Raw genomic sequence first — 57,671 nt, forward strand, 5'->3', positions numbered from 1 at the left:
CGAGGTTCGACCGCATCACCCATCAGGGTGTTGAAGATCTGGTCTGCGCCAATGGCGTCTTCGATAGTCACTTTGAGCATCCGGCGTACGCTTGGGTCCATGGTGGTTTCCCACAGCTGATCCGGGTTCATCTCTCCCAGACCTTTGTATCGCTGAATAGTGTGCCGCTTAGTGCTTTCAGCCATCAGCCATTCCAGCGCTTCCTTGAACTCGGTGACCGCTTTCTTGCGCTCACCACGCTGGATGTACGCGCCTTCGTCCAGCAGGGTGCTCAGCTGCGCTCCCAGGGAAACGACGGTCTTGTAGTCATTGCTACCGAAGAAGTCGCGGTTGAAAGTTACGTAGTTCGACAGACCGTGGGAGATCAGTTCGACCTCTGGCAGCCAGACGTTACGTTCACGGTCTTCACGCAGGCTGGCCTTGTAAACCAGACCGGACTTCTCGACGGTACGCAGACGTACTTCGTACTGTGCCAGCCAATCCTGCATCGCTGCGTGATCGGACAGTTGCTCCAGGCTAACGGCGGGCAGGTAGATGAAATGCTCAGTCAGTTCCTGCGGGTACAGGCGCGACAGACGCTTGAGGGTCTTCATCACCAGACGGAAATCATTCACCAGACGCTCAAGTGCTTCACCCGAGATACCCGGTGCTTCTTCGTTCAGGTGCAGGCTCGCATCTTCCAGGGCCGACTGCGTCATGTACTCTTCCATGGCGTCGTCGTCTTTAATGTATTGCTCTTGCTTGCCTTTCTTGACCTTGTACAGCGGTGGCTGGGCGATATAGATGTAGCCACGTTCGATCAGCTCCGGCAACTGACGGAAGAAGAAGGTCAGCAGCAGGGTACGGATGTGCGAACCGTCGACGTCAGCATCCGTCATGATGATGATGTTGTGATACCGCAGCTTGTCGATGTTGTATTCGTCACGACCGATGCCACAGCCCAGAGCCGTGATCAAGGTGCCCACTTCCTGGGAAGAGATCATCTTGTCGAAACGCGCCTTCTCGACGTTGAGGATTTTACCCTTGAGGGGCAGGATCGCCTGGGTCTTGCGGTTACGGCCCTGCTTGGCGGAGCCGCCAGCAGAGTCACCTTCCACGAGGTACAGTTCGGAAAGGGCAGGGTCCTTTTCCTGACAGTCAGCCAGCTTGCCCGGCAGGCCGGCGATGTCCAGCGCGCCTTTACGGCGGGTCATCTCACGGGCCTTGCGCGCCGCTTCACGGGCACGAGCGGCGTCGATCATCTTGCCGACAACCAATTTGGCTTCGTTCGGGTTTTCCAGCAGGAAGTCGGAGAAATACTTGCCCATTTCCTGTTCGACCGCGGTCTTCACTTCGGAAGACACCAGCTTGTCTTTAGTCTGGGAGCTGAACTTCGGATCCGGCACCTTCACCGAAATGATCGCCGTCAACCCTTCACGGGCATCATCACCGGTGGTCGCGACCTTGTGCTTCTTCGCCAGACCTTCAGCTTCGATGTAGGTGTTCAGGTTACGCGTCAGTGCGGAACGGAAACCCACGAGGTGAGTACCGCCATCGCGCTGAGGAATGTTATTGGTGAAGCACAACAGGTTCTCGTTAAAGCTGTCGTTCCACTGCAGAGCGATTTCCACGCCGATGCCGTCTTCACGCTGGACGTTGAAGTGGAACACCTGGTTAACCGGTGTCTTGTTGGTGTTCAGATACTCAACGAATGCACGCAGGCCGCCTTCGTATTTGAACAGCTCTTCCTTGCCACTGCGCTCATCCTTGAGGACGATACCGACACCAGAGTTGAGGAAGGACAGTTCACGAATCCGCTTGGCCAGGATGTCCCAGCTAAAGTGGATGTTCTTGAAGGTATCAGCCGAAGGCTTGAAGTGAATCTGCGTACCGGTAGACTCGCTGTCACCTACGATCTTCATCGGTTCTTGTGGAACACCATGAACGTAGGTCTGTTCCCAGATCTTGCCGCTACGACGCACCGTGAGAACAAGCTCTTCGGACAGGGCGTTTACCACCGACACACCTACACCGTGCAATCCGCCGGAAACTTTGTAGGAGTTGTCGTCAAACTTACCGCCGGCGTGCAGTACGGTCATGATGACCTCGGCTGCCGAAACGCCTTCTTCCTTATGCACGTCTACCGGGATACCACGGCCGTTGTCACGAACGGTGATTGATTCATCCGGGTGAATAATAATGCTGATGTCGTCGCAGTGGCCGGCCAGAGCTTCGTCGATCGAGTTATCGACCACCTCGAACACCATGTGGTGCAGACCGCTTCCATCGTCGGTGTCACCAATGTACATACCGGGACGTTTGCGTACGGCATCCAGGCCTTTCAGCACTTTAATGCTCGTTGAGTCGTACGTATTTTCTTCGCTCAATGCCTTCACTCCCGATGGTCGTGGGTCTGGGTGATACGGCCCTGTTCCACGTGGAACAGAGCGACTGGCGTTTCCGTCTGCCAGCCTTCCCTCAATAATTCGTGATCTACACAGGTGATGAACACCTGGCAGCGTAAGTCTTCCAGCAAGCGGCAAAGCGCGCGACGGTGGTGCTCGTCCAATTCGGACGGCAAGTCATCCACCAGATAAATACACTGACCGCGTCGGGACTGGCTGACCAGATGCCCTTGGGCAATCCGCAATGCACAAACCACCAACTTTTGCTGTCCGCGGGACAAGATGTCCGCAGCATTGTGTGCGCCCAGTCTGAGACGCAAATCTGCACGTTGCGGTCCGGCTTGGGTATGCCCCATCTGCTGGTCCCGTTGAAGGGAACCGGCGAGCACGGCGCTCAATTCGCGGTCTTTATCCCAACCTCGGTAATAGCTAAGCGTTAAGCCCTCAAGCTCAACCAGTTCGCTCAAGGTCTGCTCAAAGACTGGTTTCAAGGCTTTGATATAAGCGCGGCGGTATTCATCGATTTCAGCGCTGGCTTGGCACAATTCCCTGTCCCAAACCGCTTGCGAAACGGCGTCAAGTGTACCATGCCGCAGCCAAGAGTTTCTCTGGCGCAGGGCCTTCTGCAAACGCTGCCAAGTGGACATGAACCGTGGCTCCACGTGGAACACACCCCAATCGAGAAACTGTCGGCGAATCTTTGGCGCACCTTCCAACAGGCGAAAGCTGTCGGGGTTAATCAATTGCAGCGGCAGAATTTCAGCTAACTGCGCAGCGCTGCGGGCGTTTTGTCCATCAATACGGATCTGGAACTCCCCTTGGCGGTCTCGTGAAATGCCGAGCGCGCTGTGTCCACCCTCGGCCAGTTCGACCTGACCGAAAACCGTACAAGCCAATTGCTCATACTGAATCACCGGCAACAGACGGGTGCTGCGAAACGAACGAGCAAGCCCCAGCAAGTGGATGGCTTCCAGAACACTGGTTTTGCCGCTGCCGTTGGCGCCGTAAAGAATATTGATTCGGGGGGATGGGGAGAAGGTCACCGGGTGCAGATTGCGCACCGCAGTGACCGAGACGCGACTTAAGGACATCTAGCTTCTGCTGAGCATGATTACAGACGCATCGGCATGACGACGTAGGCCGAGTCGTCGTTGTCAGACTCCTGCACCAGCGCACTGCTGTTGGAGTCGGACAGGATAAGGCGAACCTGCTCGGTGGTCATCACGCCCAGCACGTCGAGCAGGTAGCTCACGTTGAAGCCGATTTCCAGGGAGCCGCCATTGTATTCAACGCCCACTTCTTCTTCCGCTTCCTCCTGCTCCGGGTTGTTCGCCTGGATTTTCAGTTGACCATTGGCCAGTTGCAGACGGATACCGCGGTATTTCTCGTTTGACAGAATCGCGGTACGACTGAAGGCTTCGCGCAGCGCCTGACGATCCCCCAGTACCAGCTTGTCACCGCCCTTCGGCAGCACGCGCTCGTAATCCGGAAATTTACCGTCGACCAGCTTCGAGGTGAAAGTGAACTCGCCGGTGGTGGCGCGAATATGGTGCTGACCCAGGACGATGCTGACGATGCCGTCCGGTTCGGTCAGCAAGCGTGCAAGTTCGAGAATGCCTTTGCGCGGTACGATGACCTGATGGCGATCCGGCTGACCGATATCCGCCTGCATCGAGCACATCGCCAGACGGTGACCGTCGGTGGCCACTGCTCGGATCACGCCGGCCGACACTTCCAGCAGCATGCCATTGAGGTAGTAGCGCACGTCCTGCTGGGCCATTGCGAAGCTGGTGCGCTCGATCAGGCGACGCAGTTTGCTTTGCTCAAGACTGCAGGTCAGCGAACCCGGGCCTTCTTCAACCGTCGGGAAGTCATTAGCCGGCAGGGTCGACAGGGTAAAGCGGCTACGGCCAGCCTTCACTACGAGCTTCTGCTCGTCGACCTTGACGTCGATGAGCGCATCGTTCGGCAAGCTTTTGCAGATATCCATCAGCTTGCGCGCAGGAACGGTGATCGAACCTGGTTCAGCAGGCTCTTCGAGTTGAACGCGACCGACCAGCTCGACTTCCAGGTCGGTACCGGTCAGCGACAGTTGCTGGCCTTCGACGACCAGCAGCACGTTGGAAAGCACTGGCAAGGTCTGTCGGCGCTCGACGACGCCTGCGACCAGTTGCAGGGGTTTCAACAGGGCTTCGCGTTGAATGGTGAAATGCATGGTCTAGTCCCTTGCCTTAATTAGCTGCGCTGGTGTTCATCAAGTGGTCAGTGTACGCAGCAGGTTCTTGTAGTCCTCGCGAATGTCCGCGTCGGATTCCTTAAGTTCATTGATCTTGCGACAGGCATGCAAAACCGTGGTGTGGTCACGTCCGCCGAACACGTCGCCGATTTCCGGCAAACTGTGGTTGGTCAGTTCCTTGGACAACGCCATGGCGACCTGGCGCGGACGGGCGACCGAACGCGAACGGCGTTTGGACAACAAGTCGGAGATCTTGATCTTGTAGTACTCGGCGACGGTGCGCTGAATGTTATCCACAGAGACCAGTTTGTCTTGCAGCGCCAACAGATCCTTCAAGGATTCGCGAATCAGCTCGATGGTGATATCGCGGCCCATGAAGTGCGAGTGGGCGATCACGCGTTTAAGCGCGCCTTCCAGTTCACGGACGTTGGAGCGAATGCGCTGAGCAATGAAGAAGGCCGCATCGTGGGGCAGTTCGACTTTGGCCTGGTCGGCCTTCTTCATCAAAATCGCCACACGTGTTTCGAGCTCCGGCGGCTCGACGGCTACCGTCAGGCCCCAGCCGAAGCGTGACTTCAGGCGCTCTTCAAGGCCTTCGATTTCTTTCGGGTAGCGGTCACTGGTGAGAATGACTTGCTGACCACCTTCAAGCAGGGCGTTGAAGGTGTGGAAAAACTCTTCCTGGGAACGCTCCTTGCGGGCGAAGAACTGAATGTCGTCAATCAGCAAGGCATCTACCGAGCGGTAGAAACGCTTGAACTCGTTGATCGCGTTCAGCTGCAAGGCCTTGACCATATCTGCCACAAAGCGCTCGGAATGCAGGTACACGACCTTTGCATTCGGGTTCTTCTTTAATAGATGGTTACCCACAGCATGCATCAAGTGGGTTTTACCCAGACCCACGCCACCATAAAGGAAGAGCGGGTTATAGCCATGCTTGGGGTTATCCGCCACTTGCCAGGCCGCAGCCCGGGCCAGTTGGTTGGACTTGCCCTCAACAAAGTTTTCGAAAGTGAAGGTGCGGTTCAGATAGCTGGTGTGCTTAAGCGCACCTTCAACCTGCACAGTGCGTTGTTCGGCACGAACCGGGGCCTGTTGCGAGCTGGCGCCAGCCATCGGGTCGAAGCTGTCACGGGACGGCTCTTGTTCAACGACTTCAGCAACTTTTTGCGTCGCACGCTTGGTCGGGGTGGCCGCTGGCGCCTGTGCTGATGCAACCTGAACCTGGGACGCAGCAGCAGCGGCGGCCAGCGGGGCATTCGGAGCGGCACGTGGTGCCGAGCTGCGTTTGCTGCCTATTAATAAGGAAAGCGCAGGCGCCATCCCATTGCCATGCTCATCCAGCAATTCCAGGACACGTCCCAGGTATTTTTCGTTGACCCAGTCCAGAACAAAACGATTGGGTGCATAGACACGCAACTCGTCGCCTTCAGCTTCGACCTGTAGTGGACGGATCCAAGTGTTGAATTGTTGGGCAGGCAGCTCATCGCGCAAAAGCTCCACGCACTGCTGCCAAAGTTCCACTGACACGGATATCCCCTAAGTTGAAAGCCGGTGAGGCAAAAACAAGCGGCCATTGTAACGACCAGACGCTGACTTATCCACACGTAGGTGGGTCATCGCCCAAGAAGAATCAACGTTTTATACGCAAAAAAAACGACCAATGGTCTGTGCATAAGCTCTGTGGATAACCGGCTCTGAGCTCATTGTACAACTGTGGGTCAAACTCAGTGGATAACTAGCCTGTGGATAAACAAGCCTTTCACACACAGGTTTTCCGACAGTGCAGCACAGGCTGAACACGGTTTTCCACTGTAGTTGTCATTCTCTATACAGCAGGTGAAATAAGGGCTGAAGACAGTTATCCACAGATAGGCGTCCCCCTAGTCTTTATAAGCTTTACAGAAAAGCTTTAAATACTTTCCTTCTTTATTTTTATGTTTACCCATTGGTTCGCACTCAGGTCGAACGTCTGAAGATCTATTTATAGGGAAACGTTGGTTGGAAATTGACCTAGAGGCTTGCTTTCTCTAGAATCCCCGGTCTCTTAAAACGGGGGCCATTCCGGCCCGTTGTGGACGAACCAGGTAACACGACAATGAAACGTACTTTCCAACCAAGCACTATCAAACGCGCTCGTACCCACGGTTTCCGTGCTCGCATGGCTACCAAGAACGGTCGTGCCGTCCTGTCGCGTCGTCGCGCCAAAGGTCGTGCGCGTCTGGCAGTTTGATAATCCGGCACTGGAGGTGAGTCAGGACTTCAGTCGGGAAAAGCGTCTGCTTACACCCCGGCATTTCAAGGCAGTCTTTGACTCCCCTACCGGCAAGGTTCCGGGGAAAAGTCTCCTGCTCCTTGCGCGCAACAACGATCTTGATCACCCCCGTCTCGGGCTGGTTATCGGGAAAAAGAGCGTAAAGCTCTCCGTCGAGCGCAATCGCCTCAAACGTCTGATGCGCGAATCGTTTCGCCTGAACCAGGATTCACTGGTCGGCTGGGACATTGTTATCGTCGCGCGCAAAGGTTTGGGGGACGTAGAAAACCCCGAATTGATTCAGCATTTCGGCAAACTCTGGAAGCGTCTGGCACGTAGCTCGCCGGTACCAGCAGTCAAAACCGAAACTGTAGGGGTAGACAGTCCAGATGCGTAAACTGGCACTCGTTCCGATCCAGTTTTATCGCTATGCCATTAGTCCCCTGATGGCCAGTCACTGTCGTTTCTACCCTAGTTGTTCCTGCTACGCGTTGGAAGCCATCGAAAATCATGGCCTTCTGCGCGGTGGCTGGCTGACCTTTCGTCGTTTAGGTCGCTGTCATCCGTGGAATCCCGGTGGTTATGACCCGGTTCCACCTATCCCTACCTCCCGTTCTTCTTCGATGGCCGAGTAATCATGGATATCAAACGCACGATCCTGATCGTCGCCCTGGCAATCGTGTCCTACGTTATGGTTCTTAAATGGAACCAGGACTATGGTCAGGCTGCCTTGCCGACTCAGAATGTTGCTTCCAGTACGACCGCACCGGGCTTCCCGGATACGGCAACTGGCAATAAAGCGTCCGTCAGTGACGACATTCCACGCGCCGCAAACGATACCAGCGCACCTGCCGAAACTCCGGTAGCTGTTAGCACCGACCTCATCCAGATCAAAACGGATGTGCTCAACCTGGCTATCGATCCACAAGGTGGTGATGTTGCCCAACTGACTCTGCCGCTGTATCCACGTCGCCAGGACCATCCGGAAATTCCTTTCCAACTGTTCGATAACGGCAACGAGCGGACTTATTTGGCTCAAAGCGGCCTGATTGGCAGCAACGGGCCGGACGCAAGTCCTGCCGGTCGTCCGGTTTACTCTTCGGAGAAGAAGATTTATCAACTGGCTGACGGTCAGGACCAATTGGTCGTGGACCTGAAGTTCAGCAAGGACGGCGTCAATTACATCAAGCGTTTCACCCTGAAACGTGGCCTGTACGACGTAACCGTTTCCTACTTGATCGACAACCAAAGTGCTCAGCCCTGGTCCGGTGCGATGTTCGCGCAATTGAAGCGTGACGCCAGCTCCGATCCGTCTTCCAGCACTGCTACCGGCACCGCGACTTACCTGGGCGCTGCCCTGTGGACAAGTTCCGAGCCGTACAAAAAAGTGTCCATGAAGGACATGGATAAGGCTGCGCTTAAAGAAACCGTCACCGGTGGATGGGTTGCCTGGTTGCAACACTACTTCGTGACCGCCTGGATTCCGGCCAAGGGCGAAAGTAACGTCGTCCAGACCCGTAAAGACAGCAAAGGCAACTACATCATCGGTTACACCGGCCCGTCTCTGACTGTCGCGCCGGGTGCCAAGGCAGAAACCAGCGCGATTCTCTACGCTGGTCCGAAAAGCCAGGCTGTGCTGAAAGAGTTATCCCCAGGTCTGGAACTGACTGTCGACTACGGCATCCTGTGGTTCATCGCTCAACCGATCTTCTGGTTGCTGCAACATATCCACGCCATTGTGGGTAATTGGGGTTGGTCGATCATTTTCCTGACCATGCTGATCAAAGGGATCTTCTTCCCATTGTCGGCTGCCAGCTACAAATCCATGGCCCGTATGCGTGCAGTGGCACCAAAACTGGCTGCGCTGAAAGAGCAACATGGCGATGACCGGCAGAAAATGTCGCAAGCCATGATGGAGCTGTACAAGAAAGAGAAGATCAATCCGTTGGGTGGTTGCTTGCCAATCCTCGTGCAGATGCCGGTTTTCCTTTCGTTGTACTGGGTTCTGCTGGAAAGCGTTGAAATGCGCCAAGCGCCGTTCATGCTGTGGATTACTGACCTTTCGATCAAGGATCCGTTCTTCATTCTGCCGATCATCATGGGTGCAACCATGTTCATCCAGCAGCAGCTGAACCCGACTCCACCGGACCCGATGCAGGCCAAAGTGATGAAGTTGATGCCAATCATCTTCACCTTCTTCTTCCTGTGGTTCCCGGCAGGTCTGGTACTGTACTGGGTAGTGAACAACTGCCTGTCGATCGCTCAACAGTGGTACATCACTCGTAAGATCGAAGCGGCTACCAAAGCGACTGCCTGACTTACACTGTGAATAACCACTCAAAACGCCCCCTAGTGGGGCGTTTTGCTATCTGTCACTTTTGTCTGGATACCGGTTTATGAACGCTCCTCGTGAAACCATCGCCGCCGTCGCCACCGCTCAGGGTCGTGGTGGCGTGGGCATCGTTCGTATTTCCGGGCCGTTGGCCAGCGTTGCGGCCAAGGCCTTCAGCGGACGCGAACTAAAGCCGCGTTTCGCCCACTATGGTCCGTTCCTCGGAGAAAATGACGAGGTACTGGATCAGGGTATCGCGCTGTACTTTCCTGGACCGAACTCTTTCACCGGCGAAGACGTGCTGGAACTGCAGGGTCATGGTGGCCCGATTGTTCTGGATATGCTGCTCCAGCGCTGCCTTGAACTGGGTTGTCGTCTCGCCCGGCCAGGAGAATTCAGCGAACGTGCATTCCTGAACGACAAGCTCGATCTGGCCCAGGCCGAAGCAATCGCGGACCTGATCGAAGCCAGTTCCGCACAGGCGGCTCGCAATGCACTGCGCTCCTTACAAGGCGCCTTTTCGGCACGTGTGCATAGCCTCACCGAGCAACTGATCGGCCTGCGCATCTATGTCGAAGCGGCAATCGACTTTCCGGAAGAAGAAATCGACTTCCTTGCCGATGGCCATGTTTTGAATATGCTCGACAAGGTACGTGATGAGTTATCCAAGGTATTGCGTGAAGCCGGGCAAGGGGCCTTGCTGCGCGATGGCATGACTGTGGTGATCGCCGGTCGGCCGAATGCCGGGAAATCCAGCTTGCTCAATGCACTGGCCGGTCGTGAAGCGGCTATCGTCACAGAAATTGCCGGCACCACCCGGGATGTACTTCGCGAACATATCCACATCGATGGCATGCCATTGCACGTGGTAGACACAGCTGGGCTGCGGGATACCGATGACCATGTGGAAAAAATCGGCGTTGAGCGAGCATTGAAAGCCATTGGTGAAGCCGATCGAGTGCTACTGGTCGTCGATGCCACAGCCCCCGAGGCAATTGATCCATTTGCACTGTGGCCGGAATTCCTCGAAACCCGCCCCGATCCGGCGAAAGTCACGCTGATTCGTAACAAGGCGGACCTCACGAGCGAAGCCATTGCCCTGGAAGTCAGCGAGGATGGCCATGTCACCATCAGCCTGAGCGCTAAATCTGGCGGCGTCGGCCTGGAGTTATTGCGCGATCACCTCAAGGCCTGCATGGGTTACGAACAGACCTCGGAAAGCAGCTTCAGCGCTCGCAGGCGTCACCTCGAGGCGTTACATCATGCCAGTGCCTCCCTCGAACACGGTCGGGCGCAGCTGACCCTGGCCGGAGCCGGCGAATTGTTGGCCGAGGATCTGCGACAGGCTCAGCAATTCCTCGGGGAAATAACCGGCGCCTTCAGTTCCGATGATTTGTTGGGACGAATATTCTCCAGTTTCTGCATCGGTAAATAATCCCTCCGTTGTCCACAGACAGGCCATTCGTGCCTGTCTGTTCTCTCCTTTTCTGAAATTACCTGCTGGTGCCGAGCGGATTTCTTCTGCTCGAGCGGTTTTGCCGTGCCTGAAAAACAGTCATCCACCGTTTTTCTGTGGATTAAGCTCTGTGAATAACTGCCGCTAAGGGCAGTTGATAACAGGGCGTCAAAACTGAAGATAACCACCTCTGTGGATAACCACCTCATTCATCCACAGGCTTAAAGCGGTTATCCAAGGGCCTCATTGCCACATGATCACAGGGTTTTGAATCTCTGTACACGACGTAAATAAAGGGCTGTATTAATCTATCCACAGAAAAGCCGGTCAGTAGAAATAAACATAAAAACAAAGATTTAATAAATTTCTCTCTTTTTAATTTCTATAACCTCGACTTCTCCACAGCTGGTTAAATTTTGTGCAAAGGGTTCTTTAGGAAGGGCGAAGTCCCTATACTTGTCGACCAGGTCCAAAAACCTGAGCTCAAACTATTCCTGAATTACCTACTTAAGCAGGCACGAGGTGCGTGGTGGATTTCCCTTCCCGTTTTGAAGTGATCGTCATCGGCGGCGGTCATGCCGGTACCGAGGCAGCACTGGCCTCAGCACGTATGGGGGTGAAAACCCTGTTGCTGACGCATAACGTGGAAACTCTCGGTGCCATGAGCTGCAACCCCGCGATTGGCGGGATCGGCAAAAGCCATCTGGTTAAAGAAATCGATGCCCTTGGCGGCGCGATGGCCATGGCCACCGACAAAGGTGGTATTCAATTTCGCGTATTGAACAGCCGCAAAGGTCCTGCCGTACGCGCAACCCGTGCTCAGGCAGACCGGGTTCTGTACAAAGCCGCTATCCGCGAAATCCTTGAAAACCAGCCGAACCTGTGGATATTTCAACAGGCCGCTGATGATTTGATCGTAGAGCAGGACCAGGTACGTGGTGTGGTCACCCAAATGGGCTTGCGTTTCCTCGCGGACTCGGTTGTTTTGACCACAGGTACCTTCCTCGGTGGACTTATCCACATCGGAATGCAGAATTTTTCCGGCGGTCGTGCGGGTGATCCACCATCGATAGCCCTTGCTCAGCGTCTACGTGAATTGCCTTTGCGTGTTGGTCGCCTGAAAACCGGTACCCCACCGCGTATTGACGCGCGGTCTGTGGATTTCTCGGTGATGACCGAGCAAGCGGGTGATACGCCAATTCCGGTGATGTCGTTCATGGGGTCAAAAGAACAGCATCCAAGGCAGATCAGCTGCTGGATTACCCATACCAACGCCCGCACCCACGAAATCATTGCTGCCAACCTTGATCGATCGCCGATGTATTCCGGCGTGATCGAAGGCATAGGCCCGCGTTACTGCCCGTCGATCGAAGACAAAATCCATCGCTTTGCCGACAAGGAAAGTCATCAGGTCTTCATCGAACCGGAAGGACTGACGACTAACGAGCTGTACCCGAACGGGATATCCACATCCCTTCCGTTCGATGTGCAATTGCAGATCGTGCAATCGATCCGCGGTATGGAAAACGCACACATCGTTCGTCCGGGTTACGCCATCGAATATGACTATTTTGATCCTCGCGACCTGAAATACAGCCTGGAAACCAAAGTCATCGGCGGCCTGTTCTTCGCCGGACAAATCAACGGCACCACCGGTTACGAAGAAGCCGGTGCCCAGGGTTTGCTGGCCGGAACCAATGCCGCGCTGCGTGCACAAGGCAAAGATGCCTGGTGTCCGCGTCGCGATGAGGCATACATCGGGGTGTTGGTCGACGACCTGATTACCCTGGGTACCCAAGAGCCATACCGTATGTTTACTTCCCGCGCCGAGTACCGTTTGATTCTGCGAGAAGACAACGCCGACTTGCGTTTGACCGAAAAGGGTCGCGAGCTAGGCCTGGTCGATGACGAGCGTTGGGCTGCGTTCAGTAAAAAACGCGAAAGCATCTTGCTGGAAGAACAACGCCTGAAAAGTACCTGGGTTCGCCCTGGCACCTTGCAGGGCGATGCCATTGCCGAAAAATTCGGCACGCCGCTGACCCACGAATACAACTTGCTCAACCTCTTGAGCCGCCCGGAAATCGACTACGCTGGTCTGATCGCCGTAACCGGTGAAGGCGCAGAAGATCCACAGGTCGCCGAGCAGGTCGAAATCAAGACCAAGTACGCCGGTTACATTGATCGTCAACAGGATGAAATCGCCCGTCTGCGCGCCAGTGAAAACACAAAACTGCCTGTGGATATCGATTACACGAACATTTCGGGCCTCTCCAAAGAGATCCAGAGCAAGCTCGGTGCGACCCGTCCGGAAACCCTGGGCCAGGCGTCACGTATCCCGGGTGTTACGCCGGCGGCGATTTCGCTGTTGATGATTCATTTGAAAAAACGCGGCGCGGGCCGTCAGTTGGAGCAAAGCGCTTGAGTTCGTTGGTCACCTCGCAACATGCCGAAGAGTTATCCACAGGTGCTCGCCTGCTCGGTGTCACGCTGACAGAAACACAGCAAACACAATTGCTGGGTTATCTCGCCCTGTTGATAAAATGGAACAAGGCCTACAACCTGACCGCCGTGCGCGATCCCGATGAAATGGTGTCCCGGCATTTGCTCGATAGTCTGAGCGCGATGTCGTTCATCGAAAATGGTCGCTGGCTGGACGTTGGTAGTGGCGGCGGCATGCCGGGCATTCCGCTGGCCATCCTGTTTCCGCAGTCTCAAGTCACCTGTCTGGACAGCAACGGCAAGAAAACCCGCTTCCTCACCCAGGTTAAACTCGAACTCAAACTGGATAACCTGCAAGTTATCCACAGTCGCGTTGAAGCTTTTCAGCCTGCTCAGCCCTTCAACGGGATCATTTCCCGTGCATTCAGCAGCATGGAAAACTTCACCAACTGGACTCGCCACCTCGGTGACGCCGATACACGCTGGCTGGCAATGAAAGGCGTTCATCCCGCCGATGAGCTGGTAGCATTGCCGACAGACTTCCACCTCGATAGCGAACACGCCCTGGCCGTACCTGGTTGCCAAGGCCAACGCCATCTGCTGATACTGCGCCGCACGGCATGATTGGGAACACAAGCAAGAATGGCTAAGGTATTCGCGATAGCGAACCAAAAGGGTGGTGTGGGCAAGACCACCACCTGCATCAACCTCGCAGCATCCCTCGTCGCCACCAAGCGCCGGGTGTTGTTGATCGATCTCGATCCACAGGGCAACGCCACCATGGGTAGCGGTGTGGATAAACACGGCCTGGAAAACTCGGTCTATGACTTGCTGATCGGCGAGTGTGATCTGGCCCAGGCCATGCATTACTCCGAGCACGGTGGTTACCAGTTGTTGCCGGCGAACCGCGACCTGACTGCGGCCGAGGTGGTACTGCTGGAAATGCAGATGAAGGAAAGCCGCCTGCGCAGTGCGTTGGCGCCTATCCGCGAAAACTACGATTACATTTTGATCGACTGCCCACCGTCGCTTTCAATGCTGACGTTGAATGCATTGGTTGCCGCAGACGGGGTAATTATCCCCATGCAGTGCGAGTACTTTGCACTCGAAGGTCTGAGTGACCTTGTGGATAACATCAAGCGAATCGCTGAATTGCTTAACCCTAATCTCAAGGTCGAAGGCTTGTTGCGGACAATGTACGACCCGCGCCTGAGCCTGATGAACGATGTGTCGGCGCAGCTCAAGGAACACTTCGGCGATCAGCTCTACGACACCGTCATTCCGCGCAACATCCGTCTGGCTGAAGCTCCGAGCTATGGCATGCCGGCGCTGGCGTACGACAAATCTTCGCGCGGCGCCGTGGCCTATCTGGCTCTGGCCGGCGAAATGGTTCGTCGTCAGCGTAAAAACTCACGCATCGCTGCTGCTCAGGCAACTTAAGGAATCCCCATGGCCGTCAAGAAACGAGGTCTCGGACGTGGACTGGATGCACTGCTGAGTGGTCCAACGATCAGCTCGCTGGAAGAACAAGCGGTGCAAGCCGATCAGCGTGAGCTGCAACACCTGCCGCTGGATTTGCTCCAGCGCGGCAAGTATCAGCCCCGTCGCGATATGGATACTCAAGCGCTCGAAGAGCTGGCGCAGTCGATCAAGGCCCAAGGGGTGATGCAGCCGATCGTGGTTCGCCCGATCGGTGGCGGTCGTTTCGAAATCATCGCTGGCGAACGCCGCTGGCGCGCCAGCCAGCAAGCTGGTCAGGAAACCATCCCGGCGATGGTTCGCGATGTGCCGGATGAAACCGCGATTGCAATGGCGCTGATCGAGAACATCCAGCGCGAAGATCTCAACCCGATCGAAGAAGCGGTGGCCTTGCAGCGTTTGCAGCAGGAATTTCAACTGACCCAGCAACAAGTGGCCGAAGCTGTAGGTAAGTCCCGGGTGACCGTGGCCAATCTGTTGCGCCTGATCTCGCTGCCCGAGGTTATCAAGACTATGTTGTCCCACGGCGACCTGGAAATGGGTCATGCACGTGCGTTGCTCGGTTTGCCGGACAATCAACAGGTCGAAGGGGCGCGACATGTTGTCGCACGTGGACTGACTGTGCGCCAAACTGAAGCACTGGTTCGCCAGTGGTTGAGTGGCAAACCGGAGCCCGTTGAACCTGCAAAACCGGACCCCGATATCGCCCGGTTGGAGCAGCGTCTGGCCGAGCGCCTAGGCTCTGCGGTGCAGATCCGCCACGGTAAGAAGGGAAAAGGGCAGTTGGTAATTGGTTACAACTCTTTGGATGAGCTTCAAGGCGTACTTGCACATATCCGCTGAAACATTTTCTCATGTAGCGCGCAGTCGGAAATCACTACCTGACAGTTGAATAGGGGCAGAACCGCCCCTATACTCTGCGCGCATTTTGTCGGCACAAATTATGCCAAGTTATTGAATTTCGGCAGCCGACCATTGGAGAGCAATAGTGATGGAAACCCGCACGCCAAACCGCTTGCCGTTCCATCGCCTGGCAGTTTTTCCGGTGTTGATGGCTCAGTTTGTCATTTTGCTGATTGCCGCTTTGGCGCTCTGGCAATGGTATGGAGTCGTTGCCGGGTACTCGGGACTTTGCGGAGGCCTGATAGCCTTGCTTCCCAATGTTTATTTCGCTCATAGGGCATTTCGGTTTTCCGGCGCCCGAGCAGCTCAAGCCATCGTCAGGTCATTTTATGCCGGCGAGGCGGGCAAAATGATTTTGACGGCGGTGCTCTTTGCATTGACGTTCGCAGGTGTGAAGCCATTGGCGCCGCTAGCGGTATTCGGCGTCTTCGTGCTGACCCAACTGGTCAGCTGGTTCGCTCCCCTGTTGATGAAAACAAGACTTTCGAGACCTTAGGGCGTTTGAGGCAACCATGGCAGAAACAACCGCTTCGGGCTATATCCAGCACCACTTGCAAAACCTGACTTTCGGTCAGCACCCTACAGGCGGCTGGGGCTTTGCCCACACCGCAGCAGAAGCCAAGGAAATGGGCTTCTGGGCTTTCCACGTCGATACCCTCGGCTGGTCGGTCGCATTGGGTCTGATCTTCGTTCTTCTTTTCCGCATGGCGGCAAAGAAGGCGACTTCCGGTCAGCCAGGTGCTTTGCAGAACTTCGTTGAAGTTTTGGTCGAATTCGTCGATGGCAGCGTGAAAGACAGCTTCCATGGCCGTAGCCCGGTGATTGCACCGCTGGCACTGACCATCTTCGTCTGGGTCTTCATGATGAACGCCGTCGACCTGATACCGGTCGACTGGATTCCTCAACTGGCCATCCTGATCTCCGGCGACCACCACATTCCGTTCCGCGCCGTGTCGACAACCGACCCGAACGCGACCCTGGCCATGGCGTTCTCGGTTTTCGCACTGATCATTTTCTATAGCATCAAGATCAAGGGCCTCGGCGGCTTCATCGGCGAGCTGACCCTGCATCCGTTTGGCAGCAAGAACATTTTCCTTCAGGCGCTGCTGATCCCGGTGAACTTCCTGCTGGAATTCGTGACCCTGATCGCCAAGCCGATCTCCCTGGCTCTGCGTCTATTCGGCAACATGTACGCCGGCGAGCTGGTCTTCATTCTGATCGCTGTGATGTTCGGCAGCGGTCTGCTCTGGCTGAGTGGCCTGGGCATCGTTCTGCAGTGGGCGTGGGCGGTATTCCACATCCTGATCATCACCCTGCAGGCGTTCATCTTCATGATGCTGACCATCGTCTACCTGTCGATGGCGCACGAAGAAAACCATTAAGACCAGTCTCGACTAGTCTGATGTCCCTCCCGGTCAAACGGGAGGGGGGCCTTACGGGGCCTCTGAAACGATTTGTTTTACCGCTTTAATCTAAAAAACCTAAACCATACGACGTAAAAGTCGGGAGGAAAGATGGAAACTGTAGTTGGTCTAACCGCTATCGCTGTTGCACTGTTGATCGGCCTGGGCGCACTGGGTACCGCAATTGGTTTCGGCCTGTTGGGCGGCAAGTTCCTGGAAGGCGCCGCGCGTCAACCAGAAATGGTTCCAATGCTGCAAGTTAAAATGTTCATCGTTGCCGGTCTGCTCGACGCCGTAACCATGATCGGTGTTGGTATCGCTCTGTTCTTCACCTTTGCGAACCCGTTCGTTGGTCAGATCGCTGGCTAATTACCCGGATTTTCCGAGTAATTAGATGTGATGGACAACGTAACTGCGAGGTGTTGGCGTGAACATTAATGCGACCCTGATTGGCCAGTCCGTTGCGTTCCTGATTTTTGTACTGTTCTGCATGAAGTTCGTATGGCCTCCGGTCATCGCGGCACTGCACGAACGTCAAAAGAAGATCGCGGATGGATTGGACGCTGCCAGCCGAGCAGCTCGCGACTTGGAGTTGGCCCATGAGAAAGTGGGTCAGCAACTGCGCGAAGCGAAAGCTCAGGCAGCTGAAATCATCGAGCAAGCCAAGAAACGCGGTACTCAGATCGTCGACGAAGCCCGTGAACAGGCTCGCGTCGAAGCTGACCGTGTGAAGGCTCAGGCTCAGGCCGAGATCGAACAGGAACTGAACAGCGTCAAAGACGCGCTGCGCGCCCAAGTGGGTAGCCTGGCCGTTGGCGGTGCCGCGAAGATCCTGGGTGCCACAATCGATCAAAACGCGCACGCAGAGCTGGTTAAACAACTGGCTGCTGAAATCTAAGCGAGGGCGATCATGGCAGAACTGACCACGTTGGCCCGACCTTACGCTAAGGCGGCCTTCGAGCACGCTCAGGCCCACCAGCAACTGGCCAATTGGTCAGCCATGCTCGGCCTGGCAGCAGCGGTGTCGGAAGACGACACCATGCAGCGTGTGCTCAAGGCCCCGCGACTGACGAGCGCAGAAAAGGCCGCCACGTTCATTGACGTGTGCGGTGACAAGTTTGATGCCAAGGCACAGAACTTCATCCACGTCGTTGCCGAAAACGACCGTCTCCTGCTTTTGCCGGAGATCGCCAACCTGTTCGACCTGTACAAGGCCGAGCAGGAGAAATCGGTAGACGTAGAAGTAACCAGTGCTTTCGCATTGAACCAAGAACAGCAAGACAAACTCGCCAAGGTTCTCAGTGCACGACTCAACCGGGAAGTGCGCCTGCAAGTCGAGGAAGACAGTTCCCTTATTGGGGGCGTTGTCATCCGCGCCGGCGACCTGGTTATCGATGGCTCGATTCGCGGCAAAATCGCGAAACTTGCCGAAGCATTGAAATCTTGAGTTTGAAGGGGCAGCAGAGCAATGCAGCAACTCAATCCTTCCGAAATAAGTGAAATTATCAAGGGCCGCATCGACAAGCTCGATGTGACCTCCCAAGCCCGTAACGAAGGCACTATCGTCAGCGTATCTGACGGTATCGTGCGGATTCACGGTCTGGCCGACGTTATGTCCGGCGAGATGATCGAGTTTCCGGGCGGCGTCTACGGTATGGCCCTCAACCTGGAGCAAGACTCCGTAGGTGCCGTTATTTTGGGCGCATACCAGTCTCTGGCTGAAGGCATGAGCGCCAAGTGCACTGGCCGCATCCTGGAAGTTCCGGTTGGTAAGGAACTGCTGGGTCGCGTAGTCGACGCACTGGGTAACCCTGTTGACGGCAAAGGTCCACTGGGCAACACCGAGACCGACGCGGTCGAGAAAGTTGCTCCAGGCGTGATCTGGCGTAAGTCGGTAGACCAGCCTGTACAGACTGGCTACAAGGCTGTCGATGCCATGATCCCTGTCGGCCGTGGCCAGCGTGAGCTGATCATCGGTGACCGTCAGATCGGTAAAACCGCTCTGGCGATCGACGCGATCATCAACCAGAAGAACAGCGGCATTTTCTGCGTCTACGTAGCCATCGGTCAGAAGCAATCGACCATCGCCAACGTGGTTCGCAAGCTGGAAGAAAACGGCGCCCTGGCCAACACGATCATCGTGGCTGCCAGTGCTTCGGAATCTCCTGCGCTGCAATACCTGGCACCTTACGCCGGTTGCACCATGGGCGAATTCTTCCGCGACCGCGGTGAAGACGCGCTGATCGTTTATGACGATCTGTCCAAGCAAGCAGTGGCTTACCGCCAGATTTCCCTGCTGCTGCGCCGTCCACCAGGCCGTGAAGCTTACCCAGGCGACGTGTTCTATCTCCACTCCCGTCTGTTGGAGCGCGCTTCCCGCGTTTCGGAAGAATACGTAGAGAAGTTCACCAACGGCGCAGTGACCGGCAAAACCGGTTCCCTGACCGCACTGCCGATCATCGAAACTCAGGCTGGCGACGTTTCCGCGTTCGTTCCGACCAACGTGATTTCCATCACCGACGGTCAGATCTTCCTGGAATCGGCCATGTTCAACTCGGGCATCCGTCCTGCAGTGAACGCCGGTGTTTCGGTATCCCGTGTGGGTGGTGCCGCTCAGACCAAGATCATCAAGAAGCTGTCCGGTGGTATCCGTACCGCTCTGGCTCAGTACCGTGAACTGGCGGCATTCGCCCAGTTCGCTTCTGACCTGGACGAAGCGACCCGTAAGCAACTTGAGCATGGTCAGCGCGTTACCGAGCTGATGAAGCAGAAGCAATACGCGCCAATGTCGATCGCCGACATGTCGCTGTCGCTGTATGCCGCTGAGCGTGGGTTCCTGACTGACGTCGAAATCACCAAGGTCGGCAGCTTCGAGCAAGCGCTGATTGCTTACTTCAACCGCGATCACGCCGATTTGATGGCCAAGATCAACGTGAAGGGTGACTTCAATGACGAAATCGATGGCGGCATGAAAGCCGGTATCGAGAAGTTCAAGGCCACCCAAACCTGGTAAGCCGCAGCGGGGGCCGCGAGGCTCCCGCTTGCTAACCTGATAGGTGTTACATGGCAGGCGCAAAAGAGATTCGCAGTAAGATTGCGAGCATCAAAAGCACGCAAAAGATTACCAGCGCCATGGAAAAAGTGGCGGTCAGCAAAATGCGCAAGGCACAAATGCGCATGGCTGCTAGCCGTCCTTATGCGGAGCGCATCCGCCAGGTTATTGGTCATCTGGCCAACGCCAACCCGGAATATCGCCACCCGTTCATGATCGACCGTGAAGTAAAGCGCGTCGGTTATGTTGTAGTGAGCACTGACCGTGGTTTGTGTGGTGGCTTGAATACCAACCTGTTCAAGGCCCTGGTCAAGGACATGGCGGTAAACAAAGCAAACGGCGTCGAGATCGACCTGTGTGTAGTGGGTAGCAAGGGTGCGGCTTTCTTCCGCAACTTCGGCGGTAACGTCGTAGCAGCTATCAGCCACCTGGGTGAAGAGCCGTCGATCAATGATCTGATCGGCAGCGTCAAGGTGATGCTGGATGCCTACTTGGACGGTCGGATTGACCGCCTTTCCATGGTGTCCAACAAGTTCATCAACACCATGACGCAGACGCCTATCGTGGAGCAGTTAATTCCACTGGTAGCAACCCCGGATCAAGGTCTTAAGCACCACTGGGACTACCTCTACGAGCCGGACGCCAAAGAGCTGCTTGATGGCTTGATGGTCCGTTACGTGGAGTCGCAGGTCTACCAGGCGGTGGTCGAGAACAACGCGGCTGAACAAGCTGCGCGGATGATCGCGATGAAGAACGCTACCGACAACGCCGGTGATTTGATCAGCGAATTGCAGCTGGTCTACAACAAGGCGCGTCAGGCTGCGATCACCCAAGAGATCTCGGAAATCGTTGGCGGCGCTGCCGCGGTTTAACGGTTCAAATATTCAGAGGATCCAGCTATGAGTAGCGGACGTATCGTTCAAATCATCGGCGCCGTTATCGACGTGGAATTTCCACGCGACAGCGTACCGAGCATCTACAACGCGCTGAAAGTACAAGGCGCGGAAACTACCCTGGAAGTTCAGCAGCAGCTGGGCGACGGCGTAGTTCGTACCATTGCGATGGGTTCCACCGAAGGCTTGAAGCGCGGTCTGGACGTTATCGACACTGGTGCTGCCATCTCCGTACCGGTCGGTAAAGCGACCCTGGGCCGGATCATGGACGTACTGGGTAACCCGATTGACGAAGCTGGCCCGATCGACACCGAAGAGCGCTGGGGCATTCACCGTCCTGCGCCATCCTTCGCTGAACAAGCGGGCGGCAACGACCTGCTGGAAACCGGCATCAAGGTTATCGACCTGGTTTGCCCGTTCGCCAAGGGCGGTAAAGTCGGTCTGTTCGGTGGTGCCGGTGTAGGCAAAACCGTAAACATGATGGAACTGATCCGTAACATCGCCATCGAGCACAGCGGTTATTCCGTGTTCGCCGGTGTGGGTGAGCGTACTCGTGAGGGTAACGACTTCTACCACGAGATGAAGGATTCCAACGTTCTGGACAAAGTGGCACTGGTATACGGTCAGATGAACGAGCCGCCGGGTAACCGTCTGCGCGTAGCTCTGACCGGTCTGACCATGGCCGAGAAGTTCCGTGACGAAGGTAACGACGTTCTGCTGTTCGTCGACAACATCTATCGTTACACCCTGGCCGGTACCGAAGTATCCGCACTGCTGGGCCGTATGCCTTCTGCAGTAGGTTACCAGCCGACCCTGGCTGAAGAGATGGGCGTACTGCAAGAGCGCATCACTTCGACCAAGCAAGGTTCGATTACTTCGATCCAGGCCGTATACGTACCAGCGGACGACTTGACTGACCCGTCGCCGGCGACCACCTTCGCCCACTTGGACGCCACCGTCGTTCTGTCCCGTGACATCGCTTCCCTGGGTATCTACCCAGCGGTAGACCCACTGGACTCGACTTCGCGTCAGCTGGATCCGAACGTGATCGGCAACGATCACTACGATACCGCTCGCGGTGTTCAGTACGTGCTGCAGCGCTACAAAGAACTGAAGGACATCATTGCGATCCTGGGTATGGACGAGCTGTCGGAAGCCGACAAGCAGTTGGTAAACCGCGCTCGTAAGATCCAGCGTTTCTTGTCGCAGCCGTTCTTCGTGGCTGAAGTCTTCACCGGTGCATCGGGTAAATACGTTTCCCTGAAAGACACCATTGCTGGCTTCAAAGGCATCCTCAACGGTGACTACGACCACCTGCCAGAACAAGCGTTCTACATGGTCGGCGGCATCGAAGAAGCGATCGAGAAAGCCAAGAAACTGTAATCCCGGCGCCCGGCAACGGGCGCTCATTTAGGGTGAGGCAATCAGATGGCTATGACAGTCCATTGCGATATCGTCAGCGCGGAAGGAGAAATCTTTTCCGGTCTGGTCGAGATGGTGATTGCGCACGGTGCACTGGGTGATCTTGGTATCGCTCTGGGTCACGCGCCGTTGATCACTAATCTGAAGCCAGGTCCGATCCGCCTGGTCAAGCAGGGCGGGGAAGAGGAGGTGTATTACATCTCCGGTGGTTTCCTCGAGGTTCAGCCGAACATGGTCAAGGTTCTTGCCGACACCGTGCAGCGTGCTGCCGACCTGGACGAAGCCTCCGCTCAGGAAGCCGTTAAGGCTGCCGAGAAGGCCTTGCATGAGCGGGGCGCGGAATTCGACTACGGTTCTGCCGCCGCACGTCTGGCCGAGGCTGCAGCTCAGCTGCGCACCGTCCAGCAGATCCGCAAGAAGTTCGGCCACTAAGGCTCGCTTATTGTGCGATTGATTAAAAAGGGTAGCCTCGGCTACCCTTTTTCTTTTCCGATGTTCATCACTTGGTCACAGCCGCTGACCACCCAGGATTGGTAGTCTGTCATGTCTCTTGAAATCGTTATCCTCGCTGCTGGCCAAGGTACGCGCATGCGTTCTGCCTTGCCGAAAGTCCTGCACCCGATTGCCGGCAACTCAATGCTTGGTCATGTTATCCACAGCGCCCGGCAACTTGATCCACAACGCATCCACGTGGTTATCGGCCACGGCGCCGAAGCAGTGCGTGAACGTCTGGCTGCGGATGATCTGAATTTCGTCCTTCAGGACAAACAGCTCGGCACCGGCCATGCCGTGGCCCAGGCCGTACCCTTTATCAAAGCCGATACCGTGCTGATCCTTTACGGTGACGTACCGCTGATTGAAGTGGAAACCCTGCAGCGCCTGCTCAAAAAAGTGGCCCCCAAGCAACTCGGGCTGCTGACTGTCGAGCTGGATGACCCGACTGGTTACGGTCGTATCGTTCGCGACGCTGACGGCAACGTTACCGCCATCGTCGAGCAGAAGGACGCCAACGAAGCCGAGCGTGCGATCACCGAGGGTAACACCGGCATTCTGGCGTTGCCTTTCGAAAGTCTTGGCGGGTGGATGAGCCGTCTCTCCAACAACAATGCCCAGGGCGAGTACTACCTCACTGACGTGATTGCCATGGCAGTCAGCGACGGTCTGGTTGTGGCCACCGAGTATCCTCACGATGCCATGGAAGTGCAGGGTGCCAACGACCGCAAGCAGCTTTCTGAGCTTGAGCGTCACTATCAGTTGCGCGCGGGTCGCCGTTTGATGGCCCAGGGTGTGACGCTGCGCGACCCCGCACGTTTCGACGTACGCGGTGAAGTGACCGTTGGCCGTGACGTGCTGATCGATATCAACGTGATCCTCGAAGGCAAGGTTGTCATCGAAGACGACGTGGTGATTGGCCCGAACTGCGTGATCAAGGACAGCACCCTGCGTAAAGGTGTGGTGATCAAGGCAAACAGCCATATCGAAGGCGCGATTCTGGGTGAAGGCAGCGATGCCGGTCCGTTCGCGCGTTTGCGTCCAGGCACGGTGCTGGAAGCACGGGCGCATGTGGGTAACTTCGTCGAGCTTAAAAACGCGCATTTGGGCGAGGGTGCCAAGGCCGGTCATTTGAGCTACTTGGGCGACGCCGAAATTGGCGCGCGCACCAACATTGGCGCCGGCACCATTACCTGCAACTACGATGGTGTGAATAAGTGGAAAACCGTGCTGGGTGAAGATGTTTTCATCGGTTCAAACAACTCGTTGGTAGCGCCTGTGGATATCTCTGCCGGGGCAACCACTGCGGCTGGTTCGACCATTACTCAGAATGTGGATAATGCGCAGTTGGCTGTGGGGCGCGCCCGGCAGAAGAACATAGATGGCTGGAAACGGCCTGAGAAAGTCAAAAAGAGCTGAGTTATCCACATATTGGTGATCGGCTGAAGTTATTCACAGGCAGATCCATTGAATTCGCGGGCAAGCCTCGCTTCTACAGGGCTTTTACAAATCCGTAGGAGCGAGGCTTGCCTGCGATGTTTTTATCCACAGCACTTTTTATCGCCTCGCGCTTGACGAAGTTTCGTTGATAGGTTTTGATTGCTTACATTATCTTTCGAATCGAAACTTACCTCGCTATGTCGAAGCGCAATACTCCCCAACGTCGCCACAACATCCTCGCCTTGCTCAATGAGCAGGGTGAAGTCAGTGTGGACGAGCTGGCCAAGCGTTTCGAAACGTCTGAAGTTACGATTCGCAAGGATCTTGCAGCGCTTGAAAGCAATGGTTTGCTCCTACGTCGTTATGGAGGTGCGATCACTATGCCGCAGGAACTGGTGGCCGACCTTGGTCTGCCGGTATCCAAGTACAAGCAAGCCATCGCCCGTGCTGCAGTGAAGCGGATTCGCGAGCATGCGCGGATCATCATCGACAGCGGCAGCACCACCGCGGCGATGATTCCCGAACTGGGTCAACAACCGGGTTTGGTGGTGATGACCAATTCCCTGCATGTCGCCAGTGCCTTGAGCGAACTCGAGCACGAGCCGGTGTTGCTGATGACCGGCGGCACCTGGGACCCCCATTCGGAGTCCTTCCAGGGGCAGGTTGCCGAGCAAGTACTACGCTCTTACGACTTTGATCAGTTGTTCATCGGTGCCGATGGCATCGATCTGATTCGCGGTACCACCACCTTCAACGAATTGCTGGGGCTGAGCCGGGTCATGGCCGAAGTCGCCCGCGAAGTGGTGGTGATGGTCGAGGCCGACAAGATCGGCCGCAAGATTCCCAACCTGGAACTGCCCTGGAGCAGCGTCCATACCCTTATTACCGATGATCGCCTGCCGCTTGCGGCACGGGATCAGATACAGGCCCGCGGAATCAATTTGATTTGCGCGGCTGTCAGTCAGGAGAAATAGCATGTGTGGAATTGTTGGCGCAGTAGCAGAACGTAACATCACCGCCATCCTGGTCGAAGGCCTGAAGCGTCTCGAGTACCGCGGGTATGACAGTGCCGGTGTGGCGGTTTACACCAACGACGAAAGACTCGAGCGCCTGCGTCGCCCGGGCAAGGTCAGCGAGTTGGAGCAGGCTTTGGCTGAAGAATCCCTGGCCGGTCGTTTGGGGATTGCCCACACCCGCTGGGCCACTCACGGTGCACCATGCGAGCGCAATGCGCATCCGCATTTCTCCGGTGATCTGGCGGTGGTGCACAACGGCATCATCGAAAACCACGAAGCTCTGCGTGAACAACTCAAAGCCTTGGGTTACGTCTTCAGTTCGGATACCGACACTGAAGTCATCGCTCACTTGCTGAATCACAAACTCAAGGATCTGCCTGATCTGACCGCGGCGCTCAAGGCGACTGTTAAAGAGCTGCACGGTGCATACGGCCTGGCGGTAATCAGTGCCCAGCAGCCAGACCGCCTGGTGGCAGCCCGTAGTGGCAGCCCGTTGGTAATCGGTCTGGGCCTGGGTGAAAACTTCCTGGCTTCCGACCAGTTGGCCCTGCGTCAGGTAACCGACCGTTTCATGTATCTGGAAGAAGGTGATATCGCGGAAATCCATCGCGACAGCGTGCAGATCTGGGACGTTAACGGTCAGTCTGTAGAGCGCGAAGCCGTGCAGTACCGTGATGGTGCCGAAGCGGCTGAGAAAGGCGAGTTCCGCCATTTCATGCTCAAGGAAATCCACGAGCAACCGTCCGTTGTACAGCGCACCCTGGAAGGTCGCCTGAGCCAGAACCAAGTGCTGGTACAAGCCTTCGGTCCTCAGGCTGCCGAGCTGTTCGCCAAAGTGCGCAACGTACAGATCGTCGCTTGCGGCACCAGCTATCACGCTGGCATGGTTGCGCGTTACTGGCTTGAAGAACTGGCCGGCATCCCGTGCCAGGTCGAAGTCGCCAGCGAGTTCCGCTACCGCAAGGTGGTGGTGCAGCCTGACACCTTGTTCGTCACCATCTCCCAGTCCGGCGAAACCGCCGACACCCTGGCGGCCCTGCGTAACGCCAAGGAACTGGGGTTCCTGGCCAGTCTGGCGATCTGCAACGTCGGCATCAGCTCCCTGGTGCGTGAATCCGACCTGACCCTATTGACTCAGGCCGGTCGCGAAATCGGCGTGGCTTCGACCAAAGCGTTCACCACTCAACTCGTAGGCCTGTTGTTGCTGACCCTGTCTCTGGGTCAGGTCCGCGGTACTTTGGCCAATGGCATTGAAGCCACGCTGGTCGAAGAACTGCGCCGCCTGCCGGCGCGCCTGGGTGAGGCGCTGGCGATGGACGGCACTGTGGAAAAAATTGCCGAGCTATTCGCCGAGAAGAACCACACCCTGTTCCTTGGCCGTGGCGCGCAGTTCCCGGTGGCTATGGAAGGGGCACTTAAGCTCAAAGAAATCTCCTACATCCACGCCGAAGCCTACCCAGCCGGCGAGCTGAAACACGGCCCATTGGCGCTTGTGGATAACGACATGCCAGTGGTTACCGTGGCGCCAAACAACGAGCTGCTGGAGAAGTTGAAGTCCAACCTTCAGGAAGTCCGCGCCCGTGGCGGCGAGCTGATCGTCTTCGCTGACGTAAAGGCCGGCATGACCAATGGTGAAGGCACGCACGTTGTGCACATGCCGCACATCCACGACATCCTGTCGCCGATTCTCTACACCATCCCGCTGCAGTTGCTGTCGTACTACGTGGCCGTGCTGAAGGGCACCGACGTTGACCAGCCGCGGAACCTGGCGAAATCGGTGACTGTGGAATAAGTTATCCACAGCGGATCGAACCTTTGGTCTTCAGGATTAAAAACAGTCTCTAAGTATTAAAAACTGTCTCGTTTTGGAGCCTCCCGGGGCTCCAAAACGACTTCCTTGCTTCTTGTCGTCCCTGCCTTGCAGAATTCCGAGGCGCTTACCCTTACTTCTGACCATCCAGCCAAGGTTACTCAGGAAGCGAATATCTATCGGGTACAACAAGGTTTGAAACCGAAGATATACGACTTGGCTTCTGCATTGCGTGCGTTAAGGAAGATATCGAATCGACGACTGGATGTTGGCCCAGCGCGATCTTGTGCCCAACGGATAAGCGACCGCTAGATTGGCAAAGATATCCACGCTAGGCCAGCGACTGTCATAGCAGGCAGCTTAGGTGTCGGTCGAAAGCTGTTTGCTTTGCTATTGCAGCGGAACATACACATCTGTTTGCCATTGATCCTGTGGTGTCTCGGGATGGACGCTCAGGTAATTGAAGAATAGCGGCTGGTCACGGAGTTCCTCTCCACTGGCAGGAAGCCAATCGCGGTAAATCGGATAGATCGTTTCGCCAATGTGATCCGGTGACCCCGCGTGTCGCACCACGACGTAGCGACCGGCAGGAATGACGATCTCGTGCACGCCGAACTCATTCGGCGCCACGGCCTCGTGAATCTCGCCGCAGATTGCGAAGCGGAATGCTTGTGGAGGTGTCGTATCGGGGTTGCTATAGGGAATGCCAAAGGTGCGACTCGATGCCACTGGCGACTGTCCGCTCTGCATACGCCACTCGATGAACGTGCGCACGCTATCATTGACGAGCCCGGCTGGTCCGCAGTGCTCAAGCGCTGCTGCCTTGACTTCAGGGAAATCTATGATTCGTACTTGCATGAGGATAGTCCTAGAAAAGTGAGGGATTGCGAATACCGCATTCCAGACCTGCCAGTTCGGTTCCTTCCTGAACGCACTCGGCGTCATACCGAACGCCCGTCTGAACGCCCTGCAAAATGCCTCGGGACTTTCAAAGCCGGCACCGAGTGCGGCGTCCAGTACCGAGTGATCCGCGAGGGCGGCTAGGCTATGTGCCGCGCGTCGTAGTCGCATCAGTTGCACATAACGTGAGACAGGCACTCCTACGAACGCGCTGAATTGTCGATGGAAGTGAAACGCCGAAAAGTTCGCCACATGGCTCAACGTCCTCACCGACAGGTCGCCTTCGAGATTGGCATCAATGTAGGCGAGTACGGTGTTGAAGCGCTTGGTGTAAGCGAAATTGGTCGGCATGTCAGACACTGGAAAAGCTCCTGCAAGTACGGTCGGCAATAGCGTCGACTATAGCGGCGTGAACGCACCTAGCCGCGTTTGCTCAAGGCACGTTTTTGGTTGGCCAATACGATCTTTTCCAAGGCGATGTAAAGGTCAGGGGCATTTCAGGTGTCCACTTTTGGCCGGAAACAGCCTGCTGTGAATGTGGCAGGCAAGCAGATTATTCGGTCATGGATCAGTGGGCGACTAGGAGTCGCTGCCCCTCTACGCCGTAGCTGCGAGTGTTGCTCTGCGATCGCTCCGCCGCGCACAGGTTTGCCTTTGCAAGAGGAAGAGCTACAGTTTGCGCTACGTGGGGCTGAATACCTCGATCACTTCAGAGATGAACATCGTGTTTCCAATTGATATCTGGCTTGCCTACACCGCAGCGTGCCTGCTTCTGGTGCTCGCGCCAGGTCCGGACAATCTGTTGGCCGTGGGCCGCGGGCTCAGCCAGGGGAAAACAGCCGCGATATTATCGGGACTGGCATCTGGCGCAGGAATTCTCTTTCATGTGACGGCCGCTTCGTTAGGACTGACGCTACTTATGCAGACCTCCGCAGCAGCCTTCTGGATCGTCAAGCTTATCGGTGCTGGCTACTTGCTCTGGCTAGGTATCAAGGTGCTGCGCTCTCGTAGCCTGCTTAGCTTTCATCCGGCAGCTCGACAATCTTTGCCAAGCATTTTCCTGACAGGCTTCTGCTCCGCAGCACTGAACCCCAAGCCGGGCTTTTTCGTGTTGGCATTCATTCCGCAGTTTGTTGACCCGCACCGCGGCTCAGTGAGCATCCAAATGCTGGTGTATGGGGTGTGGTTTGCTGTACTTACGGCAGCTGGATTCGCACTCATGGGCGTCTTCGCCACCGCACTCTCCGGTTTTTTACGCCAGCGGCCTAGACTCGTGAATGGTCTGAACGTGGGAGCAGGGCTGACGTTTGTGGCGTCGGGGGTATCGATCGCGGCGCTCAGCCAAAAGTAGAACTTCTGTCCCCTTATCTTCGAGTCGATAGCGCAACTCCGTTTGTAAGAGGCGGAGCACCGCCGGGCACTTCAATGCGCAAACGCTTCAGGGTATTTGTCGAGGTATGCGTCATTGAGCTGCGTATCCTCGGCACGCATGAAAGTTCTGAAATCGGGCACCAGAAAGACCAGCAGAGATAACAGCAGCACCATGGTGCCCAGAAGCGTGATTGTCGTTGCGACTCCCATACAGGCGATCAGGATGTTCATCGCGAAACTGCCCAAGGGGCTAGCCGCCGCAGACAGAAATGAAACCGTGGCGAAAATCCGATTGCGGTGGAGCTTTGGTGTTGCCAGCAACCTCACAGCGGAGGTGGGGATGTTGATCAACATCAAGCCAATGCCACCGCAGAAAAACGCAACGGGCACGATGAATGACGATGAAATCGTGCCAACCGCCAGCAGGTTGCATCCCAATAATGCGAACCCGGCAGACACGCACATGTCACGAGGGACCCGGTCGGATAACCAGCCGATTATTTTGTAGCTGCCCACCAAAATACCCAGTCCGAAGCAAGAATCCAGAAGACCGATATAAGTGACCGGGTACTGGATGACATCCTTTACGTATAGCGGAATCAGGATTGTGAAAAAAGGAAATAGGGCTAAGTTGATCAGCATTGCGATGATGGCCAGATAAAATTCAACCTTCACTCCGTAAACTACTTTGAAGCCGGAATAGATCATGGTGAAGCCGCCAGCACCCGATGCCTTTTCGCCTTGATGAGTGGCACCGATGTGGTTCGGGATGGTCGCAATCAGCACCCCGGCTATCAGAATCGCAAAAAAATCGGCGGCAAAGGCGAACGTGATACCACACCCGTAGATCAACCCGCTGGCCAGTGCCGGCCCCAGCAGAATCGAAAAGGAAGACAGCACGCTTTTGGTCCGAAAGGCCATCGAGACTTTATCGTCGCTTGCAAACAAAGGAATGATTGACGCTTGGAGAGGATCTCGCACGCCAACAATCGCACTGCTGATCATCATAAGTGCGCCCACCGTCCAGGGATTGAACAACCCCTTAGAGGACAGCACCACCATTAAAAGCGCTGTCAGCAAGCTGATCCACGAGGCCAGCTTGATGATCAGGATTTTGTTGTACTTGTCCCCCAACCATCCCAGTAGGGGTTTGGCTAATACCTCCGTTGCGATGGAACAGGCAATCATGTTTGCAAAATAGAGCGCAGAGCCTGTTTCCTGTAAGGCCCACCAGGCCACCGCGAGTTGATTGCACCGTCCCCGAGAACCATAAGCAAAAAGCTGAATTGCACTTTCAGCAAACGCCGGTCGGTGCCCGGAAAGCCCCTCGCATTACCTGAAAAATGTGCACTCATTGATGTTCCTTTAATAAGGAGGGTAACTGCGTAATCAGGGCGCTTCTCCTAAGCCAAGGTCAGTAACAGCCCTGCTGCTGTAGTGATCGACCTCCCCCTGTATGCGCACTTGGCTGATGTACAAATTCTTGAGCGTAACGACTTTTTAGGAATAAAGGTCAGCTTGCAAGGAGCTACTGAGGCTGCGATGTTTTGGTTTTAAAACAGAGGAAATACCCATGGACCGCTTCCAGGAAATGCAGGTCTTCGCTGCCGTTGCCCAGGACCAAGGCTTTTCGGCAGCAGCGCGGCGCTTGGGTATGTCCGCCGCCAGCGTCACCCGAGCGGTGGCTGCGCTGGAGAAACGCATCGGCACGCAGTTACTCACGCGTACCACGAGAAGTGTGCATTTGAGCGAGGCGGGTCAGCGGTTTCTTGAAGACTGTCGGAGGATTCTCTCCGAGGTGCAGGAGGCCGAGGATTCGGCGGCAGGCAGTCATGCCCAACCCCGTGGGCAATTGACGATCACCGCGCCGGTTTTATTTGGAGAGTTGTTTGTCACACCGCTGATGGTGAACTTCTGACTCAATTTCCGGACGTTACGATCAATGCGCTGCTGGTTGATCGAATTGTCAGTGTGGTCGAGGAGGGGGTCGATGTGGCCGTGCGAATCGGTGAGCTGCCCGATAGCAATCAGCATGCGATTCGGGTGGGAGAAGTGCGCCGGGTGATTGTCGCGTCGCCGCAGTTTCTGGCACTTCATGGTCGGCCAACACACCCGCAAGATCTGGCTCAGGCGCCGGTCATCGCGACATCGGCTATTGGTCAGCTCAAAAACTGGCCATTTCTTGAAGGTGATGAGCCACTGAGTGTTCGGCCTGATCCGCGACTTGTGGTGACGGCGAACCAGGCTGCCATCACCGCAGCGGCCCTCGGTCTGGGTTACACCCGGGTGTTGTCTTATCAGGTAGCGAGCAAGATCGCGACAGGGGAACTGGAAATTGTCCTGGCGGACTTTGAAGTGCCGCCACTGCCGATCCATGTGGTCTATCAAGGTGGACGCAAGGCCCCGGCGCGGATTCGCAGTTTTGTCGACTTCACTGTGAAGGCGCTCAGGGAGCATCCCGCATTGCTGGGCTAATCGGTTATTTCGCTGGGTGAAATAATGGATTGCGATTGCTGGTTATTCTGTTGTTTCGGTGACTGGTAGAAGATGGCTGCCATCAGCGCTGAGCTTTCCGAACAGTGCCACTCACCCTCGGAGTCGACCATGCAAGCCATCAAACTCTACAACTTCCCACGTTCCGGCCACGCACACCGTGTGGAACTGATGCTCTCGCTGCTGCAACTTCCCACCGAGATGATTTTCGTCGACCTGGCCAAGGGCGAGCATAAAAAACCGGAGTATCTGGCACTCAACGCCTTTGGTCAGGTGCCGGTGCTGGATGATCAAGGCGTGGTGTTGGCCGACTCCAACGCGATTCTGGTGTATCTGGCGCAAAAATACGGCAACGGTCGCTGGCTGCCGACCGATCCGGTCGGTGCGGCAAAAGTGCAACGCTGGTTGTCTGTCGCCGCTGGTCCCATCGCATTTGGCCCGGCCCGGGCACGTCTGATCACGGTGTTTGGTGCACCTTATAACGCTGATGAAGTGATCGCTTACGCCCACACCGTGCTCAAGGTCATTGATCACGAACTGGCCAACACGCCTTACCTAATCGGCAACGAGCCAACCATTGCCGATGTCGCGAGCTACAGTTACATCGCCCACGCGCCTGAGGGCAATGTGTCGCTGGACGACTACACCAACATCCGCGCCTGGTTGGCACGGGTCGAAGCCTTACCCGGTTTTGTCGGCATGCCGCGCACCGTCGCTGGTCTGCAAAAAACTGCCTGATGCTTGTGGCCCGACGTTGCCGGGCCTTTCACGCTGCGCCATCGGTGCAGGGGAGAATCCGTAATGGACCGTTCACCGTGGCATGCCGGCGAGAAACAGTTGCAGGCTCATGTAGGCGTTGATGAGCGAATGGATGTGCTTGGTCGTAGGGTGATTCGCAGCGAGATGCCGGATCAGCACCGCACCTTCTATCAGCAACTGCCATTCATGCTGTACGGGGCGGTCGATGCTGACGGTCATCCGTGGGCCAGTGTGCTGCAAGGTGAGCCGGGCTTCGCTCACTCGCCCGAACCAGGTCTATTGCAATTCAATAGCCTGCCGGCTGCCGACGACCCGGCGCAATTGTGCGATGGTGCGGCGATCGGCCTTCTGGGAATCGAACTGCACTCCCGGCGTCGCAACCGGATCAATGGGCGGGTCGGTGGCGTGTCGGCCAACGGATTCGCAGTGACGGTGGATCAGTCCTACGGCAATTGCCCCCAATACATCCAATTGCGCCAGTTTCGTACGGTGCCGCTGGCGAACCCGGCGACGCGTATCGCTCAGCATCTCAATGAACTGGATGAAGCAGCGAAAGCCGTGATCGACGAGGCAGACACATTCTTTGTTGCCAGTTACGTGGATGTCGATGGCGAACGTTCGGTGGATGTTTCCCACCGGGGTGGCCAGACAGGTTTCGTACAAGTGGAAGGGAATCGGCTGACCATTCCGGATTTCGCCGGCAACCTGTTTTTCAACACGCTGGGCAACCTGCTGGTCAATCCTCGGGCGGGTTTGTTGTTCATCGATTTCAATTCGGGCGACCTCCTGCAACTGAGCGGCCACACCGAAATTATCCTTGAAGGGCCGCAGGTCGAGGCATTTCAGGGTGCCGAGCGCCTGTGGATGTTCCACGTGGAACACGTAGTGCGTCGTCCTGCTGCTCTTGCATTGCGGTGGCGGTTCGATGGCGTGTCACCCACCAGTTTGTTGACCGGCACTTGGGCGCAAGCCAAAGCTCGTCTGCAGGCAAAGGCACTGGGCGATCAGTGGCGGCCGCTGCGGGTGGCGCGCATCGAAGCGCAAAGCCATAACATCCGTTCGATTTATCTGGAGCCTGCCGACGGCGCCGGGCTGCCCTTGTTCCAGGCCGGGCAGCATTTACCCTTGCGATTCCACATTGACGGCGAAGTGCATATCCGCACCTACAGCCTGTCGAGCGCGCCGTCCGACGATTTCTTCCGTATCAGCGTGAAGCGTGACGGGCGAGTGTCTTCGCACCTACATGAGCAGATTCGCGTTGGTGATCTGTTGGAAGCGCGCGCTCCTCAAGGGCACTTCACAGTGGCGCCCCATGAGCGTCGGCCACTAGTGCTTCTGGCTGCCGGGGTCGGCATTACGCCGTTGCTGTCGATGCTGCGTGAGGTGGTTTATCAAGGATTGCGCACCCGCCGTATCCGTCCGACCTTGTTCCTTCAGAGTTCGCGAACGTTGGCCGATCAGGTGTTTCGTCCTGAATTGAATCGCCTGCTCGACGATGCCGGTGACGCGGTCAGGGTGGTGCGAATTCTCAGCCAACCGGAGCCGGAGGCGCGGCAGGGTGAGGATTTTGATTTGACCGGGCGGATTGATGTCGCGCTGCTCAAAGACCTGATTGAGGCTGAGGACTACGATCAGGTGGATTTTGTGCTCTGCGGTCCGAGCAGTTTTACCCAGGGGTTGTACGACGGTCTGCGGGAACTGGACATTCGCGATGCGCGGATTCACGCCGAAACCTTCGGCCCATCAACGTTGCGTCGGCGTCCGGACCCCGATGCGGTGGTCATAGAGCAACCGCCAGCCGCTACCACCTCGGTGCCGGTGGTGTTTCAGCGCTCGGCCAAGGAGGCGCGCTGGCAACCCGATGGCGGCAGTTTGCTTGAGCTGGCGGAAAGCCGTGGCCTGCACCCGGAATTCAGTTGCCGCGGTGGCTCCTGCGGGACCTGCAAGACGCGCCTGATCAGCGGACAGGTGAATTATCCACAGCCACCAGCGGAGGTGCCGGATCAAGGACATGTGCTGATTTGCTGTGCGATTCCGGCCCAAGGAGCGCAGCCTTTGGTCCTTGACCTGTAGCAGCTGCCGAACGCAGCCTTCGGCAGCTGCTACAAGGATTTGATTTAACTTCATGGAGCTTTATGTATTTTTTCCTGCGCCTGTTGGTGTTGTTTACTGCATTGACGCTGCTCAATGGTTGCGAACGACAAGATGTACCACCGCTCGATCAGCAACTCTACGTCTGGCAAAGGCAATGGACGCGGGATCATGACGCCGCGTTGACGGACAGTCGCGCCGATTTCTCCACCTTGCGCGTGTTGGCATTGCAAGCGTTCCCCCAAAAGGGCTGGAATCGGGCGCGGATTGATCCGGTGATGCTGAAGCGTGATGGCCGCCCGTTGATTGCGGTAATTCGGCTTGATGGTCAGCTCAAGTCGCTGAATCAGGACGAGGTCACGATGCAGATTCAGCAGGTGATCATCGATTGGCAAGCGCAAGGTCTGAGCCTTGCCGGCGTGGAAATCGACCATGATGCGGGTAACGCTCGGCTCTCGACCTACCGCGAATTTCTCACGCACCTGCGCGCAGTTCTGCCGGCCTCTTTGCCTTTGAGTATCACTGCATTACCGGCTTGGCTCGACAGTTCCGAATTGCCAGCGCTGTTATCCACAGTCGACAGCAGCGTGTTGCAGGTTCACGCGGTGAGCGATCCGCGTCGTGGTTTGTTCGATCCGGATCAGGCACGGCAGTGGGTGAAGTCCTGGAGCCGCATCACCACTAAACCCTTTTATCTGGCACTGCCGGCCTATGGCGTGGCGTTGTTAGACAACGACAACGGTGCGCCACTCGTGGAGAGCGAAATACGCATCGAGCGCGATGGCAAACGCCGGGAGCTACTGGCCGATCCTCAGCAGTTGAGTCAGCTTGGCACCGAATTGCGCGCTGATCCACCGGCGCATCTGGCCGGTCTGATCTGGTTTCGTCTGCCATTGGCCAACGACCGCCGCGCGTGGAGCCTGACCACTTTGCGCGCGGTGGTGCGTGGTGATGTTCTGCGCAGCAACCTGACGCTGAAACTCTCGGCGCAGCAGGGTCTCTATGACATCGGCATTCTTAACGAAGGCAATCTCGACAACGCCTGGCCCGAGCGCTTGACGTTGGTGGCGCAAGGCTGTGAGGGCGCCGACGCGCTGGCCGGTTATGCATTGCAACAAGCTCCGGATCTGCTTACCTTCACCCGCCTGCGCGAAGGTAGGATAGCGGCCGGAGGGCAGCGCGCAATCGGTTGGGCACGCTGCGCAAAAATTGATCAAGGAGAGTCGAATGTTCACCCGTAACTGGACGCGCCATCTGCTGTGTCTAAGCCTCAGTTTGCCGCTGGGATCGGCGCTGGCGTGCGGGCCCGACTTTCCCATGCGTCTGCTGGATAACCGGAGTCAGTCGCTAGCGGAGCTACCAGAGGGCAACTTCAATTTCGAAGTCAAACGCTTGGGGCAGGCGATCACCGGGCTGAAGAACGTCAGCGCAACCGTCTACAGCATGGACGGCCCCGATTATACGGAACAGCGCAGCCAAGCCGAGCAAACCGGTTTGACCGCCGAGCAGCAAGCGTTGGTGAAACAGCTGCGTGGCCTGACCAATGCCAATCAGGTCGAAGCGCAAGGCTCGAATCTGCCCGCCGAGATCAGATTTTATCTGGCCGGAGCCGTGGCGTTTGCTACCGATGATCATGGTCTGGCGGCGGAATATTTCCAGAAAGTACTCGTGTTGCCGGCTGATCAACGGGCGTTGCGCAGTACCTGGGCGGCATACTCATTGGGGCGGGCGTTGTTCGCTATGAGCTCGGAAGCGGGCGCGGGTCCCGACCTGCTGGCGCAGTCTGCAAAGGCTTTCGAGCAAACCCGGCAACTGAGCATCGATGGTTTCAGTGATCCATTGGAACTGGGCGTCGCCAGCCTCGGCGAAGAGGCACGAGTGGCGCGTACGTTGGGTGACTGGAACCACGCTATCGAACTTTATGCCACGCAAAACCTGCACGGTTCGCCGGTGGGCTACACATCGTTGAAGCTGTTGATGACCGATCTGGCGGCGATGCCTGACGATCAACTGGCCGAGTTGCTCAAGGGCAAACCGGTGCAGCAATTGGTGACGGCTTCCTTGATCAGCCGCCTGGGCTGGTCATTCGGTGATCAACCGTTAAACGAACAAAAATTGATCAAGCTTCTGCAAAGCAGTACCCGCGGCAGTCTTGATAATGCCGATCGCCTGGCAGCGATGAATTATCAACAGGGCGATTATGCCAGCGCCAAGGCCTTCCTCGAACATGCCGGTGATGGCGGCCTGGCTTGGTGGCTGCGGGCCAAACTGGCGGTGCGCGAGGGCGATAAAAATACGGCGGCCGCCGCGTATGCAAAAGCGGCCCAGGCCTTCCCGCAGAATGAATCCTGGGGCGAGCGGCGCACGCCGGACTGGGATTTCGAATCGGTTCAGCCCAAGTGTCGCGTCGAAGGCGAAAGCGCGATTCTGGCCCTGCAACGCGGCGACTACCTGCAAGCCTTCGATCAGCTCTATCGCAGCAAAGGCATCTACTGGTTCGATGCGGCGACAGTGGCCGAGCGGGTGCTGACGCTCGATGAGCTCAAGCATTATGTCGATACTCAAGTGCCCGCACCGCCGGCGCTGACTCAACAGGAACGTGATAATTACGTGCCTCTGCCGGTGGCGGCGAGTTTGCGTAATTTGCTGGGGCGGCGCTTGTTGCGTGAAGGGCACTATGAAGAGGCAACTGACTATTTCGATAACGACGGCTTGCGCAACAAAGCCAGGTTGTATGGCCAGCAACGTCTGGCTGCCGACTCGGCGTGGTGGCCGACGCGTCGTGCTGCCGCACTGTTCAATGCAGCGTGGACGGCGCGCGAGTGGGGGATGGATATCCTCGGCTATGAACTTGCCCCGGATTACGCCACGTTCGGCGGTAACTACAGCCTTGAGAATACTGAGCTGAAAGTCGGGCCGCTGGTGGCCGAGGACGAGGTGAAGCGTCAGCAGGCCAGCGCCGCCCAACCCGATCAACGTTACCACTACCGGTTTGTCGCCACGGCGTTGGCCAGTCGCGCCGCCGACAATTTACCCCACACCAGTCAGGCGTTTGCCGCAGTGCTGTGCGAAGCGTCCGGGTGGAACAGCAACCTTGAAGAGCAAAGTGCGCTCTATCAGCGTTACATCAAAGAAGGCCCGTACGTGGAGTGGGCCGCGGATTTCGGTCATCAGTGCCCGTATCCCGACTTCCAGAATGCCAACAAACGCTATGTCACCCAGGTCACCGACGCCGCTCGCTCAACGCTAAGGCCGTACAAGATAGCGCTGCAGATAGGCAGTGTGTTGGCAGTTACGGCAGCGACGCTATTGGTGATCGTTCGCCGCCGCCGCAAGGCTCAGTGATCTCAAGCCTGTTGGACAAAGGTCAGCCGCACCGCGAAGCCGATCAATAGACTGCCGAACAACCATTGCTGCAAGCGTTGGGCCGATGGACTGCGTTGCAACCATCGCCCGAGCGCGGCGCCGGCCAGGGCGTAAGCGCTGTCGAACAGCAAACCCACGGTTACCAACATCACGCCAAGGGTGGCGAATTGCGCGAGCACCGGTCCTGCGTGTGGGTCAATGAACTGTGGCAGCAGCACCGAGCAGAACAGCAAGGCTTTGGGGTTGAGCAGGTTGGTCAGCAAACCGCGCTGGATCGCTTCCTGATAGCGCGTTTTTTCGCCGGTTGTGTTTGAGCCGTTCAAGGTTGGCAGCATGGTTGTGCGAAGGCACTGGATGCCAATCCACAACAGGTACGCGGCGCCGACCAGACGCACCACATCGAAGGTCCAGGGCGCAGCCTTGAACAGCGCCGCCAGGCCCAGTGCCGCCAGTGCGACATGGCAACCACGGGCGATGGCCGAACCCACGGCAGTGGCCAATGCCGCGCCTTTACCCTGACGGGCACCGGTCTGCAACAGCAGGATCATGTCGGGTCCCGGTAACAGGTATACCACCGCCAGTGCCATGAAAAACAGCCAGAGTCCCGCCATGTTGCACCCCCATTCGTTGTCGATTCGGTAGGGCCAGTCTAGGGCGCAAGGGCGGGGCAGGTGCTTGCGTAGTTACCTTCAAATACGTAACGCATTGGCATAACCTGCTACTAAACGACAAGTAAACCATCAGGATCTGCCAAACCATGAAACTCGATGCCTACGACCGCAAGATACTTTCCGCGCTGCAAAGGGACGGTCGCCTGAGCAATGTGCAACTGGCTGACGAGATCGGTCTGTCCGCGTCACCTTGTTTGCGGCGAGTGCGAATGCTGGAGGAAGCCGGGGTGATTCGTGGCTATCAGGCCAATCTGGATCGCGATGAAGTCGGGCTGGGGTTGACCGTGTTTGTCGGCGTCAGGGTCGAGCGCCATAACGATGAACAAGCCGAGGCCTTTCGCCTGGCGGTGACGGCGTTGCCCGAGGTGGTTTCGGCGTTTCTGGTGTCAGGGGAATCGGATTTTCTGCTGCAAGTAGTGGTGCCTGACCTGCGCGCTTATGACCGGTTTCTCACGGGATGCTTGCTCAAGCTGCCGGGGGTGAGCGATATCCGTAGCAACTTTGCGATTCATACGGTGAAGGCGCCTGGGGTATTGCCTTTGGGGCATTTGCCAGCCAACTAAGATCGTTCCTACGCTTTGGCGCTGGCGCTGAATTCCATGGCCACGCAATACTCGCCAATCATTTCACTGACGCTCGAGATAGCGAGGGTAAAAGATTACCTAGAAAAAATTACGAACATAATATATGCGTAATTGCGCATTTCGGTCAAGGCTTCAGGTAAGTGACAGGTTTCGCATCTTTAGATAGCGCAAATGAGTATGAAAATTTCATCGTTTTCGTTATATCGTAACGAATTGCCATGTGAGCAAAATTGAGCACTGGGGTGGTATGCAAGTCGATCTCGATGTGGATGGGGCGCAGGTAGCGGGGCTACCGCGCTTTCAGCAGGCGGTTTTTCAAGGGCGGCGATTGCGTCAGTTCGCCATCGGACTTGGTGCGCTGGCGGCAATGGGGTTGGTGCTGGGATTCTTTGTCGGACTGTTTGCGCCGCAATCCCTTTGGCCGGCGTTGTTGTTCAATCAAGGCGCTGCGTTGCTGGTGATGGTTGCGGGTTTGCAATCCGCCTGGTGGGTGACGCAATGGCGGGCGCGGGCGATGAATCCCGCGGTGACGGCGGCCGTAGCTGAAGAAATAGAATCCCCGGTTGGCTGGTACGAACGACTACTGCATCGCATTGGCCAGCGATGGGTGAACCTACTTAAGCAAATCGGTGCGCCGACACTGTGGCTTGGTGGTTGGGCATTGCTGGCGCTGCTATGCGTTGAGCAGATATGGAACCTTGGCTTGCCGCCCGCCGCGCTGGGATTGTCGGCCACTGTCGGCGCGGCACTGGCGCTGTTGTTGGGGTTCGGTTTACTGGTGCTGGAGCGTCAACTGGCTCAGGAAAACACCGCTCAGTGGCCCGAAGCCGGAGCGCTGGCGCAACTGATTCGAGTAGCGATCATCAGTCTGGTGCTTGGCGCATTGTGCCTGTTGTTCGGCAGTGAAACCTCGGTGTGGCCTGTGCGTCTGGCGGTACTGATCGGGCTGCTGCCGGGGCTGGTCGCAATCGAACTGCTGCTGCGCGCCGTGCTGTCTTTGTTCAGTCCCCGCCGCGAACAACTTGAACCGACATTGCTGGCGCGCAGTTTTGTCGCTGACATGCTGCGCTGGCCACCGCAGCCGTTGCTGGCGTTGCAGCACGAATTGCACAACCGCTTCGGCATCGACCTGCGGCAGATCTGGGCCTTCACTTACATGCGCCGCGCGTTTCTACCGGTGCTGGGGGCAGTTGCTTTTGTCGGTTGGTCACTCACCGGCATCCATGAAATACCACTGCAAGGGCGTGGCATTTACGAGCGATTCGGCAAACCGGTAGCAGTGTTCGGACCGGGTTTGCACGCCGGTTTGCCCTGGCCGTTGGGTCGGGTGCTGAGTGTCGAAAACGGGGTGGTGCACGAGTTGGCCACCAGTGTCGGCGAAACCCCGGTGGTGTTGCAGGCCGAGCCCGCTGAAGGTCCCGCGCCGATCACGGCCAACCGGTTATGGGATGCGAGTCATGTGAACGATAAATCCCAAGTGATCGCCAGCAGCCGTGCCGACAAGCAGAGCTTTCAGATCGTCAACATGGACGTGCGCTTCGTCTATCGCATCGGCCTGAGCGATCAGTCAGCACTGGCGGCGACTTACAACAGTGCGGACGTACCAACGCTGATTCGCAGCACTGCCAGTCGAATTCTGGTCCACGACTTTGCTTCGCGGACTCTGGACGGTTTGCTCGGCGAAGACCGGGTAGGGCTTGCCGAAGAGATCGGCCGCGCGGTGCAGGCAGACCTTAAGAAACTCGACAGCGGCGTAGAAATTCTCGCCACGGTGGTCGAAGCGATTCACCCACCAGCCGGTGCCGCCAATGCCTATCACGGTGTGCAAGCGGCGCAGATTGGGGCGCAGGCATTGATCGCTCGTGAACGCGGAGCAGCCGCTGAAGCCACCAATCAGGCACAGTTGCAGGCCAGCATCGCCCGCGATCAAGCAACGGCCAGCGCTCGTGAAATCAACGCGGGTGCGCAAGCCGCCGACCTCAAATTCAGCGCCGAGCAAAAGGCTTACGCCAGCGCCGGACAAGCCTTCGTACTGGAGCAATACCTCAGTCAACTTTCCCAGGGGCTGGCGAATGCCAAGCTACTGGTACTCGATCATCGTCTGGGCGGCAGCAACAATGCGCCGACCATTGACCTGCGTACGTTCACGTTGCCGGCTGATCCTGCGCCGTCGCGTCAAACCGCTCAGCCAGGAGCTACCCATTGAGCCAGTCGCACACCCACAACCACGATGATCATGCCGGCCACGATCACGGCCATGGCGGGCATCATCATCACGGTCATCACCATCACCATCACGGTGACCCACAAGAGGCCGGTCCGTTTCCCTGGCGGCGCATGGGGTGGGCGGCGTTACTGGTGGCGTTCGCCATTGCCGCAGCGAGCCTGGTGCAGGTGAGGTCAGGGGAGGCCACAGTGATCACACGGTTCGGCAATCCGTCGCGAGTGTTGCTGGAACCGGGTCTTGGCTGGCGCTGGCCTGCGCCGTTCGAGGCGGCAATCCCGGTTGATCTGCGGTTGCGCACCACGTCCAGCGGTTTGCAGGATGTGGGTACGCGAGACGGTCTGCGCATCATCGTTCAAGCTTATGTGGCCTGGCAGGTGCAGGGTGATCCGGACAATGTGCAGCGCTTTATGCGCGCCGTGCAAAATCAGCCGGACGAAGCCGCACGGCAAATTCGCACTTTTGTCGGCTCGGCGCTGGAAACCACAGCCAGCAGTTTCGATCTGGCCAATCTAGTGAACACCGATGCCAACCAGGTGCACATCGCCGATTTCGAAGCGCAGCTGCGTCAACAAATCGACCAGCAGTTGCTGACTACTTATGGTGTACGGGTTTTACAAGTCGGTATCGAGCGTTTGACCTTGCCATCGGTAACCCTCACCGCGACGGTTGATCGTATGCGCGCCGAGCGTGAAACCATCGCCATCGAACGCACCGCCATCGGCAAGCGTGAAGCGGCGCAAATTCGCTCCGCCGCCGAACGTGATGCGCGAATCGTGCAAGCCGATGCCACGGTGAAAGCGGCTGACATCGAAGCGCAATCCCGGGTCGAAGCCGCGCAGATTTACGGCCGTGCATACGCGGGTTCGCCGCAGCTTTACAACCTGTTGCGCTCACTCGATACCTTGGGCACGGTGGTCACGCCGGGGACGAAACTGATTCTGCGCACCGACGCCGCGCCATTCCGCGTGCTGGTTGACGGTCCGCCGAGCCTCGAAAACAAATCCGGATCACAGCCATGAGTTTGGTTCCACGTGGAACAAATGAATTGAGCAGCCCCTGGATTCAGGCCGGGCGCCTGGCCTTTCTCGCGTTGTACGCGGTTACAGTGTTAGCCGCATTGGCGTGGGCGTTCTCTAATGTGCGGCAGATTGATCCGCAAAATCGCGCGGTGGTTTTACATTTTGGCGCCCTGGATCGCATCCAGAACGCCGGGCTGCTGTTGGCCTGGCCGCGACCGTTTGAACAGGTCATTTTGTTGCCGGCAGCGGATCGGGTGATCGAGCGTCGAGTAGAAAATCTGCTGCGCACTGATGTGGCGTTGCAGGCCGATCGCGTGGCCAGTTTTGCCACGCCGATCAGTGATGCGTTGGCGGGCTCAGGTTACCTGCTGACCGGTGATGCCGGTGTGGTGCAACTCGATGTTCGGGTGTTCTATAAAGTCACCGAGCCCTATGCCTTCGTGCTGCAAGGTGAGCATGTGTTGCCAGCGCTGGATCGGCTCGTCACCCGCAGCGCAGTAGCACTGACGGCGGCGCGTGACCTGGACACTATTCTGGTTGCGCGACCGGAGTTGATCGGCGCCGATAACAAGGCTGCCGAAAGGCGCGAACGCTTACGCGGTGACCTGGTGCAAGGCATCAACCAACGACTGGCCGAATTGACTGCGACCGGGCTAGGGTTGGGGATTGAAGTGGCGCGGGTCGATGTGCAATCAAGTTTGCCCGGCCCTGCGGTGAACGCCTTCAATGCCGTGCTGACTGCCAGTCAGCAAGCCGACAAGGTCGTGGCCAACGCACGAACTGACGCCGAGAAGTTGACCCAGACTGCCAACGAGCAAGCCGACCGCACACTGCAAGTTGCCCACGCACAGGCGAGTGAGCGGTTGGCCAAAGCCTCTGCTGACACGGCCACTGTGTTGAGCCTGGCGAAGGCACAACAACAGGGCACCGATCCACAAATGCTGCTGCGAATCTACCGCGAGCGGATGCCGAAGATTCTTGGTCAGGCGGGTTCCGTGACCACGGTTGATCCGAAAGACGATTCCCGCCTGATCATTCAGGGAGCTGCACAATGACTGCCCAAACCGCCGCTGCAACGAGCATGTTGTCATCGTCCGAACAACGCAGCGCCGCCCGCCAATTGACCTTGGCGATGCTTGCCCTCGGTTTGCTGGTACTTGGTCTGGTTTGGCGCTGGGTTTCGCCTGAGCAGACCGGTGTCAGTCAATTGTTGTTGGGTTTCGCTTCTGTGTTGGTGGCCGTGCCGGTCATGCGTTCGGCGTGGTACAGCCTGCGTTATCCAAGCCTGCACGGCATCACCGATCAATTGATCGCGCTGGCCATGCTCGGTGCCTGGGCAACCGGCGATCTACTGACGGCTGCCTTTTTGCCGATCATCATGATCTTCGGCCACGTACTGGAAGAGCGCAGTGTGATCGGTTCGCAGGAAGCCATTCACGCGCTCGGTAAATTGACGCGCAGCAACGCGCGAAAAGTTCAGGCAGACGGTTCCATCGTCGAAGTCGACAACGGCACGCTCAAGTCTGGTGACCGGGTGGAAGTGCGCGCCGGTGATCGGGTTCCGGCGGATGGTCGGGTGCTGTCGGGTCAGGCGAGCCTGGACACGGCCTCGATTACCGGGGAATCAGTACCTGTTGAGGCGGGCGTCGGTATGCCGGTGTTTGGTGGGGCAATCAATCTCGATGGCCTGTTACGAATCGAAGTGACGCGTACCGGCCACGAATCGACCCTCGGCAAAGTCATCGCGCTGATGCAAAACGCGGAGCGTTCCAAACCGCCGATCACGCGGTTGTTGGAGCGCTACGCCGGAAGCTACATGGTGCTGGTATTGCTACTGGCCGCGGTGACCTGGTTCATCACCAACGACGCCCAGGCCATGCTCGCAGTTTTGGTGGCGGCGTGTCCTTGTGCGCTGGTGTTGTCAGCGCCGGCAACAGCCATTGCCGGAGTAGCGGTCGCTGCGCGACATGGGATTCTGATCCGCAGTTCAGCGTTTCTTGAAGAGCTGGCAGACCTGACCTCGCTAGTGGTCGACAAGACCGGAACACTGACCTTCGGCACCTTGCGTCTGCAGTCCATCGACAGTCCGTTGGAGGATCGCACTCATGTCCTGAAACTCGCCGCCAGCCTCGGTTCCGCCAGCAGCCATCCGGTCAGTCGAGCGCTGGCCGGGCTGGTGACACAGGAGCATTTTTTGTTGCTCACGGATATTCATGAGCGTCAGGGTTTGGGGGTAGTGGCCATGACGGAGCAGGGCGAGGCTGCGCTCGGTCGACCGGAATTGTTCGCTCAATTGGGCATAAATACCTCAGCCATTCCCGAACACGACGGCCCGATTGCCGGGCTGGCGCTAAACGGTGAATTCCTCGCCTGGCTGCTGCTGGCTGACAGCGTGAAACCAGAAGCCAGGTTTGCTCTGAACGAGTTGCGCGACCTCGGATTGGGGCGGCAACTGTTGCTCACCGGTGACCGGCAAAGCGTCGCGCATACGTTGGCGAGGGATGTCGGCATCCGTGATGTCGAGGCGCAGGCTTTGCCCGAGGACAAGCTCAACCGTGTGTTGAAAGAAATCGGTAATGGTTTTCGGCCTATGGTGGTCGGGGATGGCATCAACGATTCGTTGGCCCTCAAGGCCGGAGTAGTCGGCGTGGCGATGGGGGCCGGCGGGGCGGATATCGCTCTGGCTTCGGCCGACATCGTGTTGATCGGCAGCGACTTGCGCCGCCTCGGGACATGCGTGCGCTTGAGTCGTCAATGCCGGCAAACCTTGCAGGTCAACGTCATCATTGGTCTGGGTTGGACCCTGGCAATCGTTGCTTTCGCCGCGTTCGGCTGGCTTGGCGCGGCAGGGGCGATGATTGCGGCGTTGCTGCATAACCTCAGCACATTATTGGTGTTGGGTAATGCCGGACGTCTGCTGCGGTTTCAAGAGCCTCTACTCAAGCTCAAGGACGATGTTTGAGAGAATAGAGATTCACAGAACTGTGCACCGAATCTGGAGTCATCTAGGGTAAGAGCGATCATTTCTGTGAGTTCACGAGGCTTTGTACGGTGCGCCAGCCTTATAGAATCCGCTATTAAATCGATAGGCGGCTATTTTTCAAAGTTGGTCTAACCTCACAGCAGACGTCTGAAACAAGGGGATTATCCATGCTCGCGCAACTTCCACCGGCCTTACAGAATCTGCATTTACCGCTTCGCCTGCGACTCTGGGACGGCCATGAATTCAATCTGGGGCCGACGCCCAGCGTCACGATTGTGGTCAAGGACCCACAAATGGTTACCCAGTTGATGCATCCCAGTCTCGATGCGCTGGGCGCGGCGTTTGTCGAAGGCAAACTTGAGCTGGAAGGCTCCATTAACGACATGATCCGTGTCTGCGATGAATTGATCCAGGCCTTGCTGGAGGACGATGACGGCGGGGATAAGCTGCGCACCGCCCATGACAAGGAAACCGACGCCAAAGCGATCTCGTATCACTACGACCTTTCCAATGACTTTTATCAGCTGTGGCTCGACAGCGATATGGCTTACTCCTGTGCGTATTTCGAGACCGGCAGTGAAACCCTTGAGCAGGCTCAACAAGCCAAGTTCCGCCATTTGTGTCGCAAGTTGCGCCTGCAACCAAGCGACTATTTACTGGATGTCGGCTGCGGTTGGGGCGGATTGGCGCGCTACGCGGCCCGTGAGTTCGGCGCAAAAGTGTTCGGCATTACCCTGAGTAAAGAGCAACTGGCCCTGGCCCGGGAGCGTGTTGAGGAAGAAGGTCTGGAGGACCTTGTCGAGCTGCAACTGCTCGACTACCGCGACCTGCCACAGGACGGTCGCTTCGACAAAGTGGTCAGCGTTGGAATGTTCGAACACGTCGGTCACGCGAATCTAGCCGAGTACTGCAAAACCCTGTTCGGCGCGGTTAGAGAGGGCGGCCTGGTGATGAACCACGGGATCACCGCCAAACACACCGATGGCCGTCCAGTGGGACGCGGTGCCGGTGAGTTCATCGAGAGGTACGTGTTCCCCAATGGCGAGTTACCGCACCTATCGATGATCTCTGCCCAGATCAGCGAAGCAGGGCTTGAGATCGTCGATGTCGAAAGCTTGCGGCTGCACTACGCACGCACCCTGGATCATTGGAGCGAACGCCTGGAAGACAACCTTGAAGCCGCCGGGAAACTCGTGCCGGAACAAGCGTTGCGGATCTGGCGCTTGTATCTGGCGGGTTGCGCCTATGGTTTCGCCAGGGGCTGGATCAATCTGCACCAGATCCTTGCGGTAAAGGCGCACCCCGATGGCAGCCATGAACTGCCATGGACGCGGGACGACATTTACAACCCTTAGTGTCCCGTATCCAGACACGCATTAAAGAATTGGCGAAATAAGCCGGGCGATCCGCATGCCGACCTGTTGCAGGCGGCGGGTCTCCCGGCTTTCTTCTTTGGCTATTTCGTGGGCTTGGGCGAAGTCATCGTTGAGCATCTCTTCCACCTTGGCAGCAAACACGTTGTCGACGGTCAGCAACATCACTTCGAAATTCAAACGGAACGAACGGTTGTCCATGTTGGCACTGCCAATGGCACTGATTTCGCTGTCGATCAACACCACTTTCTGATGCAGGAAGCCGGGTTCGTAGCGGAACACCCGCACGCCCGCGCGCACTGCTTCGAAGGCATAGAGGCTGGAGGCCGCGTAGACGACTCGGTGATCGGGCCGTGACGGCAGTAGAATCCGCACATCGACCCCGCGCAATACCGCTAGGCGCAATGCAGCGAATACCGCTTCGTCGGGGATGAAATACGGGCTGGTGATCCACACCCGTTCGGTCGCGGCGTGGATGGCTTCGACGAAGAACAGTGAACAGGTCTCGTAGGAATCCGCCGGTCCACTGGCGAGCATTTGGCACAGTACGCCGTCGGCCGGGTACACCTGCGGCAGGATCAGCGGCGGTAACGAACGTGCCGCCCAGAACCAGTCTTCCGCGAAGGATTCCTGCATGCAGGCCACCACCGGTCCGCGTACTTGCACATGGGTATCTCGCCACGGCGCCAGAGGGGGTTTCTCACCCATGTATTCGTCGCCCACGTTGTGTCCGCCGACGAAACCGAGAATGCCGTCGACCACCACGATCTTGCGGTGATTTCGGAAGTTGATCTGGAAGCGATTGAGCCAGCCGCTGCGCGTCGCAAAGGCTTTGACCTCGATGCCGCCATCACGCAGTGCCTGCACATAACTGTTGGGCAGAGAATGGCTGCCGATCCGGTCGTAGAGCAGATAAATCGCCACGCCTTCGGCGGCTTTCTCCAGCAACAGTTTATGCAGGCGCTGGCCGAGGCGATCGTCATGAATGATGAAGAATTGGATCAGTACTGCTTCCCTGGCATGGCTGATGGCGTTAAAAATCGCATCGAAGGTGGCCCGGCCATTGATCAGCAGTCGCACCTCATTGTTTGCAAGGCATGGCATGCGCCCCAGCTTCGGCATCGCCCGGAGCGATTCATAGGCACTGGAAGCGCGAGCGGTGAGCGCCTCTTCTACCCACGGCCGCCAATTGAGCTCGGAGATGGCCTTGCGCATTTCTTCGTTAGCCTGGCGACGGGCCTTGATGTAACCGTCGAAGGTACTGCGGCCGAACACCAGGTAGGGAATGAGTGTCAGGTAGGGCATGAACAGCAACGACAGGGCCCAGGCGATCGAGCCTTGGGCGGTTCGAACGGTCAACACGGCATGGATTGCTGCGATCAAGCCCAACGAGTGCAGCAGTGCTATTACATAGCCGAAAATATGTGGTCCAAAATAATCCATGGGGGCAGCCTTGCTCCTGAAGATTCAATGCTTAACAGACCATGTTCCGGGCAGAATGTCGCTATTTAATTGGCCCATGAACCGAAGCCCATGGCTGACGTCTAACGGCCACTATTGATCAGGAGTTACATGATGAACTTTCGTCTGCTGGGTTTGGCCATTACGCTGGGTTTGGCACTTCCTGTGGCTGCTCAGGCGCAGATGCTTCAACCAGGTTTGTGGGAATTGACTACCAGCAACATGAAGGTCGATGAACAGAACCTGCCGGATCTGCAACTGATCCTCGGTCAAATACAAAGCCAGATGACCCCTGAGCAGCGTGCGCAGCTGGAAAAACAGGGCATCACTATGGGCGGTAAAGGGATTCGCGCATGCCTGACACCAGAGCAGGTCAAGACCGACGATATTCCGCTGACGGACCCGCAATCGGGCTGCAAGCAGCAAATCACCGATCGCACCGGTAACCAGTGGAAATTCCGCTTCAGTTGTCCGAAAGCGCAGGGCGCGGGCGTGGCCACTTTCCTCAGTGACCGTGAGTTCACCACCAAGGTCAACGGCACGTTCAATGCCACTGGCATTCAGCAGAAGGGCAGCCTCGAGAGTCGCGCCGTGTGGTTGGGGCAGGATTGCGGCACAGTTAAGCCAAGAGCTTAAAAGCTTCGCGGGCAAGCCAGCTCCTACGGTCTCACGTATCTGTAGGAGCCGGCTTGCTGGCGAATGCCACAACGCGGTCCACCTGACCCAACCAATCACACACCGCCTCAACCCCCATCCTGCCGAAATCCTCCCCGCAGCGACTGCGGACACTTACAAACTCGCCAGCCTGTTCCTTCTCACCGACCACCACCAGGTACGGCACCGTCTGACTGTGATGACGAATCTTGTGACGGACTTTCTCGTTACGCAGATCCGCGAGGGCGCGCACGCCATTGCGGCGAAGGCGCTCAGTGACCGCGTGTGCATAGGTCGTCTGACGGTCATCCATGCTTACGACGACCACTTGGGGTGGCAGGCGCGACTGCTGCAGTTCCTGATGGCTGGACCAACACGTACCGTAGATGCGTTGTTGCAAGGTCCCGCTGATGTGATCGAGGGCAAATGCCTGCAGCACCCTGGTCGTGGGGACATGGGGGCCAGTCGTCAAATACTCGGTGTCCCCCAGGCGATACAGCGACTGATTGTCGGCAGGCGTTAACGAGGAATCCTTCTGGTGCCGTATTGAATGGTTGGTCGCCGCCAGCGATTGCATGCGAGTTTCGATCAGGGGCAGATCAGTCGCGGTCAGAGGGCGCTCGACTGCAAACTCGCAATAGAACCCGTCACCCAGTGCCGAGCTCGTTCGCAATTGCGCATGGGCGTGGAGTTGCTTGACCGCCATAGCCAGCATCAGCGAACAGGAGCGACGCAGGATCTCAAGTCCGTCGGGTTCTTGCGGGGTCACGATGTTGACCCTTGCACTGGACCTGATCATGAACTCGCAGTCCACCAACACGCCGTCCACGCGACCCGCTACCGCTGCGTTGGCCAGCCCGGGACCAATACTCGCGGCAACCTCATGTACGGAAAGCGGTTGATCGTATTCACGCATAGAACCATCGGGCAGGGTGATCTGGATCATGGTTATTGTTCTCCAATGCATCGATCACACGCGCTAGCGCATAAACATTAGAGGTAAACGCTCGTCGTTGCCATGTAGACGTTTGTCGTGGCACGTCTTCAAAAATCTACGAGGCTCGGATCAAGGCTTGCTCAAAGCGTCGTACAGGGTATTGAGGTTGTATTCGAACAACCCGGTGAACGTACTCGCTGCTAATCAGCTGCCGGGAAAGCGCCGCCGAACAGGGCCACGTCGAGGAATAAGGCACCGCGATTTTTAGTTCCACGTGGAACATTGCGTTTTTAAAGCGCGCTTCGATGCTGACGGGATAAGTTTTCCAGCCGGCCAATGGACTTATCAGCGCCGGCCTTTTTAGTTTTCAGGGCATTACGCATCGCATCACTCACCTGCACGAGGGCCTCCAGCATCGGGCCCTTTGTGATTGTGGGCAAGAGAGGATGGCTGTATTGTGTTGTTATACCATAACATAAGCTAAAGCCCGACCATTTGACCGGGCACCCGGTGAGGAATATATGATGCCAAAACGCCTTCCTGTTACTGTCCTGTCAGGCTTTCTTGGTGCGGGAAAAAGTACACTTCTTAATTACATACTACGTAATCGTAATAATCTGCGGGTTGCTGTCATCGTCAACGATATGAGTGAAATCAACATCGACGGCAGTGAAGTCCAGCGCGATGTCAGCCTCAATCGAGCAGAAGAAAAACTCGTGGAAATGAGCAATGGCTGCATCTGCTGCACTCTGCGCGAGGACCTGCTGGAGGAAGTGAGCAAGCTTGCCCAGGATGGTCGATTTGATTATTTATTGATCGAATCCACGGGTATTTCCGAACCGTTACCAGTGGCGGAGACGTTTACTTTTCGCGACGAAAATGGTCAGAGCCTCACCGACATCGCCCGGCTCGACACCATGGTGACCGTAGTCGACGGCATGAATTTCCTGCTCGACTACCAAGCTGCCGAGAGCCTTGCTTCCCGTGGCGAAACACTCGGCGAGGAGGACGAACGCGCGATCACCGATCTGTTGATCGAGCAGATCGAATTCGCCGACGTCATCCTGATCAGCAAGATCGACTTGATCAGCAGCCGAGAACGTCAGGAGCTGATGGCGATCCTCCAGCGACTCAACGCACAGGCGGAAATCATTCCGATGGTCATGGGCGAAGTGCCGCTGGAGAAGATCCTCAACACCGGTCGCTTCAACTTCGAGAAAGCTGCGCAGGCTCCAGGCTGGTTGCAGGAATTGCGTGGCGAACAAGTACCGGAAACTGAAGAGTACGGCATCGCTTCAGGCGCCTATCGTGCGCGCCGACCCTTCCATCCGCAGCGTTTCTTCAACTTCATCGACCGTCCGTGGCCCAACGGCAAGCTGCTGCGCTCCAAGGGCTTTTTCTGGCTGGCGAGCAAACACATGGACGCCGGCAGCTGGTCTCAGGCCGGCGGGCTGATGCGTCATGGTTATGCCGGGCGCTGGTGGCGATTTGTGCCGAAGAATCAGTGGCCGCAGGACGAGGACAGCACCGCCGCCATTATAAAAAACTGGGCCGCTGATTCCGGGGATTGCCGCCAGGAACTGGTGTTCATCGGCCAGGACATCGATTTTGCGCAACTCATCGCCGAGTTAGATGCTTGCCTGCTGAACGATGATGAAATGGCATTGGGTGTAGAGGGCTGGCAATTGCTGCCGGATCCGTTCGGCCCCTGGTTTGATGAGGCCGCCTGATCTTCCGCGGGTTGACCTGGGGTCTCAGGGCTTGAGCCAGGTTCCCTGGCTCTGGGCTTCGCAGAACGGCTTCAGATACGCCGCATCCGTGGCAACGCCGTAATAGTGAATATCTTGCCGGTAAGGCATATTGGCGACTTGGGCGTTGCTGCATACGCCGAACGCTCCGCCGGGGCATTGGTCGACGTACTGCACTTCGACTTTCTGCCCGGCCAGGGTTGGCTGGCAGAAACCATCGGCGAACAGTTTTTCCGGGATGTTGCGGTTCTGCTGGCAGACTTTCACATCGAGCCGTTCCGCCTGGCTGTGGACGACGCAGGCCTGGGCCAGCGCCTCGCCGCACGCAAGCGTCAGCAGTAATGACCATCCCATCCACCGCATCCTTACCTCCTCAGAAACTTTGATCATGTTGCAGAACATTCCCACCCACGTCATCGCCGGTCCGTTAGGGGCTGGCAAGACCAGCCTGATCAAGCACTTGCTGGCCCAACGCCCGGACGGTGAACGCTGGGCGGTGTTGATCAACGAGTTCGGCCAGATCGGCATCGATGCCGCATTGCTGACCGCGATGCCGATGGTATCGCACTGGGTGAAGTGGCCGGGGGCTGTTTGTGTTGCGTCAACGGCGCGCCGTTTCAGATCGGGCTGGGCCGATTGCTGCGCAAGGCGCGGCCGGATCGCCTGTTCATCGAGCCGTCCGGGCTGGGGCATCCGGCGCAGTTGCTCAAGCAGCTGGGTGAAGCGCCGTGGCAAGGTGTACTGAGTGTACTGCCTTGCGTACTGGTGCTGGATGCCCAGGCGCTCGCCGCTGGCAAGGCACTACCGCAGGCGCAACAGCAAGCACTGGGTAGCGCTGGGCTGCTGCTGATGAACAAATCGGAAAACCTTGATGAGGTCGATCGCCAGCGCCTCGCCGCGCAATTGCCCGCTCGTCCGCTGTACTGGACGCAGCAGGCGGTGATGCCGTTAAGCGAATTACCCGGTCTTTTGGCTCAGGCGGTGGCAGGTGTGGATAACTTTGTGGTGCCCAAAAGACTGGCCCAGATGCCCGTGATCTGGACTGATCCGGCGCTGCCGATTTGTTTGAGTCAGGAACAGGAGGGCGGCTGGAGCATTGGCTGGCGCTGGCATCCGAGCCAGACATTCGATGTGACGCTGGTCAGTCAGTGGCTTGCGAGCCTTGCCTGGCTGCGCGCAAAGCTGGTTATCCACAGCGTCGAGGGTTGGGCGTCGGTGAATGCAGTGGATAACTCGGTGCTGGAATGGCAGCCGAGTGAGTGGCGGCAGGATTCGCGGATTGAACTGATTTTCAGTGAGGCGCAGGAGGTTGAAGCCCTACAAAGTGGTCTAGCTGACTGCCGGTCAGGTTAAAAAGATCCCAGCCTCATGGCCGCCACTTGTTGTGTTCCTGCCGCCAATGGCTCAACTCGATCACCTGGGCGCTGGGCTTGACCACGTCGACTACCGGAGGGGTGTCGTCGAACGGCATCGGGTAGGGCGCCAGTTCGATTTGCGCACTGTGGGCGCCGAACTGGGTGATGGTGCCGTTATGACGGGTTTCGCCAGTCACGGTGAATTCAAAGTTATACACACGGGCCAGGCGCCGCCGACCACGGGCATCCTTGATAAACGCGATTTTTTTAAACGCAACGTTACCATCCAGCAACTCGATGCCGACGTTGCTGCAATGTTGCTTGACCCGCTCAAGCGCACGTTCGCGCAACCCGTGGTTGTGCCACAGCCAGGCGCCCGCGGTAGCGAGTAGCATCAGCACGAAAATATTTCCTAGGGTCAGCATCAACAGGGCGCTCCAACAAGATAGTGTCAGCTTAACTGCGTCGCCGGTCTGTCGTATAGGCTGCGTTTAGTCGCATACTGCGCCGCTCGAATTTCAATCGTTTTACGGAAACTCACCGCATGAAACGTACACCCCATCTGCTCGCTATCCAGTCCCACGTGGTGTTCGGTCACGCTGGCAACAGTGCCGCGGTTTTCCCGATGCAGCGGGTCGGGGTGAATGTCTGGCCGCTCAACACCGTGCAATTTTCCAACCATACCCAGTACGGCCAGTGGGCCGGCGAGGTGTTGGCTCCGCATCAGATCCCTGATCTGGTGGAAGGTATCGCGGCAATTGGCGAGCTGGGTAATTGCGATGCGGTGTTGTCGGGTTACCTCGGTAGCGCGGCCCAGGGCCGGGCTATCCTCACGGGTGTTGCGCGGATCAAGTCGATGAATCCCAAAGCGCTGTACCTGTGTGACCCGGTGATGGGCCATCCGGAGAAGGGCTGCAGCGTGCCTGCGGAAGTCAGCGATTTCCTGCTTGAAGAGGCAGCCGCCGTGGCCGACTTCATGTGCCCGAATCAACTGGAGCTCGACAGCTTCTCGGGGCGCAAGCCGCAGTCGCTGTTCGATTGCCTGGCGATGGCGCGGGCGCTGCTGGCGCGTGGACCGAAAGCGGTGCTGATCAAGCATCTGGACTATCCAGGCAAAACACCGGACGTCTTCGAGATGTTGCTGGTGACGGCCGAGGGTAGTTGGCATCTGCAACGTCCGCTGCTGGCGTTTCCGCGTCAGCCGGTGGGCGTTGGCGACCTGACTTCCGGGCTGTTTCTGGCGCGCGTACTGCTGGGCGACAGCCTGGTGGCCGCTTTCGAATTCGCTGCGTCGGCGGTGCATGAGGTGTTGCTGGAAACCCAGGCCTGCGCCAGCTACGAGCTGGAGCTGGTGCGGGCGCAGGACCGGATCGCCCATCCTCGGGTGCGATTCGAGGCGACCTCGATCAGCCTTTAACAGCTTCGCGGGCAAGCCTCGCTCCTACAGTATTGAGTCGTTCGTATGTTATGTGTGCGACTCAATACTGTAGGAGCGAGGCTTGCCCGCGAAGGCGATCTACAGGCTGAATACGTCAGGCGTCGCCCTTGATTTCCTGATACCGCTTTTCCAGCTCCTGGCGAATTTGACGACGTTGCTGGGCCTGCATATAGCGGCGCTTGTCTTCGCTGTTTTCCGGTTGCAGTGGCGGTACCGGCGCGGGTTTACGCTGGTCATCCACCGCGACCATGGTGAAAAAGCAGCTATTGGTATGACGCACCGAGCGCTCGCGGATGTTCTCGGTCACCACCTTGATACCCACCTCCATTGAAGTGTTCCCGGTGTAGTTGACCGAAGCAAGAAAGGTCACAAGTTCGCCGACATGAATCGGCTCACGGAAAATCACCTGGTCCACCGACAGGGTCACCACGTAGCGACCGGCATAACGGCTGGCGCAAGCGTAAGCGACTTCGTCGAGGTACTTGAGCAGGGTACCGCCGTGAACATTGCCAGAGAAGTTGGCCATGTCGGGAGTCATCAATACTGTCATCGACAGTTGGGCGTTTCCGGGTTCCATAGCGTTCTCACGGATCAAGGCAAGGTTTGAGGGACGCACCTCTGCGGGTGCCTGCATGGTTTTTTCAAAACAACAGTTATCGGGACGCTGGGCGAGAAGCAGCCGTCACGCCGGATCGATCTGTTTCCATATATTGCACCGCCTTTCTGCTTTAAGTCGCGGTGTTACCCTGCCAAAGCCCGCTTAAGTTGGAAAATTCCTACACGGAAAGTTGATTTTTTACTTTGCTCGAACGGACGTTTCCCGCGTCTGGTGCTTGAGCATTGTCACCCAAGGAGCCCACACCATGCATGCCATCAGTTTCATTCAGGATCTGGCAGTGATCATGTTGGTCGCAGGCGTGGTGACCGTGCTTTTCCACCGCTTCAAACAGCCGGTGGTTCTGGGCTACATCGTGGCCGGTTTCATCATTGGCCCGCATACTCCGCCGTTCGGCCTGATTCACGATGAAGAAACCATCAAGACCCTGGCGGAACTCGGGGTGATTTTCCTGATGTTCTGCCTGGGCCTGGAATTCAGCCTGCGCAAGTTGTTCAAGGTAGGTGCCACGGCTTTTATCGCGGCGTTCCTGGAAATCGTGCTGATGATCTGGATTGGCTACGAAATCGGTCGCTGGTTCGACTGGAACACCATGGATTCGCTGTTTCTTGGCGCGATCCTGGCGATTTCTTCGACGACCATCATCGTCAAGGCGCTCAACGATCTGAAGATGAAAAACCAGCGCTTTGCGCAGCTGATTTTCGGTGTGTTGATTGTTGAAGACATCCTTGGCATCGGCATCATCGCCTTGCTGTCGAGCATCGCGGTCAGCGGTACGGTCAGCTCAGGCGAAGTGTTTTCCACGGTCGGCAAGCTCTCGCTGTTCATGATCGTCGCACTGGTGATCGGCATTTTGTTGGTGCCGCGATTGCTGGCCTACGTGGCCAGGTTCGAAAGCAACGAAATGCTACTGATTACAGTGCTGGGCCTGTGTTTTGGCTTCTGCCTGCTGGTGGTCAAGCTCGAATACAGCATGGTGCTCGGCGCGTTCCTGATTGGCGCGATCATGGCCGAATCCCGGCAGCTGCTGAAAATCGAGCGCCTGATCGAACCGGTTCGCGACTTGTTCAGTGCCATTTTCTTCGTGGCGATCGGGCTGATGCTCGATCCGATGATCCTGCTGCAATACGCCTGGCCCATCGCGGTGATCACGGTGGCGGTAGTGCTCGGCAAGATGCTGTCCTGCGGTCTCGGTGCCTTTATCGCGGGCAATGACGGACGCACCTCACTACGCGTCGGGATGGGTCTTTCGCAGATCGGCGAATTCTCTTTCATCATTGCTTCGTTGGGTATGACGCTGCAGGTCACCAGTAACTTCCTTTATCCGGTGGCCGTGGCTGTTTCGGTGATCACAACGCTGCTGACGCCGTATCTGATCCGTGCTGCCGATCCATTGTCGATCAAGTTATCCGCGGCGATGCCGCAACGTCTGGTCAGAGTGCTGGGGATGTATGGCGAATGGCTGCGCAGCATCCAGCCGCGGGGCGAAGGCGCATTGCTGGCGTCAATGATTCGGCGGATTTTGCTGCAAGTGGGGGTCAATCTGGCGCTGGTAATAGCGATTTTCTTCGCCGGGGCGTACTTCGCAGAACGCATCTCGGCCTACCTGCAAGACTGGATCAGCGACCCTGGTTGGCAGAAAGCGTTGATCTGGGGCGGGGCACTGCTGGTGTCGCTGCCGTTTTTGATTGCCGCCTATCGCAAGCTCAAGGCGCTGTCGATATTGCTGGCGGAAATGGGAGTGAAGCCGGAGATGGCCGGGCGCCACACGCAGCGATTGCGCCGGGTGATCTCCGAAGTGATCCCGATTCTCTCGCTGTTGGTGATTTTCCTGCTATTGGCAGCCTTGTCGGCCAGTATTCTGCCGACCAACAAGTTGCTGATGCTGATCGCCGTGGTGGCGGCCGCCGTGGCTGCGCTGCTGTGGCGCTGGTTCATCCGCGTCCACACGCGCATGCAGGTGGCTTTGCTCGATACCCTGGACAACCACAAGGATTCGCCAGGGTAGTGACCTGTAGCAGCTGCCGAAGGCTGCGTCCGGCTGCGCAACAGTCGTGATTCAGGCAATGAATTAGTTAGGTAAAACGCCGTCGTCAGGGCTAACGACTGCTGCGCAGCCGGACGCAGGCTGCGCCAGCTGCTACAGGGTGGGGATCGCGTTGATCAGCTTTCCAGCCAGACGTCCCGCGCCCAGTGCCAAACCGATTCCCACGTTTCTTCGGTTACCAGTTCTTCTTCGGCAGACCACAACACCACGGTGCCGTCTTCTTCGACGCAGTAGTAGTCGTCACCGTCCTGGCAGATCGGGATCAGGCTGCGATCGACACCGGCGTCCCAGGCGTTGGCAGCAACGTCTGGCAGGTAGGTGTGGGACTGCGGGTCGGTGACGGTCACCGGTTCCAGGCTACCGTAGACCACATCGCTGACGGTCAGCAAAAACTCTCTGAAGACGAATGGAATGTCGATGAACAGTTGTTCTTCGATTTCGACCAGCAGATCTTCGTCGGGCAATTCCAAGGGGACCGGTACCGGTTCGTTGGCTTCACGCAGTTGTTCAATGATTTCTTCCACGTCCGGGATCCTCTTGCTTGTATGGCGCGGTTTATATGGGGCG

General features: G+C 57.1%; 49 protein-coding genes and 4 pseudogenes (1 of these 53 only partly in view). 38 read left to right on the forward strand and 15 right to left on the reverse strand.

Going from position 1 to position 57,671, the window contains the following annotated elements; genetic code table 11:
- The 4 genes in view from gyrB to dnaA are tightly spaced (at most 39 nt apart) and all read right to left on the reverse strand, a layout consistent with a single transcriptional unit that may run on beyond the window.
- Positions 1-2,366: the 5' portion of a DNA topoisomerase (ATP-hydrolyzing) subunit B gene (gyrB, locus tag CES87_RS00575; RefSeq protein ID WP_128604516.1), read on the reverse strand. 52 nt of this gene lie to the left of the window's left edge; only the first 2,366 of its 2,418 coding nucleotides appear in the window; its start codon is at positions 2,364-2,366; the stop codon falls past the left edge of the window.
- Positions 2,367-2,371: 5 nt separating this feature from the next.
- Positions 2,372-3,475, reverse strand: coding sequence for a DNA replication/repair protein RecF (gene recF / locus CES87_RS00580; RefSeq protein ID WP_128604517.1), 1,104 nt, complete (start codon positions 3,473-3,475; stop codon positions 2,372-2,374).
- Positions 3,476-3,495: 20 nt separating this feature from the next.
- Positions 3,496-4,599, reverse strand: a complete 1,104-nt coding sequence (dnaN, locus tag CES87_RS00585) for a DNA polymerase III subunit beta (protein ID WP_128604518.1) — start codon at positions 4,597-4,599, stop codon at positions 3,496-3,498.
- Between the two features lie 39 nt (positions 4,600-4,638).
- Positions 4,639-6,150 (reverse strand): chromosomal replication initiator protein DnaA, encoded by a 1,512-nt coding sequence (gene dnaA / locus CES87_RS00590; RefSeq protein ID WP_128604519.1) that lies wholly within the window; start codon positions 6,148-6,150, stop codon positions 4,639-4,641.
- Positions 6,151-6,718: 568 nt separating this feature from the next.
- Here dnaA and rpmH point away from each other — a divergent pair.
- From rpmH to glmS, 21 genes are all read left to right on the forward strand, one after another.
- On the forward strand, positions 6,719-6,853 hold the full coding sequence (gene rpmH / locus CES87_RS00595; RefSeq protein WP_003213577.1) for a 50S ribosomal protein L34: 135 nt from the start codon (positions 6,719-6,721) through the stop codon (positions 6,851-6,853).
- A 16-nt stretch (positions 6,854-6,869) separates the two neighbouring features.
- Complete coding sequence (rnpA, locus tag CES87_RS00600; RefSeq protein ID WP_218196231.1) at positions 6,870-7,271, forward strand: ribonuclease P protein component; 402 nt, start codon at positions 6,870-6,872, stop codon at positions 7,269-7,271.
- Positions 7,264-7,509 (forward strand): membrane protein insertion efficiency factor YidD, encoded by a 246-nt coding sequence (gene yidD, locus CES87_RS00605; RefSeq protein WP_010207715.1) that lies wholly within the window; start codon positions 7,264-7,266, stop codon positions 7,507-7,509. Before rnpA ends, yidD begins: the two co-directional genes overlap by 8 nt.
- A gap of 2 nt (positions 7,510-7,511) precedes the next feature.
- Positions 7,512-9,191 carry a membrane protein insertase YidC gene (yidC, locus tag CES87_RS00610; RefSeq protein ID WP_128604521.1) on the forward strand — a complete coding sequence of 560 codons (1,680 nt, stop codon included), beginning with the start codon at positions 7,512-7,514 and terminating at the stop codon, positions 9,189-9,191.
- A 79-nt stretch (positions 9,192-9,270) separates the two neighbouring features.
- Positions 9,271-10,641 (forward strand): tRNA uridine-5-carboxymethylaminomethyl(34) synthesis GTPase MnmE, encoded by a 1,371-nt coding sequence (gene mnmE, locus CES87_RS00615; protein WP_128604522.1) that lies wholly within the window; start codon positions 9,271-9,273, stop codon positions 10,639-10,641.
- Between the two features lie 550 nt (positions 10,642-11,191).
- A complete protein-coding gene (gene mnmG, locus CES87_RS00625; protein ID WP_128604523.1) occupies positions 11,192-13,084 on the forward strand; it encodes a tRNA uridine-5-carboxymethylaminomethyl(34) synthesis enzyme MnmG in 1,893 nt (630 codons plus the stop codon).
- A complete protein-coding gene (gene rsmG / locus CES87_RS00630) occupies positions 13,081-13,725 on the forward strand; it encodes a 16S rRNA (guanine(527)-N(7))-methyltransferase RsmG (protein WP_128604524.1) in 645 nt (214 codons plus the stop codon). Before mnmG ends, rsmG begins: the two co-directional genes overlap by 4 nt.
- A gap of 18 nt (positions 13,726-13,743) precedes the next feature.
- Positions 13,744-14,541 (forward strand): ParA family protein, encoded by a 798-nt coding sequence (locus CES87_RS00635; protein ID WP_128604525.1) that lies wholly within the window; start codon positions 13,744-13,746, stop codon positions 14,539-14,541.
- Positions 14,542-14,550: 9 nt separating this feature from the next.
- On the forward strand, positions 14,551-15,423 hold the full coding sequence (locus tag CES87_RS00640; RefSeq protein WP_128604526.1) for a ParB/RepB/Spo0J family partition protein: 873 nt from the start codon (positions 14,551-14,553) through the stop codon (positions 15,421-15,423).
- A gap of 148 nt (positions 15,424-15,571) precedes the next feature.
- Complete coding sequence (locus tag CES87_RS00645; protein ID WP_128604527.1) at positions 15,572-15,979, forward strand: F0F1 ATP synthase subunit I; 408 nt, start codon at positions 15,572-15,574, stop codon at positions 15,977-15,979.
- A gap of 16 nt (positions 15,980-15,995) precedes the next feature.
- Positions 15,996-16,865: a F0F1 ATP synthase subunit A gene (gene atpB / locus CES87_RS00650; protein ID WP_128604528.1), complete on the forward strand. Its 870-nt coding sequence runs from the start codon at positions 15,996-15,998 to the stop codon at positions 16,863-16,865.
- A 132-nt stretch (positions 16,866-16,997) separates the two neighbouring features.
- Positions 16,998-17,255, forward strand: a complete 258-nt coding sequence (atpE, locus tag CES87_RS00655; RefSeq protein WP_003097235.1) for a F0F1 ATP synthase subunit C — start codon at positions 16,998-17,000, stop codon at positions 17,253-17,255.
- Positions 17,256-17,313: 58 nt separating this feature from the next.
- On the forward strand, positions 17,314-17,784 hold the full coding sequence (locus tag CES87_RS00660; RefSeq protein WP_128604529.1) for a F0F1 ATP synthase subunit B: 471 nt from the start codon (positions 17,314-17,316) through the stop codon (positions 17,782-17,784).
- 12 nt (positions 17,785-17,796) lie between these two features.
- Positions 17,797-18,333: a F0F1 ATP synthase subunit delta gene (locus tag CES87_RS00665; RefSeq protein ID WP_128604530.1), complete on the forward strand. Its 537-nt coding sequence runs from the start codon at positions 17,797-17,799 to the stop codon at positions 18,331-18,333.
- Between the two features lie 21 nt (positions 18,334-18,354).
- Positions 18,355-19,899: a F0F1 ATP synthase subunit alpha gene (atpA, locus tag CES87_RS00670; RefSeq protein WP_128604531.1), complete on the forward strand. Its 1,545-nt coding sequence runs from the start codon at positions 18,355-18,357 to the stop codon at positions 19,897-19,899.
- 50 nt (positions 19,900-19,949) lie between these two features.
- Complete coding sequence (gene atpG / locus CES87_RS00675) at positions 19,950-20,810, forward strand: F0F1 ATP synthase subunit gamma (RefSeq protein ID WP_128604532.1); 861 nt, start codon at positions 19,950-19,952, stop codon at positions 20,808-20,810.
- Positions 20,811-20,837: 27 nt separating this feature from the next.
- On the forward strand, positions 20,838-22,214 hold the full coding sequence (atpD, locus tag CES87_RS00680) for a F0F1 ATP synthase subunit beta (protein ID WP_128604533.1): 1,377 nt from the start codon (positions 20,838-20,840) through the stop codon (positions 22,212-22,214).
- Positions 22,215-22,259: 45 nt separating this feature from the next.
- On the forward strand, positions 22,260-22,685 hold the full coding sequence (locus tag CES87_RS00685; RefSeq protein WP_007969909.1) for a F0F1 ATP synthase subunit epsilon: 426 nt from the start codon (positions 22,260-22,262) through the stop codon (positions 22,683-22,685).
- Between the two features lie 111 nt (positions 22,686-22,796).
- Positions 22,797-24,164: a bifunctional UDP-N-acetylglucosamine diphosphorylase/glucosamine-1-phosphate N-acetyltransferase GlmU gene (glmU, locus tag CES87_RS00690; RefSeq protein WP_128604534.1), complete on the forward strand. Its 1,368-nt coding sequence runs from the start codon at positions 22,797-22,799 to the stop codon at positions 24,162-24,164.
- Positions 24,165-24,382: 218 nt separating this feature from the next.
- Entirely contained in the window at positions 24,383-25,159 is a 777-nt protein-coding gene (locus CES87_RS00695) for a DeoR/GlpR family DNA-binding transcription regulator (protein ID WP_128604535.1), read from the forward strand.
- 1 nt (position 25,160) lies between these two features.
- Positions 25,161-26,993 (forward strand): glutamine--fructose-6-phosphate transaminase (isomerizing), encoded by a 1,833-nt coding sequence (gene glmS, locus CES87_RS00700; RefSeq protein WP_128604536.1) that lies wholly within the window; start codon positions 25,161-25,163, stop codon positions 26,991-26,993.
- Positions 26,994-27,401: 408 nt separating this feature from the next.
- On the opposite strand, the gene CES87_RS00705 is transcribed toward glmS, so the two are convergent.
- Positions 27,402-28,271, reverse strand: coding sequence for a GyrI-like domain-containing protein (locus CES87_RS00705; protein ID WP_128604537.1), 870 nt, complete (start codon positions 28,269-28,271; stop codon positions 27,402-27,404).
- Between the two features lie 364 nt (positions 28,272-28,635).
- On the opposite strand from CES87_RS00705, the gene CES87_RS00710 reads away from it, so the two are divergent.
- A complete protein-coding gene (locus CES87_RS00710) occupies positions 28,636-29,262 on the forward strand; it encodes a LysE family translocator (protein ID WP_128604990.1) in 627 nt (208 codons plus the stop codon).
- 71 nt (positions 29,263-29,333) lie between these two features.
- Here CES87_RS00710 and CES87_RS00715 read toward each other — a convergent pair whose 3' ends face one another.
- Positions 29,334-30,521: an MFS transporter gene (locus CES87_RS00715; protein ID WP_256590807.1), complete on the reverse strand. Its 1,188-nt coding sequence runs from the start codon at positions 30,519-30,521 to the stop codon at positions 29,334-29,336.
- Between the two features lie 334 nt (positions 30,522-30,855).
- Between CES87_RS00715 and CES87_RS00720 the strand changes: the two are divergent.
- The 5 genes and pseudogenes from CES87_RS00720 (at position 30,856) to CES87_RS00740 (ending at position 37,970) form a co-directional block, all read left to right on the forward strand.
- A pseudogene (locus tag CES87_RS00720) lies at positions 30,856-31,757 on the forward strand (LysR family transcriptional regulator).
- Positions 31,758-31,886: 129 nt separating this feature from the next.
- Positions 31,887-32,513, forward strand: a complete 627-nt coding sequence (locus CES87_RS00725; protein WP_128604538.1) for a glutathione S-transferase family protein — start codon at positions 31,887-31,889, stop codon at positions 32,511-32,513.
- A gap of 63 nt (positions 32,514-32,576) precedes the next feature.
- Complete coding sequence (locus CES87_RS00730; protein ID WP_128604539.1) at positions 32,577-34,607, forward strand: pyridoxamine 5'-phosphate oxidase family protein; 2,031 nt, start codon at positions 32,577-32,579, stop codon at positions 34,605-34,607.
- A 62-nt stretch (positions 34,608-34,669) separates the two neighbouring features.
- Positions 34,670-35,866, forward strand: coding sequence for a DUF3142 domain-containing protein (locus CES87_RS00735; protein ID WP_128604540.1), 1,197 nt, complete (start codon positions 34,670-34,672; stop codon positions 35,864-35,866).
- Positions 35,853-37,970, forward strand: a complete 2,118-nt coding sequence (locus tag CES87_RS00740; RefSeq protein WP_128604541.1) for a hypothetical protein — start codon at positions 35,853-35,855, stop codon at positions 37,968-37,970. The genes CES87_RS00735 and CES87_RS00740 overlap by 14 nt, the downstream gene beginning before the upstream one ends.
- A gap of 2 nt (positions 37,971-37,972) precedes the next feature.
- Here CES87_RS00740 and CES87_RS00745 read toward each other — a convergent pair whose 3' ends face one another.
- Entirely contained in the window at positions 37,973-38,602 is a 630-nt protein-coding gene (locus CES87_RS00745; RefSeq protein WP_128604542.1) for a LysE family translocator, read from the reverse strand.
- Between the two features lie 146 nt (positions 38,603-38,748).
- On the opposite strand from CES87_RS00745, the gene CES87_RS00750 reads away from it, so the two are divergent.
- The 6 genes from CES87_RS00750 (at position 38,749) to cfaB (ending at position 46,830) form a co-directional block, all read left to right on the forward strand.
- Entirely contained in the window at positions 38,749-39,225 is a 477-nt protein-coding gene (locus CES87_RS00750) for an Lrp/AsnC family transcriptional regulator (RefSeq protein ID WP_128604543.1), read from the forward strand.
- Between the two features lie 1,177 nt (positions 39,226-40,402).
- A complete protein-coding gene (hflK, locus tag CES87_RS34105) occupies positions 40,403-41,452 on the forward strand; it encodes a protease modulator HflK (protein WP_371858170.1) in 1,050 nt (349 codons plus the stop codon).
- Positions 41,449-42,492, forward strand: a complete 1,044-nt coding sequence (gene hflC, locus CES87_RS00760; protein WP_128604544.1) for a protease modulator HflC — start codon at positions 41,449-41,451, stop codon at positions 42,490-42,492. Before hflK (CES87_RS34105) ends, hflC begins: the two co-directional genes overlap by 4 nt.
- Positions 42,489-43,547, forward strand: a complete 1,059-nt coding sequence (gene hflK, locus CES87_RS00765) for a protease modulator HflK (protein ID WP_128604545.1) — start codon at positions 42,489-42,491, stop codon at positions 43,545-43,547. Before hflC ends, hflK (CES87_RS00765) begins: the two co-directional genes overlap by 4 nt.
- The gene (locus CES87_RS00770; protein WP_128604546.1) at positions 43,544-45,454 is read left to right on the forward strand and encodes a cation-translocating P-type ATPase; all 1,911 of its coding nucleotides are present in this window, start codon (positions 43,544-43,546) and stop codon (positions 45,452-45,454) included. Before hflK (CES87_RS00765) ends, CES87_RS00770 begins: the two co-directional genes overlap by 4 nt.
- Before the next feature lie 188 nt (positions 45,455-45,642).
- The gene (gene cfaB / locus CES87_RS00775) at positions 45,643-46,830 is read left to right on the forward strand and encodes a C17 cyclopropane fatty acid synthase CfaB (RefSeq protein WP_128604547.1); all 1,188 of its coding nucleotides are present in this window, start codon (positions 45,643-45,645) and stop codon (positions 46,828-46,830) included.
- Positions 46,831-46,851: 21 nt separating this feature from the next.
- Here the strand turns inward: cfaB and cls are convergent, their stop codons facing one another.
- Complete coding sequence (gene cls, locus CES87_RS00780) at positions 46,852-48,291, reverse strand: cardiolipin synthase (protein WP_128604548.1); 1,440 nt, start codon at positions 48,289-48,291, stop codon at positions 46,852-46,854.
- 24 nt (positions 48,292-48,315) lie between these two features.
- Positions 48,316-48,396 (reverse strand): annotated as a pseudogene (locus CES87_RS34110) (CRISPR-associated DxTHG motif protein); the annotation flags it as partial.
- A 27-nt stretch (positions 48,397-48,423) separates the two neighbouring features.
- On the opposite strand from CES87_RS34110, the gene CES87_RS00790 reads away from it, so the two are divergent.
- Complete coding sequence (locus CES87_RS00790; RefSeq protein ID WP_128604992.1) at positions 48,424-48,945, forward strand: DUF3617 domain-containing protein; 522 nt, start codon at positions 48,424-48,426, stop codon at positions 48,943-48,945.
- Positions 48,946-48,976: 31 nt separating this feature from the next.
- Here CES87_RS00790 and CES87_RS00795 read toward each other — a convergent pair whose 3' ends face one another.
- Positions 48,977-49,909 (reverse strand): His/Gly/Thr/Pro-type tRNA ligase C-terminal domain-containing protein, encoded by a 933-nt coding sequence (locus tag CES87_RS00795; RefSeq protein ID WP_128604549.1) that lies wholly within the window; start codon positions 49,907-49,909, stop codon positions 48,977-48,979.
- A 148-nt stretch (positions 49,910-50,057) separates the two neighbouring features.
- Positions 50,058-50,264, reverse strand: a pseudogene (locus CES87_RS00800) (GTP cyclohydrolase, FolE2/MptA family); the annotation flags it as partial.
- 160 nt (positions 50,265-50,424) lie between these two features.
- Here CES87_RS00800 and zigA point away from each other — a divergent pair.
- The gene (gene zigA, locus CES87_RS00805) at positions 50,425-51,630 is read left to right on the forward strand and encodes a zinc metallochaperone GTPase ZigA (RefSeq protein WP_128604550.1); all 1,206 of its coding nucleotides are present in this window, start codon (positions 50,425-50,427) and stop codon (positions 51,628-51,630) included.
- Between the two features lie 24 nt (positions 51,631-51,654).
- On the opposite strand, the gene CES87_RS00810 is transcribed toward zigA, so the two are convergent.
- Positions 51,655-52,011 (reverse strand): NADH:ubiquinone oxidoreductase, encoded by a 357-nt coding sequence (locus CES87_RS00810; RefSeq protein WP_128604551.1) that lies wholly within the window; start codon positions 52,009-52,011, stop codon positions 51,655-51,657.
- 25 nt (positions 52,012-52,036) lie between these two features.
- On the opposite strand from CES87_RS00810, the pseudogene CES87_RS00815 reads away from it, so the two are divergent.
- Positions 52,037-53,001 (forward strand): annotated as a pseudogene (locus CES87_RS00815) (GTP-binding protein).
- A gap of 13 nt (positions 53,002-53,014) precedes the next feature.
- On the opposite strand, the gene CES87_RS00820 reads toward CES87_RS00815, so the two are convergent.
- Positions 53,015-53,428 carry a DUF3301 domain-containing protein gene (locus CES87_RS00820; protein WP_128604552.1) on the reverse strand — a complete coding sequence of 138 codons (414 nt, stop codon included), beginning with the start codon at positions 53,426-53,428 and terminating at the stop codon, positions 53,015-53,017.
- 119 nt (positions 53,429-53,547) lie between these two features.
- Between CES87_RS00820 and pdxY the strand changes: the two genes are divergently transcribed.
- The gene (gene pdxY / locus CES87_RS00825; RefSeq protein WP_128604553.1) at positions 53,548-54,420 is read left to right on the forward strand and encodes a pyridoxal kinase PdxY; all 873 of its coding nucleotides are present in this window, start codon (positions 53,548-53,550) and stop codon (positions 54,418-54,420) included.
- Positions 54,421-54,535: 115 nt separating this feature from the next.
- Here the strand turns inward: pdxY and CES87_RS00830 are convergent, their stop codons facing one another.
- Positions 54,536-55,018 (reverse strand): acyl-CoA thioesterase, encoded by a 483-nt coding sequence (locus tag CES87_RS00830; RefSeq protein WP_008064551.1) that lies wholly within the window; start codon positions 55,016-55,018, stop codon positions 54,536-54,538.
- Between the two features lie 286 nt (positions 55,019-55,304).
- Here CES87_RS00830 and CES87_RS00835 point away from each other — a divergent pair, with 286 nt between their 5' ends.
- Positions 55,305-57,065: a cation:proton antiporter gene (locus CES87_RS00835; RefSeq protein WP_128604554.1), complete on the forward strand. Its 1,761-nt coding sequence runs from the start codon at positions 55,305-55,307 to the stop codon at positions 57,063-57,065.
- A gap of 155 nt (positions 57,066-57,220) precedes the next feature.
- Here CES87_RS00835 and CES87_RS00840 read toward each other — a convergent pair whose 3' ends face one another.
- Complete coding sequence (locus CES87_RS00840; RefSeq protein ID WP_014720555.1) at positions 57,221-57,628, reverse strand: SMI1/KNR4 family protein; 408 nt, start codon at positions 57,626-57,628, stop codon at positions 57,221-57,223.
- Positions 57,629-57,671 lie beyond the last annotated feature (43 nt).

The sequence above is a fragment of the Pseudomonas sp. ERMR1:02 genome (assembly GCF_002277815.1).
Taxonomy (GTDB): domain Bacteria; phylum Pseudomonadota; class Gammaproteobacteria; order Pseudomonadales; family Pseudomonadaceae; genus Aquipseudomonas.

Coding starts and splice junctions, on each gene's coding strand:
- pdxY (WP_128604553.1), top strand. CDS start 53,548: ATGAAACGTACACCCCATCTGCTCGCTATCCAGTCCCACGTGGTGTTC.
- CES87_RS00635 (WP_128604525.1), top strand. CDS start 13,744: ATGGCTAAGGTATTCGCGATAGCGAACCAAAAGGGTGGTGTGGGCAAG.
- rpmH (WP_003213577.1), top strand. CDS start 6,719: ATGAAACGTACTTTCCAACCAAGCACTATCAAACGCGCTCGTACCCAC.
- recF (WP_128604517.1), bottom strand. CDS start 3,475: ATGTCCTTAAGTCGCGTCTCGGTCACTGCGGTGCGCAATCTGCACCCG.
- mnmE (WP_128604522.1), top strand. CDS start 9,271: ATGAACGCTCCTCGTGAAACCATCGCCGCCGTCGCCACCGCTCAGGGT.
- CES87_RS00725 (WP_128604538.1), top strand. CDS start 31,887: ATGCAAGCCATCAAACTCTACAACTTCCCACGTTCCGGCCACGCACAC.
- CES87_RS00835 (WP_128604554.1), top strand. CDS start 55,305: ATGCATGCCATCAGTTTCATTCAGGATCTGGCAGTGATCATGTTGGTC.
- CES87_RS00810 (WP_128604551.1), bottom strand. CDS start 52,011: ATGCGGTGGATGGGATGGTCATTACTGCTGACGCTTGCGTGCGGCGAG.
- hflK (WP_371858170.1), top strand. CDS start 40,403: ATGCGCCGCGCGTTTCTACCGGTGCTGGGGGCAGTTGCTTTTGTCGGT.
- CES87_RS00695 (WP_128604535.1), top strand. CDS start 24,383: ATGTCGAAGCGCAATACTCCCCAACGTCGCCACAACATCCTCGCCTTG.
- CES87_RS00820 (WP_128604552.1), bottom strand. CDS start 53,428: ATGCTGACCCTAGGAAATATTTTCGTGCTGATGCTACTCGCTACCGCG.
- CES87_RS00750 (WP_128604543.1), top strand. CDS start 38,749: ATGAAACTCGATGCCTACGACCGCAAGATACTTTCCGCGCTGCAAAGG.
- glmU (WP_128604534.1), top strand. CDS start 22,797: ATGTCTCTTGAAATCGTTATCCTCGCTGCTGGCCAAGGTACGCGCATG.
- cfaB (WP_128604547.1), top strand. CDS start 45,643: ATGCTCGCGCAACTTCCACCGGCCTTACAGAATCTGCATTTACCGCTT.
- CES87_RS00645 (WP_128604527.1), top strand. CDS start 15,572: ATGGAAACCCGCACGCCAAACCGCTTGCCGTTCCATCGCCTGGCAGTT.
- dnaN (WP_128604518.1), bottom strand. CDS start 4,599: ATGCATTTCACCATTCAACGCGAAGCCCTGTTGAAACCCCTGCAACTG.
- atpD (WP_128604533.1), top strand. CDS start 20,838: ATGAGTAGCGGACGTATCGTTCAAATCATCGGCGCCGTTATCGACGTG.
- zigA (WP_128604550.1), top strand. CDS start 50,425: ATGCCAAAACGCCTTCCTGTTACTGTCCTGTCAGGCTTTCTTGGTGCG.
- yidD (WP_010207715.1), top strand. CDS start 7,264: ATGCGTAAACTGGCACTCGTTCCGATCCAGTTTTATCGCTATGCCATT.
- CES87_RS00830 (WP_008064551.1), bottom strand. CDS start 55,018: ATGGAACCCGGAAACGCCCAACTGTCGATGACAGTATTGATGACTCCC.
- atpA (WP_128604531.1), top strand. CDS start 18,355: ATGCAGCAACTCAATCCTTCCGAAATAAGTGAAATTATCAAGGGCCGC.
- atpE (WP_003097235.1), top strand. CDS start 16,998: ATGGAAACTGTAGTTGGTCTAACCGCTATCGCTGTTGCACTGTTGATC.
- yidC (WP_128604521.1), top strand. CDS start 7,512: ATGGATATCAAACGCACGATCCTGATCGTCGCCCTGGCAATCGTGTCC.
- cls (WP_128604548.1), bottom strand. CDS start 48,291: ATGGATTATTTTGGACCACATATTTTCGGCTATGTAATAGCACTGCTG.
- CES87_RS00745 (WP_128604542.1), bottom strand. CDS start 38,602: ATGGCGGGACTCTGGCTGTTTTTCATGGCACTGGCGGTGGTATACCTG.
- CES87_RS00685 (WP_007969909.1), top strand. CDS start 22,260: ATGGCTATGACAGTCCATTGCGATATCGTCAGCGCGGAAGGAGAAATC.
- glmS (WP_128604536.1), top strand. CDS start 25,161: ATGTGTGGAATTGTTGGCGCAGTAGCAGAACGTAACATCACCGCCATC.
- CES87_RS00730 (WP_128604539.1), top strand. CDS start 32,577: ATGGACCGTTCACCGTGGCATGCCGGCGAGAAACAGTTGCAGGCTCAT.
- CES87_RS00795 (WP_128604549.1), bottom strand. CDS start 49,909: ATGATCCAGATCACCCTGCCCGATGGTTCTATGCGTGAATACGATCAA.
- CES87_RS00770 (WP_128604546.1), top strand. CDS start 43,544: ATGACTGCCCAAACCGCCGCTGCAACGAGCATGTTGTCATCGTCCGAA.
- atpB (WP_128604528.1), top strand. CDS start 15,996: ATGGCAGAAACAACCGCTTCGGGCTATATCCAGCACCACTTGCAAAAC.
- CES87_RS00640 (WP_128604526.1), top strand. CDS start 14,551: ATGGCCGTCAAGAAACGAGGTCTCGGACGTGGACTGGATGCACTGCTG.
- CES87_RS00790 (WP_128604992.1), top strand. CDS start 48,424: ATGAACTTTCGTCTGCTGGGTTTGGCCATTACGCTGGGTTTGGCACTT.
- CES87_RS00735 (WP_128604540.1), top strand. CDS start 34,670: ATGTATTTTTTCCTGCGCCTGTTGGTGTTGTTTACTGCATTGACGCTG.
- atpG (WP_128604532.1), top strand. CDS start 19,950: ATGGCAGGCGCAAAAGAGATTCGCAGTAAGATTGCGAGCATCAAAAGC.
- CES87_RS00740 (WP_128604541.1), top strand. CDS start 35,853: ATGTTCACCCGTAACTGGACGCGCCATCTGCTGTGTCTAAGCCTCAGT.
- hflK (WP_128604545.1), top strand. CDS start 42,489: ATGAGTTTGGTTCCACGTGGAACAAATGAATTGAGCAGCCCCTGGATT.
- CES87_RS00665 (WP_128604530.1), top strand. CDS start 17,797: ATGGCAGAACTGACCACGTTGGCCCGACCTTACGCTAAGGCGGCCTTC.